The following is a 55,122-nucleotide window of genomic DNA, read 5'->3' as shown; positions in this document are numbered from 1 at the left end:
CGTCTTCAAGAAGTACGCGGTGTTCAACGGCCGGGCGCGCCGCAAGGAATTCTGGATGTTCCAGCTCTTCAACATCATCGCGTCGATCATCGCGGGGGTCATCGACGGTGCTCTGGGCATTTCGCTGCTCAGCATCATCTACGTGCTCGCCATTCTGGTCCCGAGCCTCGCGCTCTCCGTGCGCCGCCTGCACGACACCGGCCGCAGCGGCTGGTGGCTCCTGATCGGCCTCGTCCCGCTGGTCGGCGGCATCATCCTGCTCGTCTTCTACTGCACCGAGGGTGAGCAGGCGCAGAACGAGCACGGCCCGAACCCGAAGCTGGCTCCCGCGTTCTGACGGTCGCCCCTCGGCGAGACCGTCCCGCCGTACGCCGTCTGACGGCACGTACGCCGGCACCACCCCTCGAAGCCCCCGGAAGGTCCGCCTCCCGGGGGCTTCGCGCATGCCGTGAGGGGTCGGCGTGGGCCCGCTGAGGTTTCGGCCGTGGGGCGGCCCGGTCACTTCGCGGCGCTGGTCAGGACGCCGTTCGGATGGTCGTCGTCCGGATCGCCGACGGCGGTCCGGAGTTTCAGGAGGGGTACGGCGACGAAGCGGTACAACGGTGCCTGCCGGGCCGATACGCAGTTGAAACACGGCCGCGGGGCGCTCGAAGCGGTGCCCGGGCCGGATGGAAGCGTGCCCAGGCGACGCTGTGCCGGTACCCGATTCCCGGTGTACGCGACGCCGGAGGCCGTTGTCATGCTGAGTACCCCGCACCGCCCCTGTCCCGCCACCGAAGAGGAGCCCGTCGACCCGCCCCAGGACGGGGTCCGGTGGCGTGTGGCCGGCGTCCTCGCGGACCGTCGCGGCCGGCTGATCGCCGCCTCCGCGCTGTGCGCCGCCCTGCTGATGCTGCTGCACGCCCGGATCCCCAACGGGGTCGGCCGGCTCGGCAGCCTCTTCGAGACCTTCCTGCCGTGGGCAGGGCTGAGCGTCCCGGTCATGCTCGCGGCGGCGGCGGTCCGGCGCTCCCGGCTCGGCGCCGTCGCCGTCATCGTGCCCGCGGTGGTCTGGGTCTCGCTCTTCGGCGGCGTGGTCATCGACAAGGGCTCCGTCGGTGGAGACCTCGTCGTGGTCTCGCACAACGTGGACGAGGCGAACCCCGATCCCGGGCGCACGGCGCGCGCCCTCGCCAAGTCGGGCGCGCACGTGCTCGCGTTGGAGGAGCTGTCGTCGAGGACCACGCCCGCGTTCGAGCGCGAGCTGGCCGCGGACTATCCGTACCACTCGGTCCACCTCGGCATCGGGCTGTGGAGCAAATACCCGATGCGCCGAGTGGAACCCGTGCCGATCATGCCCTGGACCCGTGCGGTACGGGCCACGGTCGAGACCCCGAAGGGCCCGGTCGCCGTCTTCGCCGCTCACCTCGCCTCGGTACGCGTCTCGCCGGTCGCCGGATTCGCCACCGCCCGCCGCGACGAGGCGGGAAGGAACCTCGCCGAGGCCGTGCGGGCCGAGCAGCTGCCGCGCGTCGTCGTGATGGGCGACTTCAACGGGACGAGCGACGACACCGCGCTGAGGCCGCTGACCTCACAGCTGCGCACCGTGCACGGGGAGGCGGGCGCCGGCTTCGGCTTCACGTGGCCCGCGTCGTTCCCGGTGGTGCGCATCGACCAGATCATGGTCAGGGGAGTGAGCCCCGCCTCCTCCTGGTCGCTCCCGGCCACGGGCAGCGACCACCTCCCCGTCGCGGCCTCGCTGAGGCTGTGACCGCACCGCCCGGCCCGCTGACTACGATGGCCCCACACATGCCCGTCCCAGATCAGACAGGTGGTAAGTCGGTCATCCGAGTGCCAGGCCCCGGCCCCGTCAGCATCCTCGTCGTCGAGGACGACGCCGTCATCCGCCGCGCCGTCCAGCTCTTCCTGGAGCGGTACGGGTATCAGGTCACCGTGGCCGCGGACGGTCTCGCCGGCCTGGAGGCATTCCGGGCCGGCGCCCACGACCTGCTGATCCTGGACGTCATGCTGCCCGCACTCGACGGCATCGGCCTGTGCCAGCGGATCCGGGAGGAGAGCCTGGTGCCGATCCTGATGATGTCCGCGCGCGGCGACGCCCTCGACGTCGTCGCGGGGCTGGAAGCGGGCGCCGACGACTACGTCGTCAAACCCGTCGACACCGCCATCCTGGTCGCCCGCATCCGCATGCTGCTGCGCCGAGCGAGCTTCCAGCGACTCGACCAGGGCACCGACCCGGCGGCGAAGCCGCCGACCAGCGCCCCGGACATCCACGCCCGCGGAGACCAGGCGGCCGCGGTCACCCCCGGAGCGCTGGTCTTCGGCGACCTGACCGTCGACACCGTCGGTCTGGAAGTGCGACGCGACGGCCGGCCCGTCCCGCTGACCCCCACCGAACTCCGCCTCCTCCTGGAGTTCGCCGCTGCACCCGGCACCGTGCTCGATCGCCGACGGCTGCTCCGTGACGTGTGGGACTACGGCTGGGAAGGCGACTCCCGGGTCGTGGACCTGTGCGTCCTGCGCCTGCGCAAGAAGATCGGAACCGGCCGGATCGAGACCGTCCGCGGCTTCGGATACAAACTCGTCCGCGACTGAGAGACCGACCAGGCCCATGGCACTCCTCAACCCCCGCGCCCTGCGCTGGAAGATCGCCGCCCTGACCGCGGCCGCCTGCTGCGCGGTGGCCGCGGTGATCGGCGTCCTCGTCCACCAGGCCATGGCCGACCGCGGCGACCGCACCGGCGAGGAGCGCGTCGGCGCCCGCCTGACCGCCGCGGAGCGCGAGTACACCCGTACGGGCACCACGCCGCTCGACGTCGAGGTCCTCTCCCCCCAGGAGCTGGAGGCCCCCCTCGCCCACGCACTGGCTGCCAGGAACCCGCAGGCCCTGTACGCGACCTGGTACGACCGGAAGCCCCCCAACTGGTACTGGCTGTGGGCGGCCAAGCCCGTCGCCGGCAACCGCGTACTCGTCGCCCGCACCGACATGAGCGCCGAGGTGCGCGGCCTCCAGCTCCTGGACCGCAGCATCGTCAAGGCCGTGCTGGCCGCCCTCGCGGTCGTCGTCCCGCTCGCCGCCCTGGCCACCGAACCGATGAACCGCCGACTGCGCCACGGTTCCCGCACCGCCCGCGCCATCGCCGACGGCGACCTCGACGCCCGGATCGGCTCCCGCGGCCGAGCCCGCGACGAGATCGCCGAGATGTCGGCCGCCATGGACGTGATGGCCGGAGCGCTGCAGCGGAAACTGGAGGACGAGCGGCGCTTCACCGCGGACGTCGCCCATGAACTGCGCACCCCGTTGATGGGCCTCACCACGGCCGCAGGACTGCTCCCGGACGGCGACGAGGCGGCGGACCTCGTACGGGACCGGGCCCTGGCGCTGAACGGCCTGGTCGAGGACCTGCTGGAGATCTCCCGGCTCGACGCCGGCGCCGAACGGGCCCGGACCGACGTCGTACCCCTCGGGGAACTGGTCGACGACGTCGTGCGCCGGACGGGGACGCAGACCACCGTCACGACCGGGGACGCCCAGGTGGTGGAGACCGACCCGCGCAGGGTGGAACGGATCGTGGTCAACCTCGTGACCAACGCGCACCGGCACGGAGCGGCCCCGGTCGAGGTCACCGTCACGGGCACGCGGATCGTCGTCCGGGACCACGGGCCCGGCCTGCCCGCCCCGCTCCTGGCCGACGGACCACAGCGCTTCCGTACGGGAGCCTCCGAGCGGGGCCGCGGACACGGCCTCGGACTCACCATCGCCCAGGGGCAGGCCGACGTGCTCGGAGCCCGGCTGACCTTCGCCAACGGCCCCGACGGAGGCGCGACCGTCACCCTCGACCTGGCGTCGATCGAGCCTGATACGTAACCGCAACAAGACCCCGCGGCGGCGGAAACGAGGGCGCGGGAGCCCGGAAGTACGACCCCTCGAAGGTGGGTTCAGGTGCGGGATCCGCACCCGTCCCGCCTTGGAGGTCCCTCGATGTCCGACAGTCTCCGCCGTTTCCGCGCCGGTCTCCTCCGGCCCGCCGTCCTGTACATGTCGGCCGCCCTCCTCGTGAGCGGCACGGCCGGCTGGTACGCCTTCGCCGGCGAAGGACTCGCCGGCCTCGTCGGCACGGAGCCCTCAGGCCACCACGCTGCCGCGGGGACCGAGTCGGCCGAGGCCCTGGGCCGGGCGATGGACCTTCCGTGGCCGGCGGAAGGGCAGTCGAGCGCGGAGGTCGAAGGCATCGGAAGCCTCGGGACCAGGGGCGCGCAGACTCCGGTGCCGATCGCCAGCATCACCAAGGTCATGACCGCCTACGTGATCCTCGCCGGCCACCCGATGTCCGCGGGCGAGCAGGGCGCCACGGTGACCGCCGACCAGCAGGCCGCCGACGAGTCGTACTCGTCGAGCGAGTCGACCGCACCCCTCGAAGCCGGCCGTGCGTACACGCAGCGCCAGCTCCTCGAGCTCCTGATGCTGCCCTCGGGCAACAACGTCGCCCGCCTCCTGGCCCGTTGGGACGCGGGCGGCCAGGAAGCGTTCGCCGAGAAGATGAACAAGGCCGCTGCGAAGCTCGGGATGGACCGCACGATCTACACCGGAGCCTCGGGCATCGAAGCGAGTACGAAGAGCACCGCCACCGACCAGCTGAAGCTGGCCCGCGCCGTCATGCAGAACGAGTCCTTCCGCCAGATCGTCGCCACCCCCGCCACCACGGCCCCCGGCGTCGGCGGGCAGATACGCAACAGCAACCGACTCCTCGGCCAGGAAGGGGTGATCGGCCTGAAGACCGGCTCCTCCACCCCGGCCGGCGGCAACCTCATGTGGGCCGCCACCCAGGAGATCGAAGGCACCTCGCACCTCATCCTCGGGGTCGTCCTCCACCAGCAGGCCGGTACCAGCCCCACCCAGGGCATGGCCGCCGCCTTCGACGCCAGCCGCACCCTGATCACCGCCATCCGCAGCGCCCTCCCTCGGGCCCTCGCGGGACGGTAGGACGAGGGGCGCCGGTGAACCGGCTCTCCGTACCGGGCGTTCGTGACCCGTCCAGGGTCCGGCCCGGAGAGCCGCCGCGCGGGCCGGAGCAGGACTGCGGCGTACCGTCGCCATGCCGTCCCTCGCCTGGCGGTTAGACGCCATGGCGGCTTGCCGCCCTCCGGGGCACTTACCCGGGGGAGTGGTTCCCGTTTGGATCATCCACATGAGACCGACACCCGGACGCCGCTCTGCACCGGCCGCGACCACCCTCGCCGTCGACGGCGGACTCCTGACTCCCCCGTACGCGGCGACGGCACAGGACGCCACCGGGAACAAGGCACCGTCCGCCGGAGAGTTCCCGGCCGACCGGACAAGGCCGCAGAGCTGAACGACGAACCGCGCCCCTCCGGACAGGGCCGTACGGCCGGCTCCCCGGCGGACGCCTCCCTGCTCGCCCTGCTCGGCCTCGGGCCCGAGGAGGACGCCGTCTACCGCCTCCTCGTCGACCGGCCGGACAGTGCACCGGACTGCCTCACCGGGCCGTTGACTCCGCGGGAGGTCGCCCGCGCGCTCGACGTGCTCGTCGAGCGGGGCCTGGCCAGCGCGCGGCGCGGCCCGGAGGGCACCGCACCGCGGTATCGGGCCGCCTCCCCGCTCCTCGCCCTGGGCCCGCTCGTCGAGGCGCGCCGTGGCGCCCTCCATCAGGTCGAGGATCTGATCGGCGAGTTGTCCGAACGGCACCGAACGGCCCAGGCACGCGCCTCCGGCGCCCCCGTCGAGGTGCTGTCGGGGGCCGCCGCGATCCGGCGCCGGCTGCTCGCGATGGGCCGGGAGGCGCAGCACGAGGTCTGCTCGCTGATCCCCACCCGCAGGGCACCCGTGGCCCTCACCGCCGAGGAGGGTCTCGAAGAGGTCGAGCGCGAGTCCATGGCCCGCGGGGTGCTGCTGCGCTCGGTCCTGGAGCGGGGCTGGTTCGACCGGCCGGACACCGCCGCCTGCGCCACCCTGCTCGCGGAACAGGGGCAGAGCGTCACCGTCGCCGACCGGGTGCCGATCAAGATGATCATCGCGGACCGCCGTACGGCGCTGCTGCCGCTCGACCCCGAACGTGAGGAGACCGAGCCGATCGCGCTCGTCGTGCACCGCAGCGGCCTGCTCACCGCGCTCCAGTCCCTCTTCGACCAGTGCTACGCGCAGGCCACTCCGCTGCGGGTTGGCAGGGGGGAGGGGGCGCCCCCCGCCGACGACGTCCTCGACGGCCTCGACCGCGACGTCCTCGCCCTCCTGCACGTGGGGCTCACGGACGCCACCATCGCCCGCCAACTGGGCGTCGGGCACCGCACCGTGCAGCGCCGGCTCCGGACCCTGATGGCCCGCGCGAACGCGGCGACCCGCTTCCAGCTCGGCTGTCACGCGGTACGGGCCGGCTGGCTGGAGGAGGACTCCGGCTGAGGCGCATTTACGCCTCAGCCACTTTGCGCCACCGGCGATCTCTTGTAGGGGGCACCCGGCGTGGCCAAGCATCGACCCACCGATCACGTGGAGCTCCTCGGCTCCACGTTTCCGTGTGTGATGGGGAGGACGTTGTGCCGAAGAGATCGATACGCCGGGCAGTCGCCGCGTCGGTGGTGGCCGCCGCCACCGGTTCCGCGCTGCTGACCGGGCCCGCCTGGTCCGCCGAGGAGACACCCGGAACCGCAGCGGTCACCCGCCCGCCGGTCCCGGTGGCGCCCGCCGTGACCCAGGGCCTGGACACGAAGGTCAGGAGCGGCACCCCCGCCCAGGCAGCCCGCGCCCACCTGGCGGACCACCAGGACACCTACCGGGTGCCCGCGTCCGACCTGAAGGCGGTCCGCACCACCGTGGACGGCGACCAGTCCACCGTCCGTTTCCGCCAGGAGCACAACGGTGTACCGGTGTTCGGCGCCGAGTACGCGGTGCAGACGCAGCCGGACGGGGACGGCCGACGGGTCACCTCCGCCACCGGCACCCTCTACACGGACCTCACGGTCTCCACGACCCCCGAGGTCGACGAGAACACCGCCCGGCGGCGCCTGTTCCTGCTCGACGCGCACCTGCGCGGTGTCGAGGGCGCCCGGACCGCCGCACACGGCCTGACCGTGCTGCCCGACGCCCAGGGCGGCCGGCTGGCCTGGCACTTCACCGTCACCGGCGCCAGGAAGGACGGCAGTCCCGTGCGCCAGGAGGCGTACGTCGACGCCCGCGTCGGCGGCCTCGCCCTCTCCTACGACAACATCGACGCCGCCGACGCCGCGCCCGCCCCGGCCACCGGCGTCCGCGTCGACGGCGGCGAGGTGAAGCTGGAGGCCGACAAGGCGGCGGACGGGTCCTACACGCTCGTCGACTCCAGCCGTGCCATGTTCCCCGTCACCGGCGGCCAGATCCGTACCTACGACGCCCAGCGCAAGAGCTACCTCGACGTCGCGGGCGGCCCGGTCACCGACGACGTGCCGCTGGTGAAGTCCGCCACCGACCGCTTCGACGGCGCGCACACCACCTCCGGCGCGGTCGACGCCCACCTCAACGCCGCCAAGGTCTACGCGTTCTACAAGAACGAGATCGGCCGCGACGGCGTCGACGGCAAGGGCGGCACGATCCACTCCGTCGTCAACGTCGCCGCCAACGGCAAGGACTACGCCAACGCCTTCTGGGACGGATCCAAGATGGTCTACGGCCACATGAACGGCATACCGCTGTCCGTGGGCCTGGACGTCGTCGGCCACGAGATGACGCACGGCGTCACCGAACACAGCGCGGGCCTCGTCTACCTCAACCAGTCGGGCGCCCTCAACGAGGCGATCTCCGACTACTTCGGCAACGCCATGGAGACCGCCGACAAGGGCGTGGCCATGGACGACCCCACCTCCGGGCTCGTCGGCGAGTACCTGTGCAACGGCACCAAGCCCCTCGACGAGTGCGCGCTGCGTGACCTGAACGACGGCCGGGACGCCCGCGAGGACTACGAACCGATCCCGCTCGACATCGACAACGGCGGGGTCCACTACAACTCCACCATCGTCGGCGGCGCCCTGTGGGACATGCGCAAGTCGATCGACACCGGGCTCGCCGACCGCATCGTCTACCGCGCGGCGCAGAACTACCTCACCCCGCTGTCCGGCTTCACCGAGATGCGCACCGCGGTCACGCTGGCCGCCACGTCCCTGAAGGTCTCCGACGACGTTCGGGCGAAGATCGCCGCCGCCTTCGACGCCCACGGCATCGAGGACGGCTGGGAGCGCAGGAGCGGCACGCACGACGGCACCACCCTCGGTGCCGACGTCCTGCCCGCCTACGAGGTCTACGGCGGCGTGGACGAGCAGGCCGCGCAGATCAGCGGCGACGTGTACGCCATCCCCCACGGCGACGCCGTCGCCTGGGACCGGGGCTCGGCCGCGTTCGGCATCACCGTCGGCCGGTTCGACAAGCAGAACGGCTCGTCGGACCACGAACTCGCCCAGGACGACGCCTACCTGCTCGACCCCTCGGTCGACCAGGACCGGATCGTCTTCACCCGGGTCGCCGCCGACGGCGTCGGCGTCTACGGCGCCGGTGACAAGGGCCAGGGCAGGATCAAGGAGATCGTCGACACACCCGACGCCGACGAGACCGAGCCGGTCACCGAGGACGGCGCCCTCGCCTACCTCTCCACCACCGCCGACGGCGAGCAGGACGTCATGCTCCGCAAGCCCGACGGAACCACCCTGAACGTGACGCCCGAGCCCGGCACCCGGGCCGCCCGCCTCGCCATGAGGAACGGCACGATCGCCTGGGCCGGCGGCGCCGACGGCACCTACGGGACCGTCTACGACATCGCCACCGGCAAGACCCAGACCAAGCGCATGGCGGGCTTCCTGTTCGGTCAGATCACCGACGTCCAGCTCACCTCGGACCGGATCTTCTGGCGCAACACCCAGGCGTTTCTCTTCCGCAGCGACTCGGTCGAGACGGCGCCGGTCGCCGACCTGACGCAGACCAGGAAGCTGAAGGCGCCGACCTCGATGTACATCGGCCAGTTCTCGGTCACCGACGACTACTTCGCCTACTCGACGACCGACTTCTGGGGCGGGTTCGGCAGCTGGTCGGGCCCCTGGAAGGTCAAGGTCGCACCGACCGCCGACGTCGTCGGCGGCACCGCCGTCTACCAGCGCGTCTCCTGCTCCTCCGGCACGCAGATGGCCCCCTCCCTCGGCGACGGTCAGCGCGCCGTCTGGGTGGACACCACGGCCGCCGCGTCGGACGTGGTGACCCGCGCGACGTTCGCCGCAACCTGCGAGGACTAGGCGCATCCAGTTGGTCGGTCCGATCACCTGAGCGTTCCGACCGTGAGCACGCTCGACGCCGGCTCGACCGGGCTCGGCGCGGACCTCCGGTGCGGTGAAGGCGTGTGGGCCTCACCGCACCGGAGGTCGTGCCACGAACCCCGTGGAGGAGCCCTACCGGTGGACGGGAGGGCGACACGCGGCGGCTGTGAGCGCCGGGGGAGCACGGTGCGGATAGCGTCGGCCTGGGCCACGGGAGCCCTTGGCCAGGCACAGAAGGAGGACGGGGTCGCCGTGTCGCGCAATCGCCGCTTGATCCTGAGCCCGCCGTCCCGCGTGTGGAGCCTGTTGTCCGACGGGCACCGCTACGGGGAGTGGGTCTCGGGAACGCAGCAGGTCATCACCGTCGACCCGCACTGGCCTCAGGTGGGCGCCCGGCTCCGGGTCCGGGTGGGGGCGGGCCCCCTCGCCCTCGACGACACCTGTGTCGTCCGCATCTGCGAGCCCGGGCGGCGCCTCGAACTGGAGGCGAAGGCCGGGCCCTTCGGCGCTGCTCGCATCGCCATGAACCTGGTTCCCTGGGGCGAGCACACGCTCTTCCTGCTCGAATGGCACCCCCTACGAGGGCCAGGCACCCGCATGCACGGGCTCCCCGTCGACTACATCGTCTCCGTCCGCAACGGCATGATGCTGACGAAGCTCGCCCGGATCGCGGTGCGCGAGCAGCGTGCGACCGCAGCCGACGTCCCCGCCGGAGCACTCGGTCGTTGACGCGGGGCGCCCCCGGGCGCCCGCGCCGTCTCAGCCGAGGGCTCCGTTGAGGAGCGCTTCGCCCAGCCGTGTCCGGTGGTGGAGCACCCGTAAGCCGTCGCGGTGGGACAGCAGCAGCCCGGCGTCCCGGAGCACCGAGGCGTGCCGGCTCGCCGTGGAGGGGGCGAGCCGCAGTGCGGCGGCCAGGTCGGTGGTGGTCATGGGGCGGTTGAGCATCCGCAGCAGCTCGGCGCGCGAGGTGCCGATGAGCTGCGCCGCCGGATCTGTCCGGGTGCCGTGCCGGCGTTCGAGCCAGCCCGGTGCGGGCGCGAGCGGATGGACGAGGACGGGCGGCAGCGCGTCGTTCACCAGGGCCAGCGGAGCGCGGACACAGAAGAACGCCGGCACCAGCGTCAGGGCCCTGCCGCGCAGCAGCAGCGCACGGTCCACGGGGTACGGGGTGCGCAGCCGCCCGTGCCGGTACTCCCATCCGGGCAGGTCGTCGTAGCCGGTCAGCATGCCCTCCGCCCCGTGGGTGAGGGCCGCCTCGGCGCGCTGCGCCCGGTCGGAGGCCGCGTGCGCCCGCATCACGGGGAGGTACGGCTCCACGGCGACGCGGTAGTAGGCGCGCAGTGAGTCGACGAGTCGGCCCAGTGTCCGGGGGCAGCCCTCGGCCAGCAGCCGCACGCCGGGCGGCACCGGGCCTGGGGTGTGGGTGTGGAGCCGGGACAGTTCGGCGAGGAGCCGTCGGCGGGGGGTCGCGAGCAGCCGGTGCAGACCGGCCTCGATGTCGGGGTCCCCACGCCCGGGGGTCAGGAAGTCGGGGAAATAGGCGCCGTCGGGACACAGCCGCATGAGGTCGTACGTGGCCGGCAGCAGTCCGGTGCGGCGCAGCGCCGCACCCACCTCGCGGCGCCAGGGATCGAAGGTGAGCGGGGCGGTCCGGTTCTGGAGGAGATGGAGGCTGAGCGCGGTCTCCCAGAGCGGGTCCACGCCGGCGGCCACGCGCAGCCGGACCAGCTCCTGGCTGGTGAAATCCACCCGAAGCACTGTGCACCCCCAGGACGTCAGGGGCGCCTGATGGCGCCGGTCCGGCAGTCTATGCGCGTTGAGCCCTTGGCGCAGGCATGTCATAAGACATTCATCGCGCCTCGCCGTCGCGGGGTACGCGCGCCGGCGGGACCGTCCGGGCGGGGAAGCCCGGACGGTCCCGCCGGTGTGCACCGCCGCGGTGGTGCGGCCCGTCGCCCTGTCAGCAGATCGGCACGCCGGGAAGCTGGGCGCTGGGGTGATCGATGTAGATGTTGCTGATGAAACCGTTCTGGTCGCGGAGCTTGCTCCACCAGTTGTTGCTGTAGCCCTCGGCGTTGACGGTGTCGCCCTGCTTCTGGCACAGGACCCGCACGGCCGTCGGGCCGCCGAGCGTCGTCACGACCGCGGCGGACAGCCGTGCGTCGGCGCGGACGTTGATGCCGCTGCCCCAGGTCATGAACGGCGTGCCGCTGCCGCCGCAGGCGTTGTCGCTCGTCAGGTACGCCTGGTTGTAGCTGCCCGGGTAGGACAGCCCGGCACCGTTGATCACGATGTTCTGGCCCACGCCGTTGTAGAGCTGCTCGTAGTGGATGTGCGCGCCGGAGGAGTTGCCGGTGCTGCCGGTGACGCCGACCTGCTGACCCTGGCTCACCCAGGCGCCGCCGGCCACCGAGTACGCGGACAGGTGGAAGTAGTACGTCTGCCAGCCGCCGCCGTGGTCGATCACGATGTAGTTGCCGGCGCCGCTGGGCTGGGAGTGCCGGGTGGCCGTGCCCGCCGCCGAGGCGAGCACGGGGGTGCCCGCCGTCGCGCCGCCGTCGGCGCGGACGAAGTCGAGGGCGCGCCGGACCTCGGCCGAGTGGTGGCTGTAGGTCCACCGCTGCCCGCAGGGATACGGCGCCTTGAAGGCGGGCGCCGCCGTCGCCCCGGTCCCGCCCGCGTGCGCGGGGGAGGCGGAAAGGCCGGCGAGTGCTAGCAGCGCGGCGGCGGCCAGGGCCGGAAGGCGTTTGAGGAACCTCACGATTGCTCCTAGGTGGGGGGAGGGGACCGGGCGGCGACGCTCCGGACGGGTGCGCTGTGAGACGTCGGGAACGTAGCGGGGCGACGTGCCCCTGACAAGCGTGGGCCGCGCTCGTTCGACCAGGAACGAAACCCTTGCGCCGCGGCGGCGTTTCTCCTCACGCTGACGTCCGCGCACCGGATGTCCGACGCCCCGCCAGCCGTCACCACGCCACCGAGGAGCCCTCGACCCATGCCCTGGCATCAACGGCCCCGCGCACCACGACGGCGCGGCGCCCTCCCGGCCGCCGCCGCCCTCTCCGTCCTGCTCGGCGTCCTGCTCGCCGGAACGGCCACCGCCTTCCCCGTGTCCCACCGGACTCCCGGCCCCTCGGAAGCGACGGCCGCCGAGGGGGCGGACACCCGTACCACGCCCGACATCCCCGCCGGAACGACCGCGGGCATCGCCGTCTACGACCGGCAGACCGGCCGGTTCACCGAACTCCACGACGCCGACCGGCAGTTCCGGTCCGCCTCACTGGTGAAGCTGCTGCTCGCCCTCGACGTCCTCGGCGACGCCGGCCCCGCCGCCCTGCCCGAGGCCGACCGGGTGCGTCTCACCGCCATGCTGCGCAGCAGCGACGACGCGGCGGCCGGCCACTACTGGACCGCCCGAGGGGGGAGCGCCATCGTGACCCGCACCGCCTCCCGCCTCGGTCTCACCGGCACGGTCCCCCCACCCGCGTCCCACCCCGGCTACTGGGGCTACACCGCGACCACGGCGGCCGACACCGTCCGCGTCTACCGCCACATCCTCGACGCCGCACCGGCCCCCGTGCGCGCCTTCGTCATGGACGCGCTGCACGCGGCCACCCGCTGCGGCAACGACGGCTTCGACCAGTACTTCGGCCTCGCCTCCGCCTTCGACGGCCCTCGGGCGATCAAGCAGGGCTGGTCCGGCTTCACCTCCGGCGGCTGCATCGCGGCCCCCGCGTCCCGCGCCGTCCCGCGGTCCGCCGCGGCAGCGGACCCCGAACCGCGCGCCGCCTCCCTGGACCTGGTGTCCGAGGCGCTCCACACCACCGGCACCGTCGGCCCCGACGACCGCACCGTGGTCGCCGTCCTCACCCTCCACCCCGACGGCACGCCGTACGGCACCGCGTACGGCAAGGTCACCCGGCTCACCGACTCCCTCGACGTGCCGGGCGCCGTCCGCCCGACGGGCACCCGCTTCGGCACCTGGGGGAGCGGCGTACGCGTCCGGGCAGCGGCGCACACCGGATCCGCCCATCTGGCCACCCTCCCGGCCGGGGTCGAGGTCCTGGTGGGCTGCCAGGCCCAGGGCGAGCGCGTCACCGTCCCCCAGTACACCAACGACTGGTGGGCGTACCTGCCGCAGTACGGCGGCTGGGTCAGCCAGATCTACATCAGCTCCCCCGCCGACACCTTGCCCGGCGTCCCCGACTGCCCCTGACCGTTCTCCCGCGCACCGCCCTCGTCCCCCCCACGACCCGAAGGAGGCGCAGCATGCGCCGAACCGACAGACACCACCCCGGACGCCGCCTCCCCGTGCTCGCCGTCTCCCTGACCGCCCTGTCCGCCTTCGCCCTCGGCTTCGGCCCGGCCGGCACGCAGGAGCCGGCAGCGCAGCGCGCCGCCGGGCCGGTGACCTGGCGGGCCGACCTCACGGCCGCCTCCGGTGACGAGGTCAACCTCGTCCGCACCGGCGGCTCCCTGCGCCTGCGTGACGGACGTCTGCGGCCCGCCTCGGTCCGTGCCGGCCAGGCCCAGGGCACCACCGTGCTGCCCACCCGCGTGCTCGACCGGGCCGTCAACCGCATCGCGGTCGACCTCGACGCCACTGCGCCCGCGGGCACCAGGGCGGCCGTCGACGTCCGCGGACGCGACGGTCTCGGACGCTGGACCGAGTGGCGCGAGGCGCGCACCGGCGCACCCGCCGTGCTGCCCCGGGCCGTCACCGACGTCCAGGTCCGCCTCACCCTCGTCGGCGCCCCGGCAGGCGCCACGCCGGAGGTCCGCGGTCTCGGACTGACCGCGGAACTCGGCGCGCCCGACGCCGACGCAGGGGTGAGCGGTGCCGCCGCCTCGGCCGCCGCCGCACCGTTCGCCGCCCGGGTGTACGCCACGCGCGAGGGCCTGGTCGGCGGGACCACCGCCAACGGCCACGTGATCGTCCCCAACGACCACTTCGTCGCCCTGCCGTCCCGGCGCGGACTGTCCCCCAAGGGCAGCGCCCAGTACTCCGTCCGCGTCTGCGGCCCGGCCCGGTGCGAGACCGCCCCCGTCTGGGACGTCGGCCCCTGGAACACCCACGACGACCACTGGAACCCCTCCTCCGTCCGCGAGACCTTCAAGGACCTCCCCCAGGGCAAGCCGGAAGCACAGGCGGCGTACGAGAACGGCTACCGCGGCGGCCTCGACGAATTCGGCCGCCGCGTGCTCAACCCGGCGGGCATCGACCTGGCCGACGGCACCTTCTACAACGTCGGCCTCGGCGACAACGGCTGGGTCACCGTTACCTACCTCTGGACCGGCGACGTCACCACCCGCTCCTTCCCGACCTGGGGAACCGGCGTGAATATCCGCAAGCAGGCCACCTCGACATCCGCGCAGGTCGCCCAGCTCTCCGGCCCCACCACCGTCCGCGTCCAGTGCCAGGTGCACGGCCAACTCGTCCAGGTCGACGGCTACAGCAACGACGCCTGGTCCTACCTGCCGGACTACGGCGGCTACATCTCCAACATCTACATCGACGTCCCCGAGGGCTGGCTCCCAGGCGTCCCGACCTGCTGACCCCACCTACCCGCCCACCCGCCCACCCGCCCACTCGCCCACCCGTCCGCACGGACGGCGGCACCGGGGGCCCTGGACGCCCGCGGTGCCGCCGTCCACGTCTCCTGATCGCCGCGGTTGGTCACCGCACCGGCCGGGGTCGGCCGTGTGATCGAGCAGCAGGTGGGCGATGCCTCCCGAACGCCGCCCGACGGCCATGCAGTACGTGCAGTCCAGCAACGCCGATCCGAAGCCGGCCAGAAGTACGGCGTCCCAAGCCCTGATAGTCCTCGGGTATCGGGGTAGGCGGCGGCGTATGGCACCGAAGACCGAACGTATCCAGTTCCTGCGGGCGGTGCGCCAACTGCACCGTGTCCGTTCCTTCTACGCTGCGGGTGTCCTGCTGTGGGCAGGGTCCACCGCCTGGACCACGTGGCAGGCGCCCGGGAGCCGGCAGATGTGGGTGTCCGTCCTCCTCCTGGCCGTCTTCGCCGCTCTCCTCGCCACCGCCGGCTTCTCCCTGCGGCACCTCCCCGCTCCCACCAGCGGCCGGCCCGCGCATCACGCCGCCCGGCGCAAGGCAGCCCGTCACGCTCCTGCCTGAAGGCACATCGGCCCGCCTCCGGGCGCCCGCGGGAGCGGGTCGCGCACTCCGGCGGGCCGACCGTGCGCGCCCCGTACACGGGCGGGCGGCTCCTTGCCGCGCCGGCCGGACGCGTGGCGGACGCGATGGCCGACGGCAGCCGCAGACGCCGCCCCCTGCTCCTGCTCGCCCGGTAGGCCCGGTGTCCGTGACCGGGCGGACTCATGATCGTTACCCGCTGTGGCAGCTTCGAGGACACTGCTACAGCCGTCCTCTCGCGCCCTGACTGTGAGTCCGAGTCAGATCGTCGCAGGGAGGAACGCGGAGTGGGTGGCTGGATCAGTGTCGGTCTGGGGGCCGCGGCGGTGCTGTGCCCGCTGCCGCATCACGGGGAGGTGGCCGTCGGCATGGACCACTCTCCTGCCCACGATCACCTGGTGGTGTGTGCCCCGGACGTGTGGGTCGACATGGGCTACGGCAGCGGTATGACGCCGCCCACCGGCGCCGTGTGCCCGCCCGCGGCTCCGCCGCCCCCGTCGCCGCCTCCCTCGTCGCAGCCGTCGCCGGCGCCCCCGCCCCTCGCGGTCCCGCAGTCCGCGCCGCCGGGGTCGCCCGTCCCCTCGGCACCGCGTGCCACTCCCAGGCATGCTGCTCCGACACCTCCGTCCCCCGCGTCGCCGCCGGCAGCCGTCCCCGAAGAGCTCCCGCCGGATGCGTCGACGCCGGGTCTCACGATCCCCGCCCGGGCGCAAGCGCCCAAGGGGTTCCGGTGGGAGCCGCGCGTGCACTACACGGGCGGCCCGTCCCGTCCCGCTCCGGCCACGCTCTCGATGACCATGTCCACGGTCGTGATCACCCTGCCGGCCGTTCTGGCGGCGGCCGCCCTGCGTCCCGGGGCCCGCCGACGCGGCCGCGGCTGACCCTCTGTCCCACCCGGCCGCGGCGCCCTTCGACCGGCCGACCGCGTCCGACCCCCGTACCGCTGCACATCACCTCGTTCGTCCTGGAGTTGCGTCATGCCGGAATGGCTCGTCTACACCCTGGCCTCGGTCCTGGTCTGCGTTCTCGTCGTCACGGCGACCGTCCTGCGGCACCGCCGCGTCGCCGTCGACGAAGACACCTCCGAGACACCGGACGTGCTGGAGTACATGGTCATGATGGTCGGCGTCGTCTATGCCATCGTGCTCGGACTGGCGATCGCCGGCGTGTGGGAGGCCCGTACCGCGGCCGAGGACACCGTCCAGCGCGAGGCCCAGGCCCTGTACGAGATCGATCAGCGCCTGGACGTCTACCCCGACGCCTTCCGGACGCGGATCAAGGAGCACATCGACGCCTACGCCCGGCACGCGGTCACCGCCGAATGGCCGGCTCTGAAGGACGACCTGCCCGTCGACGGCACCGGTGCCGAACTGCTCGGCCGCATCCGGAGCGACATCGCTCACCGCACCCCGGCCGACGAGCTCCAGGCGCAGGCCTATCAGCCGCTCCTCGACCAGGTCGCCGCCGCGGACGACGCCCGTCACCAGCGCCTGGACACCTCCGGCACCACTCTGCCTCCCGCCCTCTGGTTCGGCCTCGTGGCCGGCGCCCTGGTCACCCTCGGACTGCTGTACACCCTGCAGATCCGCCGCTCCGCCCGCGAACTGCTGCTGGCCACCACCTTCAGCGCCCTGGTGGTCTTCCTGCTCTTCCTCGTCTGGAGCTTCGACGCGCCCCTCGGCCACTCCGGAACGGACTCCGCCCAGCCGTTGAGCGACCTGCTGACCACGGCCGTCTGACGAGGGCAGCGAAGCCGCCCGGCTCACGCCGCCCGAGGGCGCGGCATGAGCCGGGTGCGCTGCGACGCCGGCCGGGGAGGGTCACCACGGGACGCACCGGTAGTCCTTCAGGAGGGTGCCGTGGAGAGGCGCTCCGGCCTGCCCCCGGACGATGGGGTGGTAGATGCGAGCCGCGCCGTCGACGACGTCCAGGGGCGTGCGCCATCCGGTGGCGGCGTGCCGTTCCCGGGCAGGGAGGGGCTTCTCGTCGGTGACCCAGCCGGTGTCGACACTGCAGGTGTGGATGCCGCGGGCCGCCAGATCGGCGGCGCTGGTGCGGGTGAGCATGTTCAAGGCCGCTTTGGCCATGTTGGTGTGGGGGTGATTCCCCGTCTTGTTGCGGACGTCGAAATGGCCTTCCACGGCGGAGACGTTGATCAGGTAGCGGTGGGAGCGGGGAGAGGCATCGAGCAGGGGGAGCAGGCGGTCGGCGAGCAGGAAGGGCGCCACCGCGTTGACCAGCTGGACCTCCATCAGTTCCACGGGGTCGACCTGGCCCAGCCGGAGCGTCCAGGAGTTCCCGGAGGCCGTCTCGGTGAGCAGGCCCGCCTCGTCGACCGCGGCCGGTGGCTCAGGGGCGGCCGCCGGTTCGATCGCGGTGTGCGTGGCGCCGGCGAGGGTGCGGGGTGTGGCGGGCCGTGGGGTGAGTTCCGCCGTCCACGGCAGGGGTGCGGTGCGGGGGCCGGGTGAGGCGAAGCTCGGTGCGGTCCATATCCGAGCGGCGGGGAGCGAGGCGTGAGCCGTCTCCGCGGCGGCGAGCGCGGTGTAGGCCCGCGGGGAGCGGCGCAGGGTCTGGGCCGCGTTGTTGATGAGGATGTCCAGGGGCAGGCCCTGGGAGAGGAGGTGATCGGTGAAGGCGAGGACTTGCCGGGGGTCGCGCAGGTCCAGGGCGGCGATGTGCAGCCGGTGCCACCAGTCGGCTGCTCCGGGCGCGGCCGCGAAGCGGCGCACCGCGTCGTGGGGGAATCGGGTCGTCACGGTGAGCTGGGCACCGTCCCGCAGAAGCATCAGAGCCGTCTGGTAGCCGATCTTGACACGTCCGCCGGTGAGCAGCGCGCGCCGGCCGGTCAGGTCGGTGCCGGCCGAGCGGTGGGCGAGGTTCTCGTCGGCGCACGCGGGGCACAGCTGGTGGTAGAAGTGATGCACTTGGCGGTAGTGGTTCTTGCAGACGTAGCAGCGTCGAGGGCGATGCAGCAGCCCGGGGGACTCGCCGCCGTCCGGCGACCCCTGCGGCTGTGTGTCTCCCGTACGGGAGTCGCTCGACGGTGCGCTCCCGTCGCGCGGGGTGAGACTGCGTCCGGGCGTGGTGTCGGTGGCCAGTGCGGCGTCCATGATGCGGTCGGGGGCGCCGGTCGCGGTGGCGGCCAGCAGTTTCGCATCGGCTCCGGCGCGTTCCGCGCGGGCCTGGGCGCGGCGTCGGTGGCGTCCGTCGCGGACGAGGTCGCGGGCGGCCCGTTCGAGCAGGTGGCGCTGGGCGTCATCGAGCGGCAGCTGTCGTGCCTGGTGCAGCAAGTCCAAGCAGGTTTGCGTGAGTTCACTGTCCATGGAATGCCCTACGTGTGTCATTTCTTCAGCGGTTCTCGCGGCCCGACACGCCGGTGTCGACGGGGACCGAGGGGCGTGGCGTCGCGGAAGGACGAGGAGGGCATACCGGCGACACCCGGCACGTCCCGGCGCCCGTTGGCGATGTTCAGGATCATCGCACCGTCGACGGGGGAGGCGCGTGTCCGTTTCCGCGGCCTTCCGGCCGGTCGGAGGGCGAACGACGCCGAGAGGCGTTCCTGAACCAGACCCCGGTCATGCCGTCCTGGGAATTGCCCTGGGCCGCTTCCCGTCGACGGCCGTCGTGATGCGGTGCGGTCAACTGGCGTGTACGGCAAGGGCTTTACGGCCCTTAGCCGTTATCGTTCCGGCACATCTGCCGCAACGGGCCCGAAGAGCGGTCTCGTTGCGGCGGCCGTCGCGAACGAACGCTCAGGGGGCAGTCGCATGACCATCATCTTCGGGGGAAACTTCCTCTCCGACCGGACCTGGTCGGACGCGCGCGCACAGCTTGCCGCGGTGGACCGGGCGGCATGCCCGGAGGACGCCCGGTGGGGTCTCTGGGAGGAGCCGGGCGAGGACTCGATCCTGAGCGTCCAGGACAGCCTGGACAGGCCCCTGCTGGAGAAGCTGGGGGATGTGCTCGACATCCAGGTGGCGGTGCTCGGCACCTACGGGAGGGCGAGCGGGGCCACGGGTCTCCTGGGGGTGACCGCGGGCGGCGCCGAGAAGGACCTGACCCACGACTCGGCCGATGGGATACGGGCCTGGCGCGCCGCCAACCCCGGCTGCCGGTTCGCCGTGACGGTGCGGGTCACGGCCGGCCGGGACATGAAGTGGCCCGGCTGTCTCGTGGAGATCCTGGTGCACGAGCTGGCCGCGCACGCGGAGCCCTTCGTGGACTTCCTGCTGGCCGAGAGCCTCGTCGTCGGCTGCGGCGTGCTGGACTCGGAGGCGGAACAGCACCGGCAGCTGCACGAGGGCAATCCCCGCTATCGGCTGCTGGGGGCGTGCTACCTGGAGCGGTTCCCGGAGGAGGGCGACGGGCCCGAGTTCTGCAGCCGCATGTTGATGGACAACGCCGCCCGGTCGACCCTGCCCCCCGGCCTCGGGCTCACGGCGGCCCGGTTCGCGGGGAACGACGGCAGCGGCCCGGAGGGAACGGTCTGACCCGCCCGGACCTTCGCGGCCTCCGGCACGACGCCTCGGTGTCGTGCCGGGCTCCGGGGCGGGGTGACCGAGCCGCGGCGGCCGGGTGCCGGACTCACGCCGCCGCGGCGCGGAAGGTGCTGGGGCTGAGGCCCCTGTGACGCTTGAAAGCGGCGCTGAAGCCGAAGGCGTCGGCGTAGCCGACGGTCCTGGCGATCTGGGCGATGCTGAGGTCGGTGTCGGCCAGGAGCGCCGCGGCGTCGTCCATGCGGCACTCCGTGAGGTACGCGAGGGGCGGACGGCCCATCAGCTCGGTGAAGCGGCGCGCGAACAGGGCCCGGGAGACGCCGGCCTGGGCGGCCAGCGAGGCGACCGTCCAGCCCTCGGCGGGCCGCCCGTGGAAGGCGTGCAGGGCGGGGGCGAGGACCGGATCGGCGAGGCCGCGGTACCAGCCGGGCGCGTCGGCGCCCGCCTGGTCGAACCAGGTGCGCAGGGTGCAGACCAGCGCCCAGTCGAGGAGCCGGTCCATCAGCGCCTGCGAACCGGCGGAGAGCCGGGCCGCGTCGGCGGCGGAGCTCTCCAGCCAGGCGCAGGTCTCGGCGTCCTCGGTGATGACCAGGACGTCGGGCAGCGCCCGCAGGAGCCGTTCGTGGCGATGTCCCGAGGCGCGGTACGCGCCCACGATGAGCGCCGTCGCCCCTTCCGTGCCGGTGCCCCAGTGGATGCCGTCGAGTTCCCGGCCGGTGCACGCGGCATCCGCGAAGCAGTTGATCTCGTACGCGGAGTGGGGACGGTGGACGGTGTCCGGCCGGTCCGCGAGGCGGAACCGTGCGGGGCCCCGGACGACGGCCGTGTCGCCCGCACCGATCGCGCGCTCGGTGCCGTCGGACAGAAGCAGCGTGCCGCCTCCGCGCAGCACGCTGACCATGGTGAGCGGGGCGGCGTCGGCGAAGGTGATGCTCCAGGGTGCCGTCAGGACGGCATGGCTGACGACCGAGCCCTCGGCCCGGATGCCGCTCAGGAGTGAACTCAGGGGATCCACCGCGCAATCGTAGACGATCTCCTATGTCGGGGAGAGTTTCTCCCATGGATCATCCACGAGGCTGCGGTTGTACTGGACTCACCGAACAGACCGAGCTCTCGGGAGACACCGTGCCGCAGCACAGCAGTGACACCAGGACGGCCCTCGTGGTCGTCGCCCACCACCGCAGCGATTCCCTCACCGCCCACACCGCGCGCCGGGCGGCGGCCCGGCTCGAGGCCGTCGGCTACCGCATCGACCTCCTCGACCTGCACGCCGAGGGGTTCGACCCGCGGATGACCGTGGAGGACCAGCCGGACTGGGGCAACCGGGAGAAGCCGTACTCGGACGAGACGCACGCCCACATGCGGCGGATTCTCGACGCCGACGTCGTGGTCGCGGTCTTCCCGGTCTACTGGCAGAGCGTGCCCGCCGTCCTCAAGGGATGGATCGACCGCGTCTGGAACTACGGCTTCGCCTACGGCCGCAGCAAGCCCCGGCTGGCCGGCAAGCGCATGCTGTGGCTGGCCCTGGCCGGCGCCACCGCCGACGACCCCGTCGCGGAGTCGATGCATGCCGTCCTCGAAGCCAACCTGAGCGACGGCATCGCCTACTACTGCGGTTTCTCCCGCTCCACCGTGGGCCTGCTCCTGGACGCCGAGGACCGACCGCAGCGCATCGACGCCGACGGCAACCTCCTGGTCGGCGATGCCGTCGCCGGCGCCGAACGGGAAGCGCAGTACACCGACTTCGACCGTCGCGCACAGAGGTTCCTGGAGGAGTTCCTCGCGGACGACTTCGTCACCGTCTGAGAGCCCGCGCGGCTCGTGCCGTCCCGGCGGCCGGTGCCCCCGGCTCTCCCGCACGGGACGCGGGGGAGCCGGCCCGGCGCGTGCCGACGGCGCCGGAATCAGTTCAGGAAAGCCGTCAGCCGGCCGTTCAACCGCCCCGGATCGGTGAGCGGCAGAGAGTGGTGGGTGGCTCCGGGGAGCACCGCCACCTCGCCGTGCGCGAGCATGCGGCCTGCTCGGGCGGCGACTCGGGCGGCGTCGTGGGCGCGACTGCGTTCCGCGAGGAGGACGAGGACGGGCATGGCGAGGTCGGTGGTCCGGGGGCGGGTGCCGGCGACGAGTTTCCGGCCGGGAACGGTGGTGGCCAGAGCGTAGAGGCGCTGCCAGGTCTCGTCCGGGTGCGTGCCTGCCGTCTCCCAGGCCAGGAAGGAGCGGGCTCGGGTCTCGCTCGGGCGCACCAGGGTGGGGAGCGCGCGCAGAAGGTAACGGAGGCGGAACCCGGCGAAGACCTGGGTGGGGTCCACGAGGGCGAGGCGGCTCACCCGCTGGGGGGCGTGCAGTGCGTACCTGGTGGCCAGCCAGGCGCCGTACGAGTGGCCGCACAGGTGCGCGCGGGCCAGCCCGAGGCCGTCCAGGAGTGCGTCCAGCCAGGCCGTCAGGTCGTCGGCGGTCTTCAGCCGTATGCCCCGGCGTTCGGTGCGGCCGGCGTCGCCCAGCAGATCCACCGCATGGACCCGGTGACGCTCGCCCAGGACCGGCGCGTTGGCGAACCAGCTGAGGCCGGTGGCGGAGCCGCCCGGCAGCAGCACCAGGGGGCTGCCGTCCGGCGGTCCGTACACATGGACCCGGGTGCGCCCGTACGGCGTGGCGACGTCGTGCTCCTCCGTGGATGCGGGCCAGCGGAGGCGGAGTTCGTCGTAGGCGAGGTCGAAGGAGGGCAGGGACACGAAGATTCCTCTCGCTGGGCGATAATCTCGTTCAGCGAGATATTAGGCCCACGTCGAGGAGGACGGATGGACGATCAGAGCCCGGAGAGGGAACTGGTCCACCTGCTGCGCGCGGTCACGGTGGAGTTCGACCTGCTCGGGGCGGAGTTCGCCGCGCGCCACGGACTGCATCCCACCGACGTGCGGGCCCTCATCCACCTGCTGGACGCGGCCCGCTCCGGTACGCGGGCCACGCCCGGGTGGCTGGGCGAGCAGTTGAGACTGAACTCTGCCGGGACCACTGCCCTGGTGGACCGGCTGGAGCGGCTCGGCCTGGTCCGGCGGAACAGGGACACGGCGGACCGGAGACGCGTGCTGCTGGAGGTCGAGGAGAAGGCCCACGCACTCGGGTGGGCCTTCTTCGGGCCGGTGATCGGCGAAGTCGTGGCGGCCGCGAAAGGCTTCGGGGCGGGCGAGTTGGAGACGGTGCGTCGTTTCCTGTCCGCCGTACTGGAGTCCGCCGGGCGGGCGGGTGCCCGCTGAGGTCCGGCCGAGCCGAGGGCCGAACGACTGGCGGCCCGTCAGGTCTCCGAGGTCGGGCGACGCGGCTGGCTAGGAGCTGGTGGCCGAGCGCGGTTCCCTCGCCCGCAGCCTGCGGGCGAGGCGGCCGAGCAGGACGGCGTTGACCAGCCCGGACAGCACCACCCCGAGGGAGAAGACCAACGGGGCGAGCCAGGTGTTCGAGGAGAGGTACTCGACGGGTGACGACAACGCCATCGCGACGAAACTGAACGGCGCCGTGGCCATGAGGGGCCAGATGCCGGCGAACCCGGGATCCGGCAGCACGAACGCGGCGCACAGGAAGAAGCCCAGCGCCGCTGCGACGACGGCGAGGTACCCGCGTGCGAGCCAGTTGTCCACGGCGGGCGCCAGCAGGGCGCGGACCTTCTGCGGACGCGTGCCCGCGGGCACCGTCCGGTCGGCTCCCTGCCGCTCAGCCGGGGCAGGTATCCGAGGGTGGGGCTCGCGCGCGCCGTCCGAGGCGGCGGTCCCGGTTCTCGTGGCGAGGGCGCCGATCACGGCAGCGTTCACGAAGGCGCACAGGAGGAGCCACACGGCGAACACGGCGACCGCCGTCACCTCGGCCGCACCGTCGACCTCGGCGCCGGGGTCGAGCGGCAGGAAGAGGCACAGGAAGGAAAGGGGGGCCGTCAGCACCAGGGGGCTGCCGGCCACGGGGGCGTCCGGGAGGAGGAACATCACGATGAAGGAGACGGAGAAGACCGCCAGATAGCCCCGGGCGGCCCAGTTGCCCGTAGCGAGCGCGACGAGCCGGCGCAGGCGCGGGACGCGGCGGGAGCGGGACGCAGTCGGCATCGGTTGTTTCCTCACATCGGTCCGTTGGTGATCACCACGGTGGACCACCGGTCGCCCGCGGGCATGAGTACGGGTACTCACCCGTACTCCGGCGTCCTACCGGTCGTGCCCACCGCGCACTCGGCCCACCGCGTGGCCAGGCTGCTCGACGGTCGTCCCGCAGGCGCTTCCTGATGACGCACGCGGTGAACCGGGCCGCGCCTTCTCGGGACCTACCAGCGGTCGCGGTGGACGACCTCGGAGACCGGGCGCCGGCTCACCGGCCCGAAGTTCCCCATGGGCCGGCCGACGGGGATCGCGGCGAAGGTGCGCATGTCCTCGGGTATGCCGAGGGCCTGCTTCCACTCCTCCTCCAGCATCAGGTGCCAGATGGTGATGTTCGCCGCGAGGCCGAGGCCGCGGGCGGCCAGCAGGAGGTTCTGGACGCCGGGGTAGACGCACGATCCTTCCGCGAGGGCCATGAAGCGGTCCTGCGTCTCCATCATCCGCTGGGTCGCCGCCGGGCCGAGGGCCGCCGCGGAAGCGAGGTAGCCCTCCTCGGTCACGCGCGGGGCGGGGAACTGATAACAGGGGATGACCAGCACGGGGGTGTCGGCGAAGTGGTCGCGCTGGTACTCGATCGCCGCGACCATCCGGCCGTAGGCGGTCTCGTCCATCCCCGCCGGAGCGAGCGCGCCCGTCGTGGCGAGGTAGGCGTCGACACAGCGCTTCCACAGCGGAGCCAGGCGCGCCATGACCTCCCGGTCGGTCACGACCACGTACTCGAAGCGCTGCATGTTGCCGCCGCTGGGCCCCCAGACCGCAGCCTGGACGAGCTGCTCGACAAGCTCCTCGGAAACCGGATCCGGCTTGATGCGGCGCATGGCGCGCATGGTGGACATGATGTCGAAGAGACGCGGATCGGTGTCCGCACCGGTGAGATCGATCATGATCGCGGAGTGTAGACCCCGTCTTCGCACGGGTCGAGACGCGGTGGCGACCGGCGAAGGAGTGCCACGGAGGACTGCGCAGCGCGGCGTCGCGATCACGGCCGCGTCGTGGCCGGCCGGCGTCCGGGCCGTGCTCGTGCGTCCGGGCCGTGCTCGCGGACGAGCAGGCGGACCCGCCGAGATCCGGCGACGCTGCATCCGACGGCGCCGACGGGGACGAAACCACCGGCATGGAGCCATCAGCCCCGAGGGCACGACCTGCGCGGGTGGTCGTCATCAGCCCCCCGTTCGCCTCCCACGCCCAACCCCTTTCCGTACTGGCCGGAGCGCTGGCCCGAACGGGCACCGACGTCGTCTTCGCCTGCGGCCCGGACTTCAAGGGCTTCGCACAGCGTGCGGACGTGAGGTTCGCGCCCCTCACCGTCACGCGGAACGCGAACACCGGGGTGGCCCGGAACACCCCGCAGGCGGCCGCCGAGCGCGACCGTCTCGACGAGTTCCTCGACTCCACCCGCCGCGGAGCCGTCTCCGCCCTGCTCACGCAGTGCCGCCACCGCAGCCAGGACATGCTGCCGGACCCGGAGGGCACGCTGGCACGGATCCGTGCCCTGCACGCCCGGCTGACGCCCGACTGGTACGTGGTCGACCAGCTGAGCTACCCCGTCACGCTCGCCCTGCACTGCCTGGGACTGCCCTATGCCACCTTCTGCCCGGGCCACCCCACGTACGTTCCCGCTTCCGAGCACGCGCTCTTCGGTGTGCCGTACGCGTGGCCTGAGGCGATCCGCCCCTCCGCCGGCGACCTTGCGGAGCTGCGGAGCGCGGCACGGGCCGTCGACACGACGTTCACCCGGCGCTTCGCGGAGACGGCACGCCGCCACGCTCCCGACGCTCCCCCTCCCGGCCGTGCCTTCGCCCTCAGCTCACCGCAGGCGGTGGTGTTCAACTATCCCGAACTTCCCTGGCTGCCCCGTCGCCCGGAGAACGGCACGGTGTTCCTCCACGGAGGACACTGCGTCCCCGCCGCGGAGCCGGGACCGGGAGCGGACTGGGAGGCCGTCCTCGGACGGCTCAGGGCCGCGCGGCGGCGTGTGGTGCTCATCGCCCTCGGCACGTTCCTCTGCGCGCGCGACGACGTCCTCGCGCTCCTCGTGAGGAGCCTGCGGACCCACCTGCCCGACGCGGCCGCGATCGTGGCGGCGGGCGACCGGGCGCCGGCCTTGGCGCACCTCGCGGGACCCGAGGTCCACATCGACGAGGCCGTGCCCCAGCGCTGGCTCCTCGGGGAGGTGGACGCGGTCGTCCACCACGGCGGGAACAACTCCTTCACCGAAGCGCTGGCCGCCGGTACGCCGGCTCTCGTCCTGCCCTTCTCCAGCGACCAGTTCGCCATCGCCCACGACGCCGAACGGGCCGGGGTGGCCCTGTGTCTCGACCCGTCGCGACTCGACGGGACGACGGCCGCGACGGCCCTCCGGCGCCTGCTCGAAGAGCCCCTGCCCGGCCTGCGGACCTGGTCGCGCGAGGTGGGGCGACGGGGCCCCGACTGGATGGCACGGAGACTCACGGAAGCGATGGCGCCGGACCGGCGCGCACGGACCGTCGAGCCGGGCGCCACGCCCGTGCCCTGACGCCCTTGAGGAGGGGGCCGAGCGGGACGTCATGTGACCGGTGCGGACAGGGGCGGTGGTGCCCCTGTCCGCATTGGTCACTCGCCCTGCGACGCAGTGGACGGGGATGTGCCCCGACGCGCCGGGGACCCGGTGTGGTCCGTCCCCGCTGCGATCGCGTGGGTGGCCCGCCGACGCGCGAGCGACTCCGCGGCCGCCTCACGCGGATGGCGGCGCTGCCAGTAGGGGTTGTCGTGGGACAGCTTGCTGGACACGCGGCCGTACATCCCGAACGTGACGATCAGCAGGCCCATCACGAAGCTGAACATGACGTTGCTCATGCCGAAGTCGAGGAAGTTCGCCGGCCGGTCGAGTACGAAGAGGTGGTAGAACCCGCTGAGCAGGAACGAACCGCCCACGATCACGTTCACGGTGGAGGCGATGTTCCCCCCGACCACGGCGGCCCCGAGGAGGACCAGTCCCACCACCAGCGAGATCACGCTCAGGGCGGTGTTGGTCGTCATGCCCGCGATCCGGTCGCCGGACGTGTCGAAGGGGCTGAGCGCGTCGGCGAAGCCGAGACAGCCGAACACGAGCAGGATGCATCCGCAGAGCGCGGCGCCCCAGCGGTACACCGTGGCGAGATGGTGATCCACGGGAAGTTCGTCTTTGAGTCGCACGATCGATCCCCAATCCGTCCATCGCCCGTGGGTACCCCGCAGGGGTACCGGGCGGGCAGCGACACCACGAGGCGCCGTCATGGCCCTTTGCCTCCTTTCCCGACGCGTCGCCCTACGGATGCGCCTCGGCGTCCGGAGCGGCGCCTTTCACCCTTCCGCCCGAGCGCCCTCCGCGCGGCCGCGCCTCCAGGGATCCCGGTACGCACGGCGCATCCGAGGGGCTGCCTTCGGGAGAAGAGAGAGTACGGACGAGCAGCGAAGCCGATCCCACGCAGGACGTGGATGCGAACCCCGGACGTATCGGGACGCCGCTCGGGAGCGACCGACGGAATGCGGCCCCGAGAAGGTGCCCACGCCCCACAGAGGAGGGCGTCATGACGAACACAGCGCGGGTGACCAGAGGCGCCGGAGTGGTGAGCGAGCCGGAACCCGCCGGGGTCGTGGCCGCGGATCTCCACGCCTACCTCAGCTACCGGGACACCGACGCCGCCCTCGCCTGGCTCACGGCGGTCGGATTCGAGCTCGTGCGCCGCCAGGACGCCGAGGACGGTTCCCTCGCGCACGCCGAGATCCGATGCGGGGACGTGGTCCTCATGGTGGCCGGCGCGCACGCCGAGTACAGCAGGCCGGCCCTTCACGGCAGCAGCACGGGGAGCGGCCTGTACCTGTGTCTCCCGTCGCCGGCAGCCGTGGACCGGTGGTACTTCCACGCGGTGTCCGCCGGCGGCGTGCCGGTCATCGAGCCGGAGGCCACCGAGTGGGGCACCCGGCGCGCTCGCGTCCTCGACCCGGAGGGGCACGAATGGAGCGTGGGAACCTATCGGCCGGGCTGATCCGGGAGATCTGGAGGAAGGGCCGTGCTCCCCGGGCCCGGCACCGGCCCTGCGGCGGCAGGGGACGCGGGTCACGGCCTCCTGCCCGGTAGCCGACTCGGAGCGCCGGCCGCACGTCGGGCGCTGACCGGCGACAACGACACGGCCTCGTAGCCGCGTGCGACACGGCCCCGTGGCCGCGCCCGCCCACCCGGGCCGGGTCACGGACTGGGCCCGGTCCGGCCCGCCACTCGTCAGCGCCTACGATGACCGCCCATGAGCACGAATGACGACCGAAGACCTCTGGTCGACGGACGCTTCCGACTGATCTCCCGACTCGGCAGCGGCGGCATGGGCACCGTCTGGCGCGCCCGTGACATCGCCCTCGACCGCGACGTCGCCCTGAAGGAGGTCCGCCCGCCCGACCCCGCCGTCGAGGACGCGAACCCCGGATTCGCCGCGCAGCTGCGCGAACGCGCCGTCCGCGAGGCCCGCGCCCTGGCCAGGCTGTCGAACCCGCACGTCGTGACGATCCACCACATCATCGAGCCGCAGGACGGCTCGCACCCGTGGATCGTGATGGAGCTCGTCGAGGGCAGCTCCGTGTACGACCGGCTCGCCGCGGGCCCGATGCCGGTCCCCGAGGTGCTCGCCCTCGGCCGTCAGGTCCTCTCCGCACTGCGCGCCGCGCACGCCGCCGGCATCCAGCACCGCGACGTCAAACCCGCCAACGTACTGCTCCGCCACGCGGGCGAGGCCGTACTCACCGACTTCGGCATCGCCGCGTTCGACGGTGCCACCTCCCGGCTCACTTCCACCGGCGACCTGATCGGCTCGCCGGAGTTCATCGCCCCCGAGCGGGTCCGCGGCGAGGAGGGCAACCCGGCCTCCGACCTGTGGTCGCTCGGCATGCTCCTCTACGTGGCGGCCGAGGGCCACCACCCGCTGCGCCGCGCCACCAGCCTCGCGACCGTGGTCGCGGTGCTCGACGAGCCCATCCCCGTCCCCGTGCGGTCCGGCGCGCTGGGGCCCGTACTGACCCGCCTCCTCGTCCGCGACCCGGCGCAGCGCCCGGACGGGGCGCTCCTGGACCGGCTGTTGGCGGAGGCCGAGAACGGCGCGGCGGGGTCTCCTGCCCACGCCGCCGTCTCCGCCGTTCCCTCCGCGCCCGTCGCCGCCCCCGCCGGCCACGGCCCGTTCGCGCCGCCTGCGTCGTACCCGCATCCCGCCTACGGCCCGCCCGCCGCTCCCGGCACTGGCTTCGGGCCGCCGACGCTGCCCACCCCCGCGCCCGCCAACCCGCGCAAGCGCGTCGCGGGCGTCGCCGTCGGCCTCGTGCTGGCCGCCGCCGCCGTGACCGGCGTCGTGAACCTGATCCCCGACGGCGACGACGGCACCGGCGGAACCACCGGGGCGAAGGGCGGCGTCTCGCCGAGCGGTGCCGTACGCACCCCCGGGCAGGACTCGGGCACGGGCGCGGTCCCGTCCACGTCCGCGCCGGCCCCCGCGGTCCGCGGCAGCCTCCTCACCACCGCCAACGTCCGTACGGTCATCGAGGAGTTCCGCAAGGTGAGCGGCACCACGACCATCAAGGACCTGACCGTCTACGAGGAGTACGCCCTGGCGAACATCCCGACCCGGCCCGGCGCGAAGACCTACGACGCGTACGAGTACCGGGCCGGCGTGGCCAGGAAGACCGGCCCCGGCGGCACCATCAGCGCCGACGACGCCGACGAGCAGCCCTTCGACGTGTCCACGATGCCCTGGGACAGCCTCCCCGCGCTGATGAAGCGCGGCGAACGCGACCTCAAGGTGGACGCCCCCACGTCGCGCTACGTCATCGTCGACCGCTGGACCTTCAACGACGACCGGCCGACCCTGCGCTTCTACCTCAGCAACGAGTACCAGGCGAGCGGCTACCTCGCCGCCGACGCCTCCGGCAAGGTCGTGTCCACCCTGCCCGCGTCCTGAGACCGACGCCCTTGCGGGCCGCAGCCGCCCGCAAGGGCCCCTCGGGGCCCGAACCTGCCCCACGGCCCGGCACTCGTCGCCCGGCGCTCACGCCGCGTTGAGCGCCACCGTCGGGTGGAGGCGGGAGGCGCGGATCGCCGGATAGAGACCGGCGACCATTCCGATCAGGAGGGTGGCGGCCAGGCCGCCCGCGAGGGACCAGGGCGGGACGACCGCCGTCCAGCCCTGGAACCGCGCGAAGCCGTACGTCGCGGCCGCGCCGAGGGCACGGCGCAGCCCGGCCCAGCATGAGCGTGGTCAGGCCCTTGTCGGCCGTTGTCGGGATCAGGGACGAGCCGAGCTGAGTGAACGTGCCCCGGAGGACGAGCCAGGGGGGCCACACTGAAGGATGTCGCGGTGGAGGTCATCGTGGTGCTGCTGGTCATGGTCGTGGGATCGAGTCTGAAGGTAGCTCGACCGCGCCCTGCATGGCAGGTGGCGAGAAGAATCTCGTGCCGAGGGCCCGGTCCGGGCGAGGGACGAGCCGAGGCTCGGACGGAGACGCCGCCCGCTGTCGGCAGGGGGGGCCTGTAGTGGGGACCTCGCGCCCGTCCCGTCGGAGAAAGGTCGATGGCATGGCCACCACGTACGGGATACTGTGCAGATCTTGCATCCAGGACGTCAAAGCGGCACGTGGTCGGGGGACTTGAGATGGCGAATGATCCGAACGGCGCTCTGCCGCCCGTCCCTCCCCACCCCCCTCGACTGCCGCCGCACGCACCCTCGCCCGTCCACAGCGGGCCGCCGCGCTGGGCCTGGTGGGTGGTCGGCATCCTGATCCCGGTCCTCGGCCTCGTCGTCACGGTCCTCACCCAGCAGCGACCCAGCCCGCCGCAGTCGGGGCCACCGCCGGGGCACGCAACGGTCCCCGTCCCGTCGGCCACCACGCCGGCGACACCACCGAGTGCCTCAGCCGGACAGACCCCGGACACCGCCTCGCCCTCTCCTTCCACGAGCGCAGCCCCGGAGACCCTAGGGTCAGGCAACGTCGCTCTCAGCCCGGGAGACAGTGCCGATCTCGAACACGGCACCGCGGGAAAGACGGTGGCCGGCCCGGACATCTCGTGGGGCGGTGACGACAGCTTCGCGGCGATGAACGGAAGAGTCGCGCGCTCTCTGGAGGGTGCCACCCCCACCCACTGTGCGAACCTCATCCGCGACCACTCCTCAGGGTCGGAGTCGATGGCCCCGATGGGCTCCTGGTTCTGCTTGCCGACCAGTGCCGGGCACGTGGCCGCCCTCCAGTACCTGGGTCCCGCGGAGAACCGCCAGCGGCGCTTCCACTACATCGTGTGGGACATGACCGCGCCGGCCTCATGAGCAGGAGAGAACGACCGCGGAGGGGGCGGCCCACGACACGGACTGCCCGCCCTTCACCGGTGTAGGCCCCCCGGCCGGGACGGCCGTCGCCCGGGCCACGATCGGACCCGGGCGACGGCAGGAGCGGAACGGCTCAGCGCGTGGTGTAGCCGCCGTTGGCGAAGAGGGTCTGGCCGGTGATCCACCAGCCCTCGGTGGCCAGGAAGGCGACGATCGGCGCGATGTCCTCGATCTTCGTCAACTGGTCGCCCATCGCCTGGGACTTGTGAAAGGCGACCCGCTCCGGCGTCTCCTGACCGTAGAAGAACGGGGTGTCCATCGGGCCCGGCGCGACGTTGTTGACCGAGATGCCGCGGGCGGCGAACTCCTTGGCCGCGGCGCGGGTGTAGTGCTCGACGGGTGCCTTGGCGCCGGCGTAGGTGGAGTAGCCGTCGGTGAAGGCGGCCAGCAGGGAGGTCACGATGGTGATGACCTTGCCGCCGTCGTTCAGCTGCTTGCCCGCCTCGCGGATGAACAGGTACGCGGCCTTGGCGTTCACCGCGTGCATCACGTCGTACTCGGCCTCGGTGGTCTCCACGATCGGCTTGCGCAGCACCATGCCTGCAGTGTTCACGGCGACGTCGACGCCGCCGAAGGTCTCCTGCGCGACGGCGAAGACCCGCTCCACGTCGGCGGTCTTCGTGAGGTCGCCCTGGACGGCGACCGCCTCGCCACCGGCCGCCTTGACCGCCGCGACCGTCGCGTCGGCGTCCGGCGCGGTGCCGTCGGAGTGGTAGTGCACGACGACCTTGGCGCCGTCCGCGCCCGCGTTGCGGCTGATCAGCCCGCCGAGGTTCTTCGCACCGGCGCCGACCAGGACGACCTTGCCCGCCAGGGAGTGGTTGCTGCTCATGATCTACGGCTCCTCGCCAGATGAGGGGGTGGTCCCCCGACGTGGGGGACGTTCGCCCGACCACTCTCCGACGCGGGGGCCCTCAGGGGCTTGAACAATCCGACGGGCCCTGGAACGAACCGCTCACCATCCCGGCCGACACCGCGGACGAGGGCGCCGCCCGTTCGGCATTCCTCACCCGGAGGGACCAGAATCGACAGTATGGCGACACCCCCGGCAGCCCCGACCCCTCCACCACCCGCGACCTCCGCGACGACCCCGGCGCCCCTGCGCTCCGTGACGGCGGCGTCGTTGATCAAGCCCCACCTGGTCCGCCTCTCCGGCAGTGGCGCCGACCTGGACGAGGGCGTGGTCGAGCGCGGCCTGGAACGGGCCGACGGCGGCGTGGAGGGCGCGGACGGACCGACCCGGCACGTCGTGGTGGTGCACACCGGCGGCTCGGCCGACCTCCGCTGGACCGCCGACGGTCACCCGCGGCGCGAACGCTTCCACCGCGGCCAGGCGCTGGTCAATCCGGCCGGCTGGGCGTCCCGGCCGCGTTGGGAGCAGGACGCCGAGCTGCTGCTGGTCGCCCTCGAACCGGCCTGGCTGGAGAAACTCGCCACCGAGAGCGACCTGCCCGGCCCGCTGGAGCTGGCCCCGCGCTACCACCTGACCGACCCGTTCCTGGGCATGCTGGTCGAGCGCCTGGTCGCCGAGTACGAGGGACCGCAGCCCGCCGATCCGCTGTACGCCCAGTCGATGCTGCAGGCGCTCGCGGCCCACGTGATCCGCACCGCCGCGACCCGCCGCCCGCGCCTGCCCGAGCGTGAGGGCGGGCTCACGCCCAAGCGCCTGAACCGGGTCGTCGACCACATGAACGGCTACCTGGACGGACGGCTCTCGCTGCCCGAGCTCGCCGCCGTGGCGGGCGTCAGCCCCTCGCACTTCACCCGGGCGTTCCGCGCGTCCACCGGCCAGTCGCCGCACCGGTACCTGGTCCAACTGCGGCTGGAGCGCGCCCGCCGCGCCCTCCTCACCACGGACACCCCGATCGCCGCGATCGCCCAACTGTGCGGCTTCGCCGACCAGAGCCACCTCACCCGCACCATGCGCCTGCACACCGGCCTCACCCCGGCGGGGCTCCGCGCGAGCCGGTGACCGAGGCGGTGACCCCGAGGTACCGGGGCGGCACATCGGGACGTCAAACCCGCAGCAGGTCGAGTTCGCTGCTGATCGCCTCTCTGAGCACCTGGTGCCGAGGGCCCAGCCGGGATTCCTCGTCGCTCCACCGGTCGCTCGGGTAGAGCCAGACCGGTGCACCGACGGCTTCGGCCGGCTCCCAGTCGTACCGCGGCCACACATGGGCGTGGAGGAAGGGGTCCTTGTTCCCGAGGATCTCCAGGTTGACCCTGCGGAAGGCCGGGTCCAGGCGACGGCATGCCCGCTCGACGGCCTCGCCGAGCTGATCCATGTCGGTCAGGAACGACATCCGTCTGTCCCGCGGCAGGTCGGAGAGTCGCTCCACGCCCGGTTCGTCCACGAGGAGAACGGAGTAGCCGGGCAGGAACTGTACGTCGCCGATCACCGCGAACCCTGCCGTCATCCGCCGCAGCACCGTCGGGTTCTCCCCCCTCAGGGCCGTCCCGATCCGGTCCTTCCGCCATGCGATGGTCATGAGCCCACGGTAGACGTCGGCGCACGGTCAGCCGTGCTGCCGTGGGCCCACCGTCCGCCCGTCCCGCGTCGACGGGTGTGTAGAGTGGTGTCACCGACGCGGGGTGGAGCAGCTCGGTAGCTCGCTGGGCTCATAACCCAGAGGTCGCAGGTTCAAATCCTGTCCCCGCTACGAATGACAGGGGCCCGGCTGACGCCGGGCCCCTGTCGCGTATACCGCTCCGGTAGCTGTGGCCGAGCAGCCGCCGACGAGAGGGCGCGGACCGGATCCGCGAATCCCCCGTGGCCGGCAGGGGCTGACCTTTAGGCTGCGAAGGCGTCGCGAGGCCGGCCCGGTCCTTGCCGAGGACGGCAGCGACGGACTGCTTCGACGAAGGTCGGTGATCTCGTGGCCCTGCCCACTGCCGCCTCTGGTGTGCCTGCCGAGGGTGCTTCCGGGCTGGCCCGGCAACTGCACGAACTGCTCAGTGCCGAGCGGGCGGTGGACGATCTGCGCCGCTACTACGGGATCGGTCTGCCCCCGGGGGATGTGGCGTTCACGGGCAGTCGGTTCGAGCATCTGGCCGGCGGGGGAGACCTGCCGGACGTCGCCGACCGGATCACCGCCGATGACATGGTCGCCGTGCAGACCTTGTCGGTGGACGTTCCCGCCCGGGTGGCCCTGGACATGCTGGAGGGACCTCTCGGCGCGAAGCTCTCCGGGCTGCTCCGGGCCATTCCCGGAGACGTGGACCTGGTTGACGCGGGGTCGGGAGCCGTGGCGGAGGGCTCACCGGCAGACGAGGCGTGGCATCTCCTGACGGAACAGCCGGGAGTCGGATGGGTCATCGCGGGGAAGATCCTGGCGCGCAAGCGCCCGCGGCTGATCCCGGTCTACGACCGCGTGGTGCGCTGCGCCATCGGCCGGCCGCCGTCCTTCTGGCTCGCCCTCCACACCGCGCTGCGGGAGGACGACGGCGCTCTGCATCGGCGGTTGCTGGCCTTGCGACAGGCCGCAGGGCTGCCGCGGACGGTGAGCGCGTTGAGGGTGTGTGATGTGGCGGTGTGGATGGGCCATCGGGCCCTGGGGCACGCCTGCCCCTGATGCCGGACACCGTCCCGCGTTTGTCCGGGCGGCCGATCGGACCGCTTCACGCATGTGCGAGGCTTCAGGGGCGGGCGGGGTGACAGACTTCGCGGACAGTGCTCCGTGCATGCGTATGTCGAGAAAGTTGACGATGTCCGATCCGATACCAGGGCCTCCGCACCACCCCCACCAGCCGTGGGCGCCTCCGCCGCAGGACGGAGTTCCCCCCGCACAGCCATGGCCCATGCCACCGGTCGCATGGGGCCCGCAGGGCCCCATGCCGCCGCCCCGTGCACTCGGCCCGACGACCGCACCACCAGGGTCCGCCTACCACGAGCAAGGGCGCAATGGACGGCAGCGCACGGGCGCGCGCGTAGGGGAGTTCTTTCTCGTCCTGGCCCTCATGGTGGCCGGGATGATCCTGGTGTTCATCGGCTCCGCTGTCGCCGGCATGCTCCTGGGACTGGAGTGGGCTCCGGAGGACAGCGACAGGTTCTTCGCCGATCCGTTGCTGGACAACGCCGTCCTGCTGGTGGGCCTCGCCCTGTGGACTCCGGCCGTGCTCTTCGCCGTCCGCGTCTGCGGGAAACGGCCGGCCGGCACCCTCGCGTCCGTCGTCGGACGGCTGCGGTGGGGGTGGCTGGGATGGTGCCTCGGGCTGGCCGCGATCGTGCTCGTCACCCAGAACCTGGTGCTGATCGTGTGGAGCCTGTTCCAGGAGGGCCCCGAGGCCGTCACCGGGGAGATGCCCGGCTGGTCCGAACTTCTGCTGAGCCTGTTGGTTCTCTGGGCGCTCGTTCCCTTCCAGGCTGCTGCCGAGGAGTTCGTCTTCCGCGGTTGGCTCGTCCAGTTGTTCGGCGGATTTCTTCGGTCGCCTTGGCCCGGAGTGGCGGTGGCGTCGCTCCTGTTCGCCTTGGCCCACGGCTTCGGGCAGATGTCAGGGTTCCTGCTGCTGTGCTACTCGGCGGCATGGTGGGGCTGGCTCACCGTTCGGACGGGGGGTCTGGAGGCGGTCATCGCTGTCCACACGGTCAACAACGTGATCGCCTTCTCCCTCTCCGCGGTTTTCGGAGAGCTGGCCGATGACAGCACCGCCGCGGACGCACCCTGGGAAGCCCTCGTGGCCGAGCTGCTGTTCGCACCGGCGTTCTGCCTGATAGCCGCTCGACTCGCCGACCGCCGCGGAATCCCGTCCCGTACGCCGAGTCCGACCGCGTGACCCTGGTCCATCGGTGCCAGCCGACGAGGTGGCCGTGATGCGCCCCTTGGCCGCGTACGAGGCGGTGAGTCGATGGGGGAGCCGGGGAAGCGTGACGGCCGTCCACGCGAAGCCCCAGCCGACTCGGGTACGTCAGCCGGCGGCCGGGTTCGTCGTCTCGACCGGCAGGCCGGAGGGCAGGCCCCACTCGCTCCACGAACCGTCGTAGACGGCAAGGTCACGGTAGCCGGCCAGGTCGGCGCCGAGGGCGAGGACGCAGGCGGTGACACCGGAGCCGCAGCTGAACACCAGACGTTCGCGCCCGTCGGCGGCGACGCCGAAGAGGGCACGGAGCTCGTCGGACGCGCGCATCCGGCCCTCGACCTGAAGCTCGGTGAAGGGCAGGTTCGCCGCACCGGGCATATGGCCGCGCCGCAGTCCCGGCCGCGGCTCCGCGCCCTGGCCGGTGAAACGTTCGCGGCTGCGGGCGTCGAGCACGGCCGAGGCGTCGTCGGCGAGCGCGACCGTCACTGCCGCACTGTCCGTGAGCAGCTCGGGCCGTGGCTTCGCGGTGAAGGTCCCGGCCGCCGTGGGTGCCGTCGACGCCGAGGCGGGCTCGCAGCCGAGGCCGGCGGCCTGCCAGGCAGGCAGGCCGCCGTCGAGTACGGCGGCCCGGTCGAAGCCCGCCACGCGCAGCATCCACCACGCGCGAGCGCTGGAGTAGAGGCCGGCGGCGTCGTAGGTCACCACGACGCTGTGGTCGTGCAGGCCCAGCGCCCGCAAGGCGCGGGCGAAAGAACCCAGTTCAGGCATGGTGTGCGGCAGAGGGCTCTCCCGGTCCGACATCGCTCCGTCGATGTCGAAGACCCTCGCGCCGGGAATCCGCTCCGCCGCCCCGCGATGGGCCCCGACGCTCGCGTCGAGGACGACCAGATCGGGGTGGTGGAGCCGCTCGGCAAGCCAGTCGGTCGTCACCAGCGAGCTACCGGGAGGCAGCAGTTCCATGAGTGCCTTCTCCCGGTCGTCGGTCGCGCTCGGCATGATCCCATGGGCAGGCTACCGCCCTCCCTCGGCGCCGTGACAGTGAGAACCCGCGATGAACCGCGGGAACCGGCACCCATCGGCCGCCACCGTCCCGGCGATGTCGCCTCCTGGGCGTCTGCACGGGGGACACCGCGTGCACGTGGAGCGAGCTCTCCGGCTCCTGACGGATGAGCCGGAGGAGTCGTGCGGGCGTGCCGCAGGGGAGGGATCCGCGATCCCTGATAGGACGGCAGCCGTGACCTCGAACGACAGAACAGACGCCCAGAACCGGACCCTGGCCGAGGTGGGCACCCTGCTCATCGAAGCGCGCCGCAAGGCAGCGGACCTCGTACGCGCCTCAGGCGTGGAGCTGTCTCCCGAGGAACGCGACTGGGTCGGCCGTCCCTGCATGGGTGAACTGGAGCCCCCGCCCACACCGCACTCCTGCGGGTGCGGCGACTACGGCGGCACGGGCGGCGAAGATCCCTGCCCCAACACCTGGACCGACTTCACCGGCCCGGACTTCGGCACGGGATCACCGACCAGGACGTGCGAGCACACGGAGTCCGAGCACGCGGAGATCTGACCGCTCGTCCGGGTCCTGGTGTCCGCCGTCCGCGACGTCCTGGACAGAGACGTCCGGGGGTCGTGCCCGGGGCGGCTCCGCGCGCCCCTCAGGTCACCCGCACTTCGCCGCTCCACGGACGTCTTGTACGTTGTCTGCCAGGGGGGTCGCGATGCACGATCAGGACTGGGAAGACGACAGCGCGTACAGGTCTGCAGTGCGGCGCACGCGGATCATGATGGCGGTGGCGTTGGTCGTGGCCCTGTCAGTGGCCGGGATCATCGGTGTCGCCGTCCTCGGCATCTCGCTGTTCGCGGACCTCGTCGACGCCCTCGGCGCGTAGGTGCGCTTCGCGGTTCCTCGCCACGCCCGGTCCGTCGTCAGGGCGGTGACGGCGCTCAAGACCCTCCGCCGGCCCGGGGGATCGGCCACCATGAAGGTCCATCGGCGATCCGGGGGCGGGGATGAGCGAGAGCGGTGACGTTCTGGGTGGGCGACGGGAGCAGGTCGGACCCGGGCCGTGGCTGGCGCTGGCCTGCCTGGTCGGGTTGGTCCTGTCCTCCGCGGTGCTGGCGAACTTCACCGGAGAGCCGAGGGCGGCGCTGTGGGGTCAGGCCGGCACGGTGACCGAGGCCGCATGCCGTACGTACGACAACACCGTCGCCAACGCGGGAACGTCGAGCTCCTGCTCGGGAGCCTTCACCCCGGAGGACGGACGCTCGTCGTTCGAGGTGCCCGTCGAGGGGGACGTCGATGCGCAACCCGTCCGTGCGTGGCTGGTGGGCGGTGCGTCCGGCACCGCGTACGTCTCACCGACCGTCTGGGCGGGGGTACTTCCGGTGGGGCTTTCCCTCCTCCTGACCGGAATCCCGGCGGCGGTGACGGTGAGGCACGTGCGCCGCAGCCGCCGGCAGTGGCAGAGGGCCACGGCCGGGACGAGCCGCTTGGGGGGACGAGGAAGCCCCCATCGCCGTTTTGCCGGAATGGCAAGAGGGCTTGTGTCTCGGGGCCGCCACGGGTGACGTTGGGCCCGTGACCGACAACATGACAGCGGGATCGCCCGCTTCCGACACTCCTCCGCCCGGCGACGGATACGCCGGAGACGCCGCTGTGCGGACGGAATGGGACAACCGATACGCCGACCGACAGCAACTGTGGAGCGGCCGGCCCAATGGTGCGCTCGTGGCCGAGGTCGCCGGGCTCACGCCCGGGAGGGTGCTCGACGTCGGCTGCGGCGAGGGCGCGGACGCCGTCTGGCTCGCCCGCGGGGGCTGGGACGTGACCGCGCTCGACGTCTCGGGCGTGGCGCTGGAGCGGGCGGCCGGGCACGCACGGGACGCGGGCGTCGGTGTTCGCTGGGTACACGCCACCCTCACGGAGGCGGCGCTCCCGTCGGGCTCGTTCGACCTCGTCTCCGCGCAGTATCCGGCCTTGCTGCGCACTCCTGACGCCGCAGCCGAACGAGCGCTGCTCGCGGCCGTCGCGCCCGGCGGGGTGCTGCTCCTCGTCCATCATGCGGGGATGGAGACCCAGCAGGCACACGAGAGCGGCTTCGACCCGGCTGACTACGTCTGGCCCTCGATGGTCGCCGCCCTGCTCACCGAGGACTGGACGCTGGAGGTGAACGAGCAGCGACCGCGTGTGGTACCTGACGGCGGCGCCGGCGCCCACCACGCCGACGACCTCGTGCTGCGTGCGCGACGACTCCGCTGAGCCCCTCCGGGCAGTCGCCGGGAGCCGGTCGGGCGGGCGGTGCGTGCCAGAGGGGCGACGTGGCCGCGGACGGGCGTACGGGGGACCGGGCCCTCGCTTTCTGATCCTGGTGGTCAAGCCCGTGTCGGTGGCGGCGCCGCGGCGGCCGGGGCCAGCGGAGGCGACGATGTCACCGGGGGGAGACGAGGGGCGGGTGTGTGAGCACGCGGGGCTTGTACTCGACCAGCTGGATACGGCCGTCGAAGGTGTGGTTGCCGATCATCTCGAGGGCGACGTCCGGATAGCCGTCGTAGATGCGTTCCTCGCCCGTGGCTCCGGTGATCACCGGGAACATCACGACCCGGAACCGGTCGACGAGTCCGGCCCGGAGCAGGGACCGGCTCAGGCTGAGGCTGCCGATCGTGCTGAGGAGTCCCGGGCCGCTCGACTTCATCGCGCGGACCGCCTCGACGGCGTCGCCGCGGACGAGTGTGGCGTTGGCCCAGGTCAGCGGCGCCTCGAGCGAGGACGAGAACACCACCTTGGGTGCCTGCGTGAGCTCGTCGACGGACGCCTCCTCCTCGGGCCTGAACTCGTCCTGGCCGCTCGGGACCTCGCCCGCGGCGAAGCCTGACATCAGGCGGTACGTGTTCGCCCCCATCAGATAGGTGGCCTCGGGCTGCTTGCCGAGCCAAGTGAGGTACTCCGGGCCTTCGAGTCCCCAGAAACCGGGCCACCCCTCTCCCGACGCACAGCCGTCGAGGGAGGTGATGAAGTCGACGAGAAGCTCCGACATGGCGGTGTCCTTTCCTGGGCTGCCACGAGCTTGGACCGACCGGGAGCGACAAACTCATCGGCCGCGCTGTGGAGCGGGGAGGAAACGACCCGCTCGGGTGAGGACGCCGGGTCTTGCTCCGTCGCACAGCCGTGCCGTGCCGTGAACCGTCGACCGGAAGCCGCGCCTTCGTGGCCGGGTCTCCGTCCCCCGGTTCCGGGAGCGTACGCGGCTCAGGACCGGGAACCGAGGAAGGTCAGAGGCCGGCCTGGATACGGAGGCCCGCCAGGGTGAGGTCCAGGGCGGAGCGGAACTGGTCGACGTCGTCGTGGCCGTCGAACTCGTCGACGATCTCGTGGACGAAGGGGAAGTCCTCCGCGGGGAGCTCTCGCCAGGTCTTGGCGAAGCGGCCGAGGAACTCGTCACGGTCCACCGCGCCGTCGAGGATCTCCTCGGGCGGTTCCTGGCCCATGTCGACGGCGGAGCCGACGACGACGCCGACGACCGCGGAGACGGCGTGGAAGCGCTGGCGGGCGGTGAGGTCCAGCCGCAGGGTCTGCCGGCCGAGCATCTCGTAGATGCGCAGGGAGTTGCTCTGCACGTCGGTGTTGCGCATGAAGTACGCGCCGAGCCACGGGCGACTGACGACCGCGTCGAAGAGGGTGACGGCCATCGCACGCAGGTCGTCGATCGCGTCCTCGCCGGTCGGGAGCGTCTCGATGTCGGCGAGGACACCGGCCATGACGTGGTCCGTGGCGAGGTCCAGCAGCTCGTCCTTGTTCGCGACGTACCAGTAGATGCTGGCGACGCCTCCGCCCAGGCGCTGGGCCAGGGCCCGGAAGGTCAGAGCCGGGGCGCCCGCCTCGTCGAGCAGGGCGACCGCCTCGCCGAGGACGGACTCCATCGAGTGCGAAGCGCGTCGGCGCCCCCCGCCCGAGCGGGACTGCTGGCGTGCCATGGCGTGCACCTCTCACCTTTGCATCGGATCGAACGTTGTTCTATCGTACCGGATGGAACATCGTTCGATAACCGAACCACGTTCGATCGAGAGGAGTGCGCCATGGCCACCGCCACGCTCACCAACCCGCCCCGCACCTACCCGTCGCTGCGCGCGGCCTGGATCCCCCTGGCCGCGCTCTGCCTGGCCTTCTTCGTCGAGATGGTCGACAACACCCTGCTGTCGATCGCCCTGCCCACCATCAGCCGCGACCTGGGGGCGGGCACGACCGCGCTCCAATGGGTGACGGGCGCCTACTCGCTCACCTTCGGCGGGCTGCTGCTCACCGCCGGCTCCATCGCGGACCGGTTCGGACGCCGCCGCGTGCTCCTGATCGGACTCGCGGTCTTCGGCACGCTGAGCCTCGGCGTGCTCCTCGTCCATTCCGCGGGCGGCCTCATCGCCTTGCGCGCGGGCCTCGGCATAGCCGCCGCCGCGATGGCGCCGATCACGAACTCCCTCGTCTTCCGGCTCTTCGACGACAAGGCGCTCCGCATGCGCGCCATGACCGTGATGATCGTCGTCGGCATGTCCGGATTCGTCCTCGGCCCGCTGCTCGGCGGCACCGCGCTGGCGCACGTGTCCTGGGAGTGGCTGCTCCTCGTCAACGCCCCCATCGCGGTGATCGCCTGCGTCGGCGTGCGGCTCGGCGTCCCGGCCGACCGCCCTGAGGACCTGACCAAGGACTCCCTCGACGTGCCGGGCGCCGTCCTGAGCGTCGCCGCCATCGGCCTCGCCTGCTACTCCCTGACCAGCGGCGTCGAACACGGCTGGCTCTCCACGGCCACCCTCGCGTCGGTCGTCGGAGCCCTCGTCGCGGTGGTCTGGTTCGTCCGGCACGAACGCCGCACGGCCGCCCCCATGCTCGACCTGCGCCTCTTCTCGCGCGGCACCGTCCGTGGCGCCGCCCTCGCGCAGATCGGCACCTCCATCGCCATGGCCAGCGTGATGTTCGGCCTGATCCTGCACTTCCAGTACGCCTATGGCTGGAGCCCCGTCCGGGCCGGCCTCGCCAACCTTCCGATCATCGCCACGATGCTCCTGGCGACCCCGCTGTCCGAGGGGCTCGCACGGCGGTTCGGTCATCGCGTCGCCTGCCTGGTGGGTGCCGGGTTCCTCGCCGGCTCGCTCGCCGGGCTCGCCTGGGGCGTCGAGCACGGCTACGCCGTCATCGCGGTCTGCATGGTCCTCATGACCATCGGCCTGCGCACCGTCATGACCATCTGCGCCGTCGCCCTTGTCGACGCCATGCCGGAGAACCGCACTTCCATCGGCGCCGCCCTCAACGACACCGCCCAGGAGGTCGGCTCCAGTGTCGGCACGGCCGTCGTCGGCACCCTCATCGCCCTCCTCGTCACCACCCAGCTCCCCGCCGGCACCTGGAGCGGCGACCTCATCGCGTCCTTCTTCCACGGCGAGCGCCTCACCTACGCCCTCCTCGCCGTCGTCGTCGGCCTGATCGCGGCCGGCGGCGCACTGAGCCTCACCGACTCCCGCTCCGTGGAGGAGCACCCGACGGAGGAGGCCGTCTGACGCCTGCGCGGGAGGCCGGTCGTGCCGGGCCGTGGCGGGCACCGGGCCCGGACCGGCAGGCCCCGTCCGTTCAGCCCGAGCTGACCCCGCTGCGTGCGAGTACGAAGACCCCGATGACGATCAGCGCGATGCCGGTCGACTGGGGGAGGAGCCACCAGCCGGTCCGTACGTGCTCCCCGTACAGGAGCACGCCCAGGATCAGGCTGACGGTGGCGTCGCCGAGGGTGAGGGCGGGCTGCGAGGCGATGAGCGGCCCGCCCTGGAGGGCGTGTTCGAGGAGCAGTACCGCCGCGATGCCGGCTCCGCAGAACGCGTAGGTCTGCCAGGACGTGAGGAAGCCGACGAGGCCCTCGTCACCGAGGATGTGCATGGAGGTCTTCATCAGGGCAGCCGTCAGTGCGTAGCAGATGGCTGTGGCCGCACCCAGACAGCCCGCTCGAACCCGCCCCGGCGGACGGCGCAGACCCGCCGTGGCGAGCACCACCACGACGGCGGCGCAGGCCACGAGGGTCGGGAGCCACCGGTCCATCTCCACGCGGGTGCGGTTTCCGTCGGGCGCGGCGGCCAGCAGGGCCGCGCCCAGTCCGCACACCACGGCGGCGACGGCCGCCCACAGGCGCCCGGACAGGCGCTCGCGGGCCAGTGCCGAGGCGATCAGCAGCGCGAGGGGCAGTTCGAGCACGAACAGCGGCTGGACCAGGGAGAGGGCGCCGGTCGCCAGAGCCGCCGCCTGCCCCACTCCCGCACAGATCATGGCGAGGATCCCGGCGAGCCACACGGGCCGCCGCAGGAGATCGAGGATCAGGCCGGGGCGGAAGGAGTCCGTACGGGGGGCGGTCAGCGTGGCGCGCCGTTGGAGCACGGTGGCCAGGGCATTGCTGAACGCCGCGCACAGCGCGAAGAGGACCGGCAGGACGACACCCATGCCTCATGATCTCCGGGTCCGGACCGCCGAAGGGACGACGACACCGGCGTGCGACGGGATTCGGCCCCGCCCGGTCGTCGCCGCATCCGGTCTGGCCGTCGCCGTGCCGGCCGGTGACGCCGTCTCACCGCAGGCGCGAAGCCCGTCGCGGGGCCGGGGGCCGTACCAGCCGCGATCGCCTCCATGGAGGACACGGCTCGGGCCTCCCTGCTGACGGTGCTGGGCGGGACGTTCGTGGTCACGTCCGTGGCGGCTCTTCCGGCGCGGCGGGTCCAGGTGTCGGCTTCGGCGGCGGTGCGTCCGCCGGCCCGTCCCTGACGGTACGTCAGGCGAGTTCAGCCCGTGGTGGCCCGTTCCTCCGCGGCCCGGCGGCTGCGGAATGCGACGGCGTCGAGGATCAGGCCGAGCGTGGTCTCGAAGACCTCGTCGTCGTCCACGTCCGCGAGGAAGGGCGCCACCGCGGCGAGGTTCGGGTAGGCGTCCGGAGACGCCAGCAGGTACTCGCGGCGCCATGCGGCCCGGTCGCCCTCCCGGCTCACCGGGTCGAGGTTGGCGAACGCCGCTTCGTACGCGCCCGCGGCGAGTGCGGTGTCGGCCAGGGCGCGGTAGTAACGGGCGGCTTCGCGGCCCTCGAAACCGGCCTGGCGCAGCGCGCCGACCACGACCTCCGCCCCCCGGAACTCGCCGTCGCGCCGTGAGACGCGCGTGGCCACGAGGGTGGCGACGCCGGGGTGGGCCAGGCAGGCCGCGCGCACCTGGCGTGCCATGGCGGCCAGTGTGCCCCGCCAGTCCTCCGCGGGTGCGAATCCGTCCAGGGCCCGTTCGACGAGGCGCTCGGCCAGCCCTCGCAGGATCTCGTCCTTGCCGGCGAAATGACGCAGTACGGCCGTGTGGTTGGTCCCGAGGTCCGCGCCGAGGCGTCGCAGCGTGAGCGCGTCCGGGCCGTCCCGCTCGATGACGGCCATGGCGGCGTCCAGGATCAACCCGCGGTTGAGCGGAGTGGACCGCGGGCGGCCGCGCCGCTTCTCGGCGGGCGTTTCCGCAGGTGTCCCCGGTTCCGTCATGTCCGCCATCGTATCCACCCCCGCCGCCCTGCCGCCCCGCCGGACGCAGGCGACCGGCCGGGCGGCGGGAGCCGGGGCCGTCAGGTCGTGGCGGCCAGGTGGTCGGCGAGTGCGCCCAGTGCGGCGACGGTCTCGCCGTCGCGCGCGGTGTCGTCGGCGGTGGGCCAGGCACTGGTCTTGACGATCACGACGTCCGCCTCCGGATCCACCCACAGGTACTGGCCGTGCACCCCGAGACCGGTGAAGGCGCGTCGCTCGCCGCCGAGGGTCCACCACTGTCCGGAGTAGCCGTAGTGCGGGGCGCCGCCGGCCCCGAGGCGCCCGACCGCGAGGTGCGCGGGTCCCGGGGCGCGGACGCGTTCCACCCAGGCGGCGGGGACGACCTGCTCGCCGTCCACCCGCCCGCCCCGCGCCATCAGCAGACCGAGGCGTGCCACGTCCCTGGCCGAGGCGTTGAGCGAGCCGCCTCCGAGCGCGGTGCGGGGGTGTCCGCGTGTGAGGAAGTAGAAGGCGTCCCGCTCGGCGCCGATCCGGCTCCACAGTCGCTCGCTCGCGTAGCGGGCCAGCGTCGCCCCGGTCGCGGCCTCCAGCACCCACCCCAGCACATGGGAGTCCAGGGTCGAGTAGGTGAACCGGCTGCCCGGCGCGTGGGTGTCGGGCACGGACCGGAGCACCTCCAGGACCGACCCACCGGAAGTGACCGCCCTCTCGAAGCGGTTGATGGGCGCGTCGGGCACGGTCCAGTCCTCCGGACCGCCGACGCCGCTGCTCATCTGCAGGAGATGCTCGACGGTCGGCCCGTCGTACGCGCTTCCCGCGAGTTCCGGCCGGTAGTGGACCACCGGGTCGTCCGGGCTCCCGATGGCCCCCTCCGCGAGCGCGACGCCGATCAGCATCGACGTCACCGACTTCGTCAGCGAGAACAACTGGAACCGGCTCCGCGGCGAGGCGCACCGGCCCGGGTAGCTCTCATGGACCACCGCACCCCGGTGGAGGACGACGAAGGCGGTCGTGTTCGTGGCGGCGTGCAGGTCGGCCAGCCTCCGTTCGCGTCCCTCCCACCCGTAGGTGACGTCGTCGAGATCCCCGGGGCGGCTCGGCAGCGTCCGGGCGGGGCCGCAGGCGCGCACCGCCTCGACGGGCATCAGCCGGTCCATGTGCGTGAAGGTCCACTCGTTGAAGGGCCGGCCCATGGCCAGCTCACCCTGGTGCCGCCACGCCCAGGCCAGCCCCGCCCCCGCACCCGCGACGACCGCGGCGGCCGCCGCGGTCCGCCGTACCGAGCTGCTCATCGTTCCTCCGGTTCGCTCTCGTGTCACCACTGGTGACACCGTGGGTTCAGAATAATGCAGCCATGTCCGCCCCCGGGCATGGGCCCCTTCGTCAGGAGGCGACCGCGGCGAGCCGCACCGGGGTCCACACGCATGACGGAAGTCTTACGGGCGGCGCGGTCCGGTCCGTCGCGCGCGGCGCGTCCGTAGCGTGTCGGTCATGCGCGTACTCGTCACCGGAGGAGCCGGATTCATCGGCTCGCACATCGTCAGAGCCTTGTCGGAAGCGGGTCACGAGCCCGTCGTACTGGACGCGTTGCTGCCGAGCGCGCATCCGGCGTCGCCCGTGCTGCCGCCGGCCGAGTTCCGGCACGGCGACGTCAGGGACGCGGACGCCGTGCGCTCCGCGCTGCGGGGCGTCGACGCGGTCAGTCATCAAGCCGCCATGGTCGGCCTCGGCAAGGGCGTCGCCGACGCGCCGCAGTACGTGAGCTGCAACGACCTCGGCACGGCGATCCTCCTCTCGGCCATGGCCGAGACCGGGGTGAGGCGACTGGTGCTGGCGGGCTCGATGGTGGTGTACGGGGAAGGGCGGTACGCGTGCCCCATGCACGGCCCGGTCAGGCCGGGGGCCCGAAGCCGCACGGACCTCGCCGCGGGGCGATTCGAGCCGCGCTGCCCGGCGTGTGGGGCGGCGCTCCTCCCGGGGCTCGTCGACGAGGACGCGCCGACCGATCCGCGCAATGCCTACGCCTCGACGAAGCTGGCGCAGGAGCATCTCGCGGCCGCCTGGGCCAGGAGCGTGGACGGTACCGCCGTCTCCCTGCGGTATCACAACGTCTACGGCCCGGGGATGCCCCGCGACACCCCGTACGCCGGTGTCGCCTCGTTCTTCCGTTCGTCGCTCGCCCGTGGCGAGGCGCCACGGGTCTTCGAAGACGGCCTGCAGCGCCGCGACTTCGTACACGTCGGCGACGTCGCCGCGGCCAACGTCATCGCGCTGGAGTCGGCGGGACCGCGGGCCGGTGCCCTGACCACGTACAACACGGGGAGCGGATGCCCCCACACCGTGGGGGAGATGGCCTGCGAGCTGGCCAGGGCCTACGGCGGGCCGGACCCCCTGGTGACGGGGGAGTACCGGCTCGGCGACGTCCGGCACATCACGGCTGACTCCTCCCGGCTGCGCCGAGAGCTCGGCTGGGCCCCCCGGACCGGTTTCGCCGAGGGCATGGCGGAGTTCGCACGGACCGGTCAGCGTGCCGCGGCCCTGCTCGCGCCCGTCAGCGCGCGGTCTGCGGCAGGATGACCTCGAAGCGGCAGCCGCCCGGCACGTTCCGCACCTCCGCACGGCCCGCGTGGGCCTCGACGATCCCGCGCACGATGGCCAGTCCGAGCCCGGCACCGCCCGGAGGGGTGCGCGCTTCGGTGCCACGCCAGCCGGTGTCGAACACCCGGGCCAGGTCGGGTTCCGGGATGCCGCCGCAGCCGTCCGTCACGGACAGCACCACGCTGCCGCCGCGCCGGGCGGCACCGACCGCGACGGTCCCGTCGGCCGGCGTGTGACGGATGGCGTTGACGAGCAGGTTGGCCATCACGCGCGTCATCTCCTTGCCGTCCACCTCGACGGGAACGGAGTCGACCGCGTCTCCCACCAGGGTCACCCCGTGCCGGCGGGCCAGTGGGTCGGCACCGCTCAGCGCGTCCCCCAGCAGGTCGTGCGTGGAGACGCGGCTCGGGTTCAGGGCGAGAGCCCCCGCGTGGATACGGGACAGCTCGAAGAGGTCGGTGACCATGGCGGTGAGACGGTCCACCTCGGTGCGGATCTGCCGGTGATAGCGGCCGGGATCCGCGGCCACGCCGTCCTCCAGCGCCTCGGCCATCGCCCGCAGTCCCGCGAGCGGGGTACGGAGGTCGTGCGAGATCCACGCCACGAGTTCCCGCCGTGACGCCTCCAGAGAGCGCTCGCGCTGCCTGGAGGCATCGAGCCGCCCGCTCGTGACCGCCAACTCGCGGGTGAGGGCGGCCAGCTCCGCGGTGACCGCCCCTTCCGGTGCCGTGAACCCCGCGCCGTCGCCGAACTCCCGGGCCGCCCGGGTGAGCTCCCGGCTGCGGGCCACGACCCACCTGCCGAGGACGAGCGCCGTACAGAGCGACACGAGCGCGGCCATGGCGACGACGACGGTCACCACCCACAGGTCGTGCGAGGACAGGAACATGGCCTGCGCGACCGCGAGCGTGCCGGCGAGCATCGCGGTCACGGTCACGGCGGCGACCACGGTCAGGGAGACGGCCACCGAACGGTGGCGGACGCGACGGAGCACGACCGCCCCGGCGGCGCCGGCGCAGACCGCTCCGGCGAGGGCGAACACGGCGATCAGGAGCAGATCCTTCATCGGCCGGCCTCTCGTCCCGCGCTCATCGACCGGTTCCGCTCGCGGGTGCCGGGGCAGGCCCCTCGTCTGACGGCCCCTCAGCCGACGGCGTGCGTCCGTCAGACCCGTGGCCGTCCCGCTCGAAGCGGTAGCCGACTCCCCAGACCGTCTGGATGAGCCGTGGCCGGGCCGGGTCGTCCTCGATCTTCGCGCGCAGCCGGCGGACATGGACGGTGACGGTCGACAGGTCGCCGAAATCCCACCCCCACACGCGACGCATCAGCTCCTCTCGCGAGTGGGCGGTGCCGGGATGCTCCAGGAAGAAGGCGAGAAGGTCGAACTCCCTCAGGGTGAGCGTCAGTTCCGCGCCGCCCCGCGTCGCCCTGCGGGTCGCCGGATCGACGGAGAGGCCGGCGGAGCGGAGCACGGCCCGGGGGCCCGCGGCGCCGTGAACCGTCCGGCTGCGCCGCAGCACCGACTCGACGCGCAGCACGACCTCGCGCGGGCTGAAGGGCTTGGTGACGTAGTCGTCGGCGCCGACCTCCAGACCGGTGATCCGGTCCTCCTCGTCGGCCCGCGCGGTCAGCATGATCACGGGGACCGGGCCGTCGGCGCGCAGCCGCCGGCACACCTCCAGGCCGTCCATGCCCGGCAGCATGAGATCCAGGACCACGAGGTCGGGGGGGTGCAGCGCGGCGCTGCGCAGGGCGTCGGGCCCGTCGGACGCGCGGTCGACGAGATGTCCCGCCCGGTCGAGGTAGCCGGTGACCACCTCGGCCACCGTCGGGTCGTCGTCGACGACGAGGATGCGGGCCGGGACCCCCGAGAAGCTGTGCTCGGTCATGCCCTCAGCCTCGCACCTCCGGGAGGGTCTCCTGACGCCCTTCCGGATGCCTCCAGGGTGACGTCCGCGTTTCGTAAGGGTTCGCACGGCTCCCGGGCGGGCCGCGCTTCCTACGGTGGGACACGTGACAGCCATGACCGTAGACGTCGTCCTTCCCTGCCTCGACGAGGCCCTCGCCCTTCCCTGGGTCCTGTCCCGCATCCCCTCGGGCTGGCGCCCGATCGTGGTGGACAACGGCTCCACCGACGGATCGGCGGCGCTCGCGCGCGACCTGGGCGCCGTCGTCGTCCACGAACCACAGCGAGGCTTCGGTGCCGCGTGCCACGCCGGACTGCAAGCCTCCGAGGCCGAGTTCGTGTGCTTCTGCGACTGCGACGCCTCCCTCGACCCGGGGCTCCTGACCGGCCTCGTACGGGCCGTCGCCGCCGGAGAGGCCGATCTCGTCCTCGGGCGCCGACGCCCCGTCGAGCGCCGTGCCTGGCCGGCCCACGCGCGGGCGGGAAACCTCGCGCTGTCCCTGCTCCTGCGGCGCCGGACGGGCCTCCGGCTGCGCGACCTCGGGCCCCTGCGGGCCGCCCGGCGCACGGACCTGATGAGCCTCGAACTGTCCGACCGGCGCAGCGGCTACCCCCTGCAGATGGTAGTGCGGGCCGCGGACGCCGGCTGGACGATCCGCGAGACCGACGTGCCCTACCTGCCGCGCGAGGGCACGTCCAAGGTGACGGGCACCTGGAAGGGCACGTGGCAGGCGGTGCACGACATGCGCGCGGTCCTCGGCGAGCCCGCCGCGACCTCCGTCCCCGCACTCCCCGCCACGGCGGGGGGCATCCGGCCGTGACCACGCTCCTCGTCATCGCCAAGCAGCCGCTCCCCGGCCGCGTGAAGACCCGGCTCACGCCTCCGTTCACCCCCGCCGAGGCGGCGGACCTCGCCGAGGCCGCACTCACCGACACGCTCACCGCCGCGTCGCTCGTCCCGGCCGAGCGGCACGTACTCGTCCTCGACGGCCTCCCCGGCCCCTGGACGCCACCCGGCTTCGACGTGATCCCCCAGGTGGCAGGCTCCCTCGACCGCCGTCTCGCCGCCGCCTTCGCGGCATGCCGTGGACCCGCGCTGCTGGTAGGCATGGACACGCCCCAGATCACGCCGGATCTGCTCGCCCGCGCACTGCGCTGGGAATCCCACGACGCCTGGTTCGGCCCGGCCACGGACGGCGGGTTCTGGGCGCTCGGGCTCGCCGTACCGGACCCGTCCCTGCTCCGTGGAGTGCCGATGTCCCGACCGGACACCGGGGCCGTCCAGCTCGCCCGCCTGCGGGCCGCCGGCCTGCGCATCGGCATGCTGCCCTCCCTGACGGACGTGGACGACGCCGACGACGCACGCCACGTGGCGGCCGAGGCTCCCGGAACCCGATTCGCCGCCCGACACCGAGCGCTGACCGGCACCGGTGCGGAGGTGGGCACATGACCGTGACGACGGCCACCGCCTGGTGTGCCGATCCCTACGGCGACGCCCTCCGCTCGGGCCGGGGGCCCCTGTTCCTCCGCCGGGACGACGGCTGGCTCCTGCCGCTCGACGTCGAACGCTGGTGCGAGCCTCCCGACCATGTCGACCGCCTGGTGCTCGGGCGGTGCGACGGTTCGGTCCTCGACGTCGGCTGCGGCCCCGGCCGCCTCGTGACGGCCCTCGCGGCCGAGGGACGTCAGGTACTGGGGATCGACATCAGCCCGGCCGCGGTGGCCTGCACCATCGAGACCGGCGGCAGCGCCCTGCGTCGTTCGGTCTTCGACGCACTCCCCGCGGAGGGCCGTTGGGGCACGGCGCTCCTGATCGACGGGAACATCGGCATCGGCGGCGACCCGGCCGCCCTGCTGCGGCGGGTCCGGCAGATCGTCGCTCCCGTCACCGGCGCCGTGATCGTCGAATGCGCGCCCGTGGACGTGGACGAACGCTGCGAGGTCCGCGTGGACGACGGCCGCGGCGGCCGCGGCGCCCTGTTCCCCTGGGCGCGCGTGGGCGATCGCGCCCTGGCCGCGATCGCGGACCGGGAGGGCTGGGCGGTGGCCGAGCGGTGGGGCGCCGGAGGCCGCCGATTCCTCACCCTCGCCTCGCGGAACTGACCACGGACCACCGTCCCGTCCTGCCGTCCCGGTCACCCGGCTTCGGTGTCACCGGCCTGTCCGGCCCTCCGCCGCCTCCGCCGTACGAGCGACAGCCCGCCCGTCACCACCGTGACGGCTCCGAGGACCAGGAGGAGGTTGCGCCCGTACGGCAGGGGCAGCGCGGACGGGTTGGCCGGGCCGCCGGGGCGGACGAGCAGCGGCAGGGTCACCAGGAACACGCTCCCCGCCACCATCAGCCCGCCGCGCAGCAGCCCGCGGTCACGGCGCCCCGCCACGAGCAGCCCGACTCCGAGCACCAGCGGGGCGATCACCCCGTCGTGCAGGACCAGGGCGCCGGCCAGCCACGGCACCACGTCGAGGGGCTCGGGCCGGGACGCCAGGAGCCACGCGCCGACCCCCAGCAGCGCCAGCCCGGTCCCGGCGGCCGCGTGACGGAGGACTCCCGCCCCGTTCATCGGACCTCCAGGCGGTGCACCCACTTGGTCTGCAGCACCCCCGGACGGTTGGGCGCGATGATCCGGGCGGGGAAGCCGTGGTCCAAAGCCAGCACGTGTCCGTTCAGACGAAGGGCGAGCAGCGTGAGGGGATCGTCGACGTACTCGGCTCCCATGCCCATGATCCGATAGGAGCCGCTGGTCTCCGACGACGTGACCCGGACCGAGGCGGTCCCCGGCCGCCCGCCGGCCCGCTCCACCAGATCCCGGATCCGCACCCCCGTCCACTCGGCGTCCGCGCTCCACCCCTCGACACAGGCGATCGGCAGCCTCACCCGGGTCTGCGGGAGGGCGCGGAGCGCGTCGAGGCCGAGGGCGTACGACACAGGTCCGACCACCTCCAGGCGCCAGGCGCCCACGTCGCGGAGCGAGACCCCGGCGGCGGCCGCGGTCCGGTTCACCGGCAGCCCCTGGGGCCCGTGACCGGGATGCCGGGGAGCGAGCAGGTCGAGCTCCTTCAGCGGGGTGAAGCTCTGGCCCACCGTGGTGAGCGTCACCACGCCGACCGCGGCTCCCATACCCAGCAGGAGCGAGCGCCGGTCCCGCAGGTCCTCGACGGGCAGCTCGCGTGAACCAGCCGACCCGCGGCGCCAATGAGCCGTGATCTCGGGGGCCTTGACGGCCACGTGCAGCAGGACCGAGCCGGCGACGATCCACGCCACGGCGAAATGGACGGGCACGAAGGAGAACGGCCAGGGATACCACTGCACGATGTTCAACAGGCCGCTGAACACCTGGAACAGCGACGCGGCCACGAGTACCGCCACCGAAAGCCGCTCCAGCGCGTGTCGCGCGGACCGCAACGGGGGCACGACGAACAGCCGGGGGTACACCGTCCACAACTTGACCAGGAGGAGCACGACCGCCGCCAGCCCGGTCGCGACGTGCAGACCCTGGCTGAGGCGATAACCCCAGGAGGGCCGGGCCGGCAGTCGGTCGGCCAGCCAGTCGGGTGGCTGCTGCAGGTAGTGACTGACGAGCCCGGTGAGGAAACAGACGGCGAAGGCCAAGCCGAGCAGGCGCCCGACCGACGTCGCGGTCCGCGCGTCGTGGAGGCGCCCCGAGAAGGCCGGCGGCCGCAACCCGGGCAGCACACGACGAGGACGGGGCACTGCGGGAAAGCGGGAGGTCATGCCCTCCATGACACCGTCCCACACCGTCGTGCGGGCCCCGCGACACCTTACGAAACCCGAACGCCTCCCCGCGCCGCGAACCTCCGGACCGCGACGGCTGCCAGTCTTCCCCCATGCGCCGCCCTGCCCCCGTACCTCTCGTCGTCCTGCTGCTCGTGGCCCTGACCGCGGCCCTCGTGGTGCTCTTCCGGGGCCCCGGTTCCGCACTCATGACGGCGTACACCGTCGCCTGGGGGTTGTTCGTCCTGGCCGCGCTCGCCCTGCGCCGTGCCCCGGCCCGGACGGTGGCCCCCCTCGTCCTCGTCGGCGCGGTCGCCCTGACGGCCACCGGCCTGCTGGCCGCACCGCGTACCAGCACGGACTCGTTCCGTTACGCGTGGGACGGCCGGGTGCAGGCCGCGGGCCACTCTCCCTACGACCACGCGCCCGCGGCCGACGCCCTCGCCGGCCTCCGGGACACCTGGCTCTTCCCCGACCGCGCGACCTGCGCCCACGGCACCGGACTCGCACCCCTTGGCGCCGGACTCTGCACCCGGATCAACCGGCCGGCCGTCCACACCATCTACCCGCCGGCGGCCGAGGGGTGGTTCCTGCTGGTCGAGACCGTCTCCCCGCCGGACGCCCGTCACAAAGCCCTCCAGGCAGGCGGCGCGCTCCTCTCGCTCGCGGTCTCCCTCGTGCTCCTGACAGCCCTGCGGCGTCGCGGCGACCCCCGCGACGCCGCCTGGTGGGCGTGGTGTCCGGCCGTACCCGTGGAGGGAGTCAACAACGCCCACGTCGACGTCCTTGCCGTACTCCTCTCCGTCCTCGCGCTGCTCGTCGTCGCACGCCGGTCGGCGGCCGGCGGAATCCTCCTGGGACTGGGGATCGCCGCCAAGATGCTGCCCGCACTCCTGCTGCCGGGCGTGCTCTCCGGCGCCGCGCGACGCCCCCGGGCCGCGGCCACGGTGCTGCTGGCCGCGTCGGCCACCGTCACGCTCCTCTATCTGCCGTACGTCCTGCTGTCCCGGAGTTCCGTGCTCGGCTACCTGGGCGGCTATACGCAGGAGGAGGGGTACGACGACGCCGGCGCGGGCGGGCGGTACGCGCTGGTGCGCCTCGTCCTGCCGGACGCCTGGGCCCTCCCCGCGGCCCTGGTCGGGCTGGGCGCCACAGCCGTCCTCGTCATTCTCCGAGGGGATCCCCAACGGCCCTGGCGGGGCGGTCTGACGACCCTCGCCGCGGCCTTCCTGCTCCTGACGCCGGGCTACTCCTGGTACGCACTCCTGCTCGTCGCCCTCGTCGCCCTCGACGGCCGCCCGGAGTACCTGGGCATCGCCTTCGCGGGGGCGGTCGCCTATCTCACGGGGCCGGACATCGGCCTCCCGGGAGTGACCGCCGCGTACGGAACGGCGGCGGTGGCTCTCTGCGCCGCCGCCGAGGCACGGCGGCGGCGGCGCTCGAGTGACGACGTTCTCCGCACGAGGAGCTTCGACCTGAGGCCGGGGGAGAGGGAGCGCGTTCCCTGACGGACCGCCACCGATGCGCTGACACGGGAACCGGCAGCCACTGCGTGCTCGGCGTGGAGCGGTGAGAAGTTTCGGGTACACCCCTGCCGTCACCTGCGCTTTCGCAGGCTGCTCCCGTTCCGTGGCCCGTTCGTCGTACGCGCCCGCCTCCCCGTTCGTACCAACTCAAGTGGCCGATCGAGCCCTGCCAGCTGACGTTTGGTCATGTCGCCACGTTCGGAAGCCGACACGACGTCAGCTGGCGCGGCGAACGGAAGGAAGTCATCGATGCGCTCTGCCCGCATTCTCTTCGCAGCCACCGCGACGGCCGCCGCTCTGGCCGTCGGCGCGCCGGGAGCCCTCGCGCTGACGGCAGGCGACTGGGGCGACACCGGATCCGCCCCCGGCAAGCAGCGCGACCACGACAAGCCGCACGGCGGCATGCACACGGGTGCCGGTGCGCTGTCGCTGGTCGGTGGTGACGAGTGGTCGAAGGAGCACGAGAAGGGTGGGAAGCCCGAGAAGGGACACGGCAAGCCGCACGGCGGCATGCACACGGGTGCCGGTGCGCTGTCGCTGGTCGGTGGTGACGAGTGGTCGAAGGAGCACGAGAAGGGTGGGAAGCCCG

The 55,122-nt window shown here is 72.8% G+C and carries 51 protein-coding genes, 1 tRNA gene and 2 pseudogenes (1 of these 54 only partly in view); 33 read left to right on the top strand and 21 right to left on the bottom strand.

Annotated features, from left to right (window positions below):
• The 8 genes from ACZ60W_RS00340 to ACZ60W_RS00305 all read left to right on the top strand — a co-directional run.
• A protein-coding gene (locus tag ACZ60W_RS00340) for a DUF805 domain-containing protein (RefSeq protein WP_469753078.1) crosses the window boundary here: on the top strand, positions 1–337 show its 3' portion. 17 nt of this gene lie to the left of the window's left edge; the window shows 337 of its 354 coding nt (coding positions 18–354); its start codon lies beyond the left edge, outside the window; the stop codon is at positions 335–337.
• Positions 338–739: 402 nt separating this feature from the next.
• Positions 740–1,750, top strand: coding sequence for an endonuclease/exonuclease/phosphatase family protein (locus ACZ60W_RS00335; protein WP_469753077.1), 1,011 nt, complete (start codon positions 740–742; stop codon positions 1,748–1,750).
• 38 nt (positions 1,751–1,788) lie between these two features.
• Positions 1,789–2,592 (top strand): two-component system response regulator CseB, encoded by an 804-nt coding sequence (gene cseB, locus ACZ60W_RS00330; protein WP_469753076.1) that lies wholly within the window; start codon positions 1,789–1,791, stop codon positions 2,590–2,592.
• Positions 2,593–2,608: 16 nt separating this feature from the next.
• Positions 2,609–3,865 (top strand): sensor histidine kinase, encoded by a 1,257-nt coding sequence (locus ACZ60W_RS00325; protein WP_469753075.1) that lies wholly within the window; start codon positions 2,609–2,611, stop codon positions 3,863–3,865.
• A gap of 114 nt (positions 3,866–3,979) precedes the next feature.
• Positions 3,980–4,981: a D-alanyl-D-alanine carboxypeptidase family protein gene (locus ACZ60W_RS00320; RefSeq protein WP_469753074.1), complete on the top strand. Its 1,002-nt coding sequence runs from the start codon at positions 3,980–3,982 to the stop codon at positions 4,979–4,981.
• Positions 4,982–5,173: 192 nt separating this feature from the next.
• Entirely contained in the window at positions 5,174–6,415 is a 1,242-nt protein-coding gene (locus ACZ60W_RS00315; protein WP_469753073.1) for a helix-turn-helix transcriptional regulator, read from the top strand.
• A gap of 134 nt (positions 6,416–6,549) precedes the next feature.
• Entirely contained in the window at positions 6,550–9,264 is a 2,715-nt protein-coding gene (locus tag ACZ60W_RS00310; protein WP_469753072.1) for a M4 family metallopeptidase, read from the top strand.
• Positions 9,265–9,537: 273 nt separating this feature from the next.
• The gene (locus tag ACZ60W_RS00305; protein ID WP_469753071.1) at positions 9,538–10,014 is read left to right on the top strand and encodes an SRPBCC family protein; all 477 of its coding nucleotides are present in this window, start codon (positions 9,538–9,540) and stop codon (positions 10,012–10,014) included.
• 30 nt (positions 10,015–10,044) lie between these two features.
• Here the strand turns inward: ACZ60W_RS00305 and ACZ60W_RS00300 are convergent, their stop codons facing one another.
• Positions 10,045–11,034 carry an ArsR/SmtB family transcription factor gene (locus tag ACZ60W_RS00300; RefSeq protein WP_469753070.1) on the bottom strand — a complete coding sequence of 330 codons (990 nt, stop codon included), beginning with the start codon at positions 11,032–11,034 and terminating at the stop codon, positions 10,045–10,047.
• Between the two features lie 211 nt (positions 11,035–11,245).
• Positions 11,246–12,046, bottom strand: a complete 801-nt coding sequence (locus ACZ60W_RS00295) for a peptidoglycan DD-metalloendopeptidase family protein (protein WP_469753069.1) — start codon at positions 12,044–12,046, stop codon at positions 11,246–11,248.
• A 231-nt stretch (positions 12,047–12,277) separates the two neighbouring features.
• Between ACZ60W_RS00295 and ACZ60W_RS00290 the strand changes: the two genes are divergently transcribed.
• The 5 genes from ACZ60W_RS00290 to ACZ60W_RS00270 all read left to right on the top strand — a co-directional run bounded on the left by ACZ60W_RS00290 (position 12,278) and on the right by ACZ60W_RS00270 (position 17,178).
• Positions 12,278–13,498, top strand: a complete 1,221-nt coding sequence (locus tag ACZ60W_RS00290) for a serine hydrolase (RefSeq protein WP_469753068.1) — start codon at positions 12,278–12,280, stop codon at positions 13,496–13,498.
• Positions 13,499–13,551: 53 nt separating this feature from the next.
• On the top strand, positions 13,552–14,838 hold the full coding sequence (locus ACZ60W_RS00285) for a hypothetical protein (protein WP_469753067.1): 1,287 nt from the start codon (positions 13,552–13,554) through the stop codon (positions 14,836–14,838).
• Positions 14,839–15,133: 295 nt separating this feature from the next.
• On the top strand, positions 15,134–15,421 hold the full coding sequence (locus ACZ60W_RS00280) for a hypothetical protein (protein WP_469753066.1): 288 nt from the start codon (positions 15,134–15,136) through the stop codon (positions 15,419–15,421).
• A 761-nt stretch (positions 15,422–16,182) separates the two neighbouring features.
• On the top strand, positions 16,183–16,320 hold the full coding sequence (locus tag ACZ60W_RS00275; RefSeq protein ID WP_469753065.1) for a hypothetical protein: 138 nt from the start codon (positions 16,183–16,185) through the stop codon (positions 16,318–16,320).
• Positions 16,321–16,416: 96 nt separating this feature from the next.
• Positions 16,417–17,178 (top strand): bestrophin-like domain, encoded by a 762-nt coding sequence (locus ACZ60W_RS00270; protein ID WP_469753064.1) that lies wholly within the window; start codon positions 16,417–16,419, stop codon positions 17,176–17,178.
• A gap of 81 nt (positions 17,179–17,259) precedes the next feature.
• Here ACZ60W_RS00270 and ACZ60W_RS00265 read toward each other — a convergent pair whose 3' ends face one another.
• On the bottom strand, positions 17,260–18,762 hold the full coding sequence (locus tag ACZ60W_RS00265) for an SDR family NAD(P)-dependent oxidoreductase (protein ID WP_469753063.1): 1,503 nt from the start codon (positions 18,760–18,762) through the stop codon (positions 17,260–17,262).
• A gap of 444 nt (positions 18,763–19,206) precedes the next feature.
• Here ACZ60W_RS00265 and ACZ60W_RS00260 point away from each other — a divergent pair, with 444 nt between their 5' ends.
• Entirely contained in the window at positions 19,207–19,929 is a 723-nt protein-coding gene (locus tag ACZ60W_RS00260; RefSeq protein WP_469753062.1) for a hypothetical protein, read from the top strand.
• 94 nt (positions 19,930–20,023) lie between these two features.
• Here ACZ60W_RS00260 and ACZ60W_RS00255 read toward each other — a convergent pair whose 3' ends face one another.
• The gene (locus ACZ60W_RS00255) at positions 20,024–20,950 is read right to left on the bottom strand and encodes an AraC family transcriptional regulator (RefSeq protein WP_469753061.1); all 927 of its coding nucleotides are present in this window, start codon (positions 20,948–20,950) and stop codon (positions 20,024–20,026) included.
• A gap of 110 nt (positions 20,951–21,060) precedes the next feature.
• Here ACZ60W_RS00255 and ACZ60W_RS00250 point away from each other — a divergent pair, with 110 nt between their 5' ends.
• Positions 21,061–21,741: an NAD(P)H oxidoreductase gene (locus ACZ60W_RS00250; protein ID WP_469753060.1), complete on the top strand. Its 681-nt coding sequence runs from the start codon at positions 21,061–21,063 to the stop codon at positions 21,739–21,741.
• Positions 21,742–21,839: 98 nt separating this feature from the next.
• On the opposite strand, the gene ACZ60W_RS00245 is transcribed toward ACZ60W_RS00250, so the two are convergent.
• Positions 21,840–22,667 (bottom strand): alpha/beta fold hydrolase, encoded by an 828-nt coding sequence (locus tag ACZ60W_RS00245; RefSeq protein WP_469753059.1) that lies wholly within the window; start codon positions 22,665–22,667, stop codon positions 21,840–21,842.
• Positions 22,668–22,733: 66 nt separating this feature from the next.
• Here ACZ60W_RS00245 and ACZ60W_RS00240 point away from each other — a divergent pair, with 66 nt between their 5' ends.
• Positions 22,734–23,189: a MarR family winged helix-turn-helix transcriptional regulator gene (locus tag ACZ60W_RS00240; protein WP_469753058.1), complete on the top strand. Its 456-nt coding sequence runs from the start codon at positions 22,734–22,736 to the stop codon at positions 23,187–23,189.
• A gap of 69 nt (positions 23,190–23,258) precedes the next feature.
• Here ACZ60W_RS00240 and ACZ60W_RS00235 read toward each other — a convergent pair whose 3' ends face one another.
• Together ACZ60W_RS00235 and ACZ60W_RS00230 are read right to left on the bottom strand one after the other, a co-directional pair.
• Entirely contained in the window at positions 23,259–24,023 is a 765-nt protein-coding gene (locus tag ACZ60W_RS00235) for an SCO4225 family membrane protein (protein WP_469753057.1), read from the bottom strand.
• 212 nt (positions 24,024–24,235) lie between these two features.
• Positions 24,236–24,952: a nitroreductase family protein gene (locus ACZ60W_RS00230; protein WP_469753056.1), complete on the bottom strand. Its 717-nt coding sequence runs from the start codon at positions 24,950–24,952 to the stop codon at positions 24,236–24,238.
• 266 nt (positions 24,953–25,218) lie between these two features.
• On the opposite strand from ACZ60W_RS00230, the gene ACZ60W_RS00225 reads away from it, so the two are divergent.
• A complete protein-coding gene (locus tag ACZ60W_RS00225) occupies positions 25,219–26,583 on the top strand; it encodes a glycosyltransferase (protein WP_469753055.1) in 1,365 nt (454 codons plus the stop codon).
• A 77-nt stretch (positions 26,584–26,660) separates the two neighbouring features.
• Here the strand turns inward: ACZ60W_RS00225 and ACZ60W_RS00220 are convergent, their stop codons facing one another.
• Positions 26,661–27,242, bottom strand: a complete 582-nt coding sequence (locus ACZ60W_RS00220) for a DUF4383 domain-containing protein (RefSeq protein ID WP_469753054.1) — start codon at positions 27,240–27,242, stop codon at positions 26,661–26,663.
• A gap of 374 nt (positions 27,243–27,616) precedes the next feature.
• Here ACZ60W_RS00220 and ACZ60W_RS00215 point away from each other — a divergent pair, with 374 nt between their 5' ends.
• A complete protein-coding gene (locus ACZ60W_RS00215; RefSeq protein ID WP_469753053.1) occupies positions 27,617–28,075 on the top strand; it encodes a VOC family protein in 459 nt (152 codons plus the stop codon).
• Positions 28,076–28,330: 255 nt separating this feature from the next.
• Positions 28,331–30,025 carry a serine/threonine-protein kinase gene (locus ACZ60W_RS00210; protein WP_469753052.1) on the top strand — a complete coding sequence of 565 codons (1,695 nt, stop codon included), beginning with the start codon at positions 28,331–28,333 and terminating at the stop codon, positions 30,023–30,025.
• Between the two features lie 87 nt (positions 30,026–30,112).
• On the opposite strand, the pseudogene ACZ60W_RS00205 reads toward ACZ60W_RS00210, so the two are convergent.
• Positions 30,113–30,289, bottom strand: a pseudogene (locus ACZ60W_RS00205) (ABC transporter permease); the annotation flags it as partial.
• An 867-nt stretch (positions 30,290–31,156) separates the two neighbouring features.
• On the opposite strand from ACZ60W_RS00205, the gene ACZ60W_RS00200 reads away from it, so the two are divergent.
• Positions 31,157–31,384 (top strand): hypothetical protein, encoded by a 228-nt coding sequence (locus tag ACZ60W_RS00200; protein WP_469753051.1) that lies wholly within the window; start codon positions 31,157–31,159, stop codon positions 31,382–31,384.
• A gap of 133 nt (positions 31,385–31,517) precedes the next feature.
• Here ACZ60W_RS00200 and ACZ60W_RS00195 read toward each other — a convergent pair whose 3' ends face one another.
• Complete coding sequence (locus tag ACZ60W_RS00195; RefSeq protein WP_469753050.1) at positions 31,518–32,276, bottom strand: SDR family oxidoreductase; 759 nt, start codon at positions 32,274–32,276, stop codon at positions 31,518–31,520.
• 201 nt (positions 32,277–32,477) lie between these two features.
• On the opposite strand from ACZ60W_RS00195, the gene ACZ60W_RS00190 reads away from it, so the two are divergent.
• On the top strand, positions 32,478–33,416 hold the full coding sequence (locus tag ACZ60W_RS00190) for a helix-turn-helix domain-containing protein (protein ID WP_469753049.1): 939 nt from the start codon (positions 32,478–32,480) through the stop codon (positions 33,414–33,416).
• 43 nt (positions 33,417–33,459) lie between these two features.
• On the opposite strand, the gene ACZ60W_RS00185 is transcribed toward ACZ60W_RS00190, so the two are convergent.
• A complete protein-coding gene (locus tag ACZ60W_RS00185; protein ID WP_469753048.1) occupies positions 33,460–33,933 on the bottom strand; it encodes a diadenosine tetraphosphate hydrolase in 474 nt (157 codons plus the stop codon).
• A gap of 97 nt (positions 33,934–34,030) precedes the next feature.
• Between ACZ60W_RS00185 and ACZ60W_RS00180 the strand changes: the two genes are divergently transcribed.
• The 3 genes from ACZ60W_RS00180 (at position 34,031) to ACZ60W_RS00170 (ending at position 36,217) form a co-directional block, all read left to right on the top strand.
• Positions 34,031–34,104: transfer RNA gene (locus tag ACZ60W_RS00180), tRNA-Met, on the top strand.
• Positions 34,105–34,320: 216 nt separating this feature from the next.
• Positions 34,321–35,016, top strand: coding sequence for a DUF6308 family protein (locus ACZ60W_RS00175; protein ID WP_469753047.1), 696 nt, complete (start codon positions 34,321–34,323; stop codon positions 35,014–35,016).
• A gap of 397 nt (positions 35,017–35,413) precedes the next feature.
• Entirely contained in the window at positions 35,414–36,217 is an 804-nt protein-coding gene (locus tag ACZ60W_RS00170; RefSeq protein ID WP_469753046.1) for a lysostaphin resistance A-like protein, read from the top strand.
• 132 nt (positions 36,218–36,349) lie between these two features.
• Here ACZ60W_RS00170 and ACZ60W_RS00165 read toward each other — a convergent pair whose 3' ends face one another.
• Complete coding sequence (locus tag ACZ60W_RS00165) at positions 36,350–37,201, bottom strand: sulfurtransferase (protein WP_469753257.1); 852 nt, start codon at positions 37,199–37,201, stop codon at positions 36,350–36,352.
• A 274-nt stretch (positions 37,202–37,475) separates the two neighbouring features.
• Between ACZ60W_RS00165 and ACZ60W_RS00160 the strand changes: the two genes are divergently transcribed.
• Positions 37,476–37,805: a DUF6422 family protein gene (locus tag ACZ60W_RS00160; RefSeq protein ID WP_469753045.1), complete on the top strand. Its 330-nt coding sequence runs from the start codon at positions 37,476–37,478 to the stop codon at positions 37,803–37,805.
• Positions 37,806–38,816: 1,011 nt separating this feature from the next.
• Entirely contained in the window at positions 38,817–39,497 is a 681-nt protein-coding gene (locus ACZ60W_RS00155) for a class I SAM-dependent methyltransferase (protein ID WP_469753044.1), read from the top strand.
• 169 nt (positions 39,498–39,666) lie between these two features.
• On the opposite strand, the gene ACZ60W_RS00150 is transcribed toward ACZ60W_RS00155, so the two are convergent.
• Both ACZ60W_RS00150 and ACZ60W_RS00145 read right to left on the bottom strand, forming a co-directional pair.
• The gene (locus ACZ60W_RS00150) at positions 39,667–40,272 is read right to left on the bottom strand and encodes a dihydrofolate reductase family protein (protein WP_469753043.1); all 606 of its coding nucleotides are present in this window, start codon (positions 40,270–40,272) and stop codon (positions 39,667–39,669) included.
• A 235-nt stretch (positions 40,273–40,507) separates the two neighbouring features.
• Positions 40,508–41,155, bottom strand: a complete 648-nt coding sequence (locus tag ACZ60W_RS00145; protein ID WP_469753256.1) for a TetR/AcrR family transcriptional regulator — start codon at positions 41,153–41,155, stop codon at positions 40,508–40,510.
• 156 nt (positions 41,156–41,311) lie between these two features.
• Here ACZ60W_RS00145 and ACZ60W_RS00140 point away from each other — a divergent pair, with 156 nt between their 5' ends.
• On the top strand, positions 41,312–42,781 hold the full coding sequence (locus ACZ60W_RS00140; protein WP_469753042.1) for an MFS transporter: 1,470 nt from the start codon (positions 41,312–41,314) through the stop codon (positions 42,779–42,781).
• Positions 42,782–42,851: 70 nt separating this feature from the next.
• On the opposite strand, the gene ACZ60W_RS00135 is transcribed toward ACZ60W_RS00140, so the two are convergent.
• The 3 genes from ACZ60W_RS00135 to ACZ60W_RS00125 all read right to left on the bottom strand — a co-directional run bounded on the left by ACZ60W_RS00135 (position 42,852) and on the right by ACZ60W_RS00125 (position 46,062).
• On the bottom strand, positions 42,852–43,706 hold the full coding sequence (locus ACZ60W_RS00135; RefSeq protein WP_469753041.1) for a DMT family transporter: 855 nt from the start codon (positions 43,704–43,706) through the stop codon (positions 42,852–42,854).
• A 335-nt stretch (positions 43,707–44,041) separates the two neighbouring features.
• Positions 44,042–44,770 carry a TetR/AcrR family transcriptional regulator gene (locus ACZ60W_RS00130; RefSeq protein WP_469753040.1) on the bottom strand — a complete coding sequence of 243 codons (729 nt, stop codon included), beginning with the start codon at positions 44,768–44,770 and terminating at the stop codon, positions 44,042–44,044.
• An 80-nt stretch (positions 44,771–44,850) separates the two neighbouring features.
• Positions 44,851–46,062, bottom strand: coding sequence for a serine hydrolase domain-containing protein (locus ACZ60W_RS00125; RefSeq protein ID WP_469753039.1), 1,212 nt, complete (start codon positions 46,060–46,062; stop codon positions 44,851–44,853).
• 199 nt (positions 46,063–46,261) lie between these two features.
• On the opposite strand from ACZ60W_RS00125, the gene ACZ60W_RS00120 reads away from it, so the two are divergent.
• Complete coding sequence (locus tag ACZ60W_RS00120) at positions 46,262–47,347, top strand: NAD-dependent epimerase/dehydratase family protein (protein WP_469753038.1); 1,086 nt, start codon at positions 46,262–46,264, stop codon at positions 47,345–47,347.
• Here ACZ60W_RS00120 and ACZ60W_RS00115 read toward each other — a convergent pair.
• Both ACZ60W_RS00115 and ACZ60W_RS00110 read right to left on the bottom strand, forming a co-directional pair.
• On the bottom strand, positions 47,322–48,434 hold the full coding sequence (locus ACZ60W_RS00115) for a sensor histidine kinase (RefSeq protein ID WP_469753037.1): 1,113 nt from the start codon (positions 48,432–48,434) through the stop codon (positions 47,322–47,324). The two genes, ACZ60W_RS00120 and ACZ60W_RS00115, sit on opposite strands and share 26 nt — an antisense overlap.
• Positions 48,435–48,456: 22 nt before the next feature.
• Positions 48,457–49,257, bottom strand: coding sequence for a response regulator transcription factor (locus ACZ60W_RS00110; protein ID WP_469753036.1), 801 nt, complete (start codon positions 49,255–49,257; stop codon positions 48,457–48,459).
• Positions 49,258–49,390: 133 nt separating this feature from the next.
• On the opposite strand from ACZ60W_RS00110, the gene ACZ60W_RS00105 reads away from it, so the two are divergent.
• The 3 genes from ACZ60W_RS00105 to ACZ60W_RS00095 are packed head-to-tail and all read left to right on the top strand — an operon-like array spanning position 49,391 to position 51,377.
• Positions 49,391–50,095, top strand: a complete 705-nt coding sequence (locus ACZ60W_RS00105; protein WP_469753255.1) for a glycosyltransferase family 2 protein — start codon at positions 49,391–49,393, stop codon at positions 50,093–50,095.
• On the top strand, positions 50,092–50,724 hold the full coding sequence (locus ACZ60W_RS00100; RefSeq protein WP_469753035.1) for a TIGR04282 family arsenosugar biosynthesis glycosyltransferase: 633 nt from the start codon (positions 50,092–50,094) through the stop codon (positions 50,722–50,724). Before ACZ60W_RS00105 ends, ACZ60W_RS00100 begins: the two co-directional genes overlap by 4 nt.
• A complete protein-coding gene (locus tag ACZ60W_RS00095; RefSeq protein WP_469753034.1) occupies positions 50,721–51,377 on the top strand; it encodes a class I SAM-dependent methyltransferase in 657 nt (218 codons plus the stop codon). Before ACZ60W_RS00100 ends, ACZ60W_RS00095 begins: the two co-directional genes overlap by 4 nt.
• A gap of 32 nt (positions 51,378–51,409) precedes the next feature.
• On the opposite strand, the gene ACZ60W_RS00090 is transcribed toward ACZ60W_RS00095, so the two are convergent.
• Together ACZ60W_RS00090 and ACZ60W_RS00085 are read right to left on the bottom strand one after the other, a co-directional pair.
• Positions 51,410–51,835: a hypothetical protein gene (locus ACZ60W_RS00090; RefSeq protein ID WP_469753033.1), complete on the bottom strand. Its 426-nt coding sequence runs from the start codon at positions 51,833–51,835 to the stop codon at positions 51,410–51,412.
• Positions 51,832–53,007 carry a molybdopterin-dependent oxidoreductase gene (locus ACZ60W_RS00085; RefSeq protein ID WP_469753032.1) on the bottom strand — a complete coding sequence of 392 codons (1,176 nt, stop codon included), beginning with the start codon at positions 53,005–53,007 and terminating at the stop codon, positions 51,832–51,834. The genes ACZ60W_RS00090 and ACZ60W_RS00085 overlap by 4 nt, the downstream gene beginning before the upstream one ends.
• 113 nt (positions 53,008–53,120) lie before the next feature.
• Here ACZ60W_RS00085 and ACZ60W_RS00080 point away from each other — a divergent pair, with 113 nt between their 5' ends.
• Positions 53,121–54,515: a glycosyltransferase 87 family protein gene (locus tag ACZ60W_RS00080; RefSeq protein WP_469753031.1), complete on the top strand. Its 1,395-nt coding sequence runs from the start codon at positions 53,121–53,123 to the stop codon at positions 54,513–54,515.
• Positions 54,516–54,782: 267 nt separating this feature from the next.
• Positions 54,783–55,122: pseudogene (locus ACZ60W_RS00075) on the top strand (hypothetical protein); the annotation flags it as partial.

Source organism: Streptomyces sp. NPDC104202, from assembly GCF_055584185.1.
The sequence above is the reverse complement of the archived record's forward strand: the minus strand, read 5'-3'. Positions and strand labels throughout refer to the sequence as shown.

What these genes read in the sequence shown, in the direction of transcription:
- ACZ60W_RS00210 (WP_469753052.1), top strand. Translation starts at nt 28,331, where the DNA reads ATGAGCACGAATGACGACCGAAGACCTCTGGTCGACGGACGCTTCCGA.
- ACZ60W_RS00240 (WP_469753058.1), top strand. Translation starts at nt 22,734, where the DNA reads ATGGACGATCAGAGCCCGGAGAGGGAACTGGTCCACCTGCTGCGCGCG.
- ACZ60W_RS00105 (WP_469753255.1), top strand. Translation starts at nt 49,391, where the DNA reads ATGACCGTAGACGTCGTCCTTCCCTGCCTCGACGAGGCCCTCGCCCTT.
- ACZ60W_RS00145 (WP_469753256.1), bottom strand. Translation starts at nt 41,155, where the DNA reads ATGGAGTCCGTCCTCGGCGAGGCGGTCGCCCTGCTCGACGAGGCGGGC.
- ACZ60W_RS00200 (WP_469753051.1), top strand. Translation starts at nt 31,157, where the DNA reads ATGAACGGAAGAGTCGCGCGCTCTCTGGAGGGTGCCACCCCCACCCAC.
- ACZ60W_RS00325 (WP_469753075.1), top strand. Translation starts at nt 2,609, where the DNA reads ATGGCACTCCTCAACCCCCGCGCCCTGCGCTGGAAGATCGCCGCCCTG.
- ACZ60W_RS00185 (WP_469753048.1), bottom strand. Translation starts at nt 33,933, where the DNA reads ATGACCATCGCATGGCGGAAGGACCGGATCGGGACGGCCCTGAGGGGG.
- ACZ60W_RS00265 (WP_469753063.1), bottom strand. Translation starts at nt 18,762, where the DNA reads ATGGACAGTGAACTCACGCAAACCTGCTTGGACTTGCTGCACCAGGCA.
- ACZ60W_RS00125 (WP_469753039.1), bottom strand. Translation starts at nt 46,062, where the DNA reads ATGAGCAGCTCGGTACGGCGGACCGCGGCGGCCGCCGCGGTCGTCGCG.
- ACZ60W_RS00230 (WP_469753056.1), bottom strand. Translation starts at nt 24,952, where the DNA reads ATGATCGATCTCACCGGTGCGGACACCGATCCGCGTCTCTTCGACATC.
- ACZ60W_RS00190 (WP_469753049.1), top strand. Translation starts at nt 32,478, where the DNA reads ATGGCGACACCCCCGGCAGCCCCGACCCCTCCACCACCCGCGACCTCC.
- ACZ60W_RS00285 (WP_469753067.1), top strand. Translation starts at nt 13,552, where the DNA reads ATGCGCCGAACCGACAGACACCACCCCGGACGCCGCCTCCCCGTGCTC.
- ACZ60W_RS00090 (WP_469753033.1), bottom strand. Translation starts at nt 51,835, where the DNA reads ATGAACGGGGCGGGAGTCCTCCGTCACGCGGCCGCCGGGACCGGGCTG.
- ACZ60W_RS00115 (WP_469753037.1), bottom strand. Translation starts at nt 48,434, where the DNA reads ATGAAGGATCTGCTCCTGATCGCCGTGTTCGCCCTCGCCGGAGCGGTC.
- ACZ60W_RS00095 (WP_469753034.1), top strand. Translation starts at nt 50,721, where the DNA reads ATGACCGTGACGACGGCCACCGCCTGGTGTGCCGATCCCTACGGCGAC.
- ACZ60W_RS00140 (WP_469753042.1), top strand. Translation starts at nt 41,312, where the DNA reads ATGGCCACCGCCACGCTCACCAACCCGCCCCGCACCTACCCGTCGCTG.
- ACZ60W_RS00290 (WP_469753068.1), top strand. Translation starts at nt 12,278, where the DNA reads ATGCCCTGGCATCAACGGCCCCGCGCACCACGACGGCGCGGCGCCCTC.
- ACZ60W_RS00080 (WP_469753031.1), top strand. Translation starts at nt 53,121, where the DNA reads ATGCGCCGCCCTGCCCCCGTACCTCTCGTCGTCCTGCTGCTCGTGGCC.
- ACZ60W_RS00270 (WP_469753064.1), top strand. Translation starts at nt 16,417, where the DNA reads ATGCCGGAATGGCTCGTCTACACCCTGGCCTCGGTCCTGGTCTGCGTT.
- ACZ60W_RS00085 (WP_469753032.1), bottom strand. Translation starts at nt 53,007, where the DNA reads ATGACCTCCCGCTTTCCCGCAGTGCCCCGTCCTCGTCGTGTGCTGCCC.
- ACZ60W_RS00235 (WP_469753057.1), bottom strand. Translation starts at nt 24,023, where the DNA reads ATGCCGACTGCGTCCCGCTCCCGCCGCGTCCCGCGCCTGCGCCGGCTC.
- ACZ60W_RS00320 (WP_469753074.1), top strand. Translation starts at nt 3,980, where the DNA reads ATGTCCGACAGTCTCCGCCGTTTCCGCGCCGGTCTCCTCCGGCCCGCC.
- ACZ60W_RS00170 (WP_469753046.1), top strand. Translation starts at nt 35,414, where the DNA reads ATGATCCTGGTGTTCATCGGCTCCGCTGTCGCCGGCATGCTCCTGGGA.
- ACZ60W_RS00280 (WP_469753066.1), top strand. Translation starts at nt 15,134, where the DNA reads ATGGCACCGAAGACCGAACGTATCCAGTTCCTGCGGGCGGTGCGCCAA.
- ACZ60W_RS00165 (WP_469753257.1), bottom strand. Translation starts at nt 37,201, where the DNA reads ATGGAACTGCTGCCTCCCGGTAGCTCGCTGGTGACGACCGACTGGCTT.
- ACZ60W_RS00135 (WP_469753041.1), bottom strand. Translation starts at nt 43,706, where the DNA reads ATGGGTGTCGTCCTGCCGGTCCTCTTCGCGCTGTGCGCGGCGTTCAGC.
- ACZ60W_RS00335 (WP_469753077.1), top strand. Translation starts at nt 740, where the DNA reads ATGCTGAGTACCCCGCACCGCCCCTGTCCCGCCACCGAAGAGGAGCCC.
- cseB (WP_469753076.1), top strand. Translation starts at nt 1,789, where the DNA reads ATGCCCGTCCCAGATCAGACAGGTGGTAAGTCGGTCATCCGAGTGCCA.
- ACZ60W_RS00150 (WP_469753043.1), bottom strand. Translation starts at nt 40,272, where the DNA reads ATGTCGGAGCTTCTCGTCGACTTCATCACCTCCCTCGACGGCTGTGCG.
- ACZ60W_RS00120 (WP_469753038.1), top strand. Translation starts at nt 46,262, where the DNA reads ATGCGCGTACTCGTCACCGGAGGAGCCGGATTCATCGGCTCGCACATC.
- ACZ60W_RS00195 (WP_469753050.1), bottom strand. Translation starts at nt 32,276, where the DNA reads ATGAGCAGCAACCACTCCCTGGCGGGCAAGGTCGTCCTGGTCGGCGCC.
- ACZ60W_RS00260 (WP_469753062.1), top strand. Translation starts at nt 19,207, where the DNA reads ATGACCATCATCTTCGGGGGAAACTTCCTCTCCGACCGGACCTGGTCG.
- ACZ60W_RS00110 (WP_469753036.1), bottom strand. Translation starts at nt 49,257, where the DNA reads ATGACCGAGCACAGCTTCTCGGGGGTCCCGGCCCGCATCCTCGTCGTC.
- ACZ60W_RS00215 (WP_469753053.1), top strand. Translation starts at nt 27,617, where the DNA reads ATGACGAACACAGCGCGGGTGACCAGAGGCGCCGGAGTGGTGAGCGAG.
- ACZ60W_RS00130 (WP_469753040.1), bottom strand. Translation starts at nt 44,770, where the DNA reads ATGACGGAACCGGGGACACCTGCGGAAACGCCCGCCGAGAAGCGGCGC.